This is a genomic window from Fusobacterium perfoetens, from assembly GCF_021531595.1.
Classification (GTDB): domain Bacteria; phylum Fusobacteriota; class Fusobacteriia; order Fusobacteriales; family Fusobacteriaceae; genus Fusobacterium_B.
This window is the reverse complement of record NZ_JADYUD010000003.1, coordinates 112,788-170,458: the sequence shown is the minus strand read 5'-3', so window position 1 is coordinate 170,458 and position 57,671 is coordinate 112,788. Positions and strand designations below refer to the sequence as shown.

At 28.8% G+C, this 57,671-nt stretch carries 56 protein-coding genes and 2 riboswitches (2 of these 58 cut by a window edge); of the genes, 28 read left to right on the top strand and 28 right to left on the bottom strand.

All coding sequences use genetic code 11. From position 1 onward, the window contains the following. From panF to I6E17_RS02920, 3 genes are all read right to left on the bottom strand, one after another. A protein-coding gene (gene panF / locus I6E17_RS02930; RefSeq protein WP_176828913.1) for a sodium/pantothenate symporter crosses the window boundary here: on the bottom strand, positions 1-249 show its beginning. The gene continues 1,200 nt to the left of window position 1, outside the view; only the first 249 of its 1,449 coding nucleotides appear in the window; the start codon lies at positions 247-249; the stop codon falls past the left edge of the window. A gap of 15 nt (positions 250-264) precedes the next feature. Beyond that, the gene (locus I6E17_RS02925; protein WP_235235455.1) at positions 265-510 is read right to left on the bottom strand and encodes a YhdT family protein; all 246 of its coding nucleotides are present in this window, start codon (positions 508-510) and stop codon (positions 265-267) included. Between the two features lie 77 nt (positions 511-587). Next, the gene (locus tag I6E17_RS02920; RefSeq protein ID WP_176828915.1) at positions 588-1,796 is read right to left on the bottom strand and encodes an FprA family A-type flavoprotein; all 1,209 of its coding nucleotides are present in this window, start codon (positions 1,794-1,796) and stop codon (positions 588-590) included. A 398-nt stretch (positions 1,797-2,194) separates the two neighbouring features. Between I6E17_RS02920 and lgt the strand changes: the two genes are divergently transcribed. Then, a complete protein-coding gene (lgt, locus tag I6E17_RS02915) occupies positions 2,195-3,055 on the top strand; it encodes a prolipoprotein diacylglyceryl transferase (protein ID WP_235235453.1) in 861 nt (286 codons plus the stop codon). A gap of 112 nt (positions 3,056-3,167) precedes the next feature. After that, the gene (locus tag I6E17_RS02910; RefSeq protein WP_235235451.1) at positions 3,168-3,575 is read left to right on the top strand and encodes an META domain-containing protein; all 408 of its coding nucleotides are present in this window, start codon (positions 3,168-3,170) and stop codon (positions 3,573-3,575) included. Between the two features lie 79 nt (positions 3,576-3,654). Here I6E17_RS02910 and I6E17_RS02905 read toward each other — a convergent pair whose 3' ends face one another. Continuing rightward, complete coding sequence (locus tag I6E17_RS02905) at positions 3,655-4,833, bottom strand: DUF3798 domain-containing protein (RefSeq protein WP_176828918.1); 1,179 nt, start codon at positions 4,831-4,833, stop codon at positions 3,655-3,657. Between the two features lie 1,021 nt (positions 4,834-5,854). Next, entirely contained in the window at positions 5,855-6,454 is a 600-nt protein-coding gene (locus tag I6E17_RS02900) for an HAD family hydrolase (RefSeq protein ID WP_176828919.1), read from the bottom strand. A gap of 130 nt (positions 6,455-6,584) precedes the next feature. Here I6E17_RS02900 and I6E17_RS02895 point away from each other — a divergent pair, with 130 nt between their 5' ends. The 5 genes from I6E17_RS02895 to I6E17_RS02875 all read left to right on the top strand — a co-directional run bounded on the left by I6E17_RS02895 (position 6,585) and on the right by I6E17_RS02875 (position 11,186). Further along, entirely contained in the window at positions 6,585-7,382 is a 798-nt protein-coding gene (locus I6E17_RS02895) for an HAD family hydrolase (RefSeq protein WP_235235448.1), read from the top strand. A gap of 204 nt (positions 7,383-7,586) precedes the next feature. Further along, the gene (nadA, locus tag I6E17_RS02890; protein WP_235235446.1) at positions 7,587-8,495 is read left to right on the top strand and encodes a quinolinate synthase NadA; all 909 of its coding nucleotides are present in this window, start codon (positions 7,587-7,589) and stop codon (positions 8,493-8,495) included. Positions 8,496-8,507: 12 nt separating this feature from the next. Further along, entirely contained in the window at positions 8,508-9,809 is a 1,302-nt protein-coding gene (locus I6E17_RS02885; protein WP_235235444.1) for an L-aspartate oxidase, read from the top strand. Position 9,810: 1 nt separating this feature from the next. Next, positions 9,811-10,662, top strand: a complete 852-nt coding sequence (nadC, locus tag I6E17_RS02880) for a carboxylating nicotinate-nucleotide diphosphorylase (RefSeq protein WP_235235442.1) — start codon at positions 9,811-9,813, stop codon at positions 10,660-10,662. 20 nt (positions 10,663-10,682) lie between these two features. Further along, positions 10,683-11,186: a transcription repressor NadR gene (locus I6E17_RS02875; protein WP_176828924.1), complete on the top strand. Its 504-nt coding sequence runs from the start codon at positions 10,683-10,685 to the stop codon at positions 11,184-11,186. A gap of 33 nt (positions 11,187-11,219) precedes the next feature. Here I6E17_RS02875 and I6E17_RS02870 read toward each other — a convergent pair whose 3' ends face one another. Then, on the bottom strand, positions 11,220-12,884 hold the full coding sequence (locus I6E17_RS02870) for a formate--tetrahydrofolate ligase (protein WP_235235440.1): 1,665 nt from the start codon (positions 12,882-12,884) through the stop codon (positions 11,220-11,222). A gap of 81 nt (positions 12,885-12,965) precedes the next feature. Continuing rightward, positions 12,966-13,042, bottom strand: a riboswitch (ZMP/ZTP riboswitch). A gap of 136 nt (positions 13,043-13,178) precedes the next feature. Then, a riboswitch (purine riboswitch) is annotated at positions 13,179-13,275 on the top strand. Positions 13,276-13,332: 57 nt separating this feature from the next. Between I6E17_RS02870 and I6E17_RS02865 the strand changes: the two genes are divergently transcribed. The 3 genes from I6E17_RS02865 (at position 13,333) to I6E17_RS02855 (ending at position 18,292) form a co-directional block, all read left to right on the top strand. After that, a complete protein-coding gene (locus I6E17_RS02865; protein WP_235235438.1) occupies positions 13,333-14,646 on the top strand; it encodes an NCS2 family permease in 1,314 nt (437 codons plus the stop codon). A 373-nt stretch (positions 14,647-15,019) separates the two neighbouring features. Beyond that, positions 15,020-16,960: a [FeFe] hydrogenase, group A gene (locus tag I6E17_RS02860; RefSeq protein ID WP_176828927.1), complete on the top strand. Its 1,941-nt coding sequence runs from the start codon at positions 15,020-15,022 to the stop codon at positions 16,958-16,960. A 201-nt stretch (positions 16,961-17,161) separates the two neighbouring features. After that, entirely contained in the window at positions 17,162-18,292 is a 1,131-nt protein-coding gene (locus tag I6E17_RS02855; RefSeq protein ID WP_176828928.1) for an ABC transporter ATP-binding protein, read from the top strand. A gap of 273 nt (positions 18,293-18,565) precedes the next feature. On the opposite strand, the gene I6E17_RS02850 is transcribed toward I6E17_RS02855, so the two are convergent. The 4 genes from I6E17_RS02850 to I6E17_RS02835 all read right to left on the bottom strand — a co-directional run bounded on the left by I6E17_RS02850 (position 18,566) and on the right by I6E17_RS02835 (position 22,659). Further along, on the bottom strand, positions 18,566-19,522 hold the full coding sequence (locus tag I6E17_RS02850) for a hypothetical protein (protein ID WP_235235436.1): 957 nt from the start codon (positions 19,520-19,522) through the stop codon (positions 18,566-18,568). Positions 19,523-19,583: 61 nt separating this feature from the next. Further along, positions 19,584-20,273, bottom strand: a complete 690-nt coding sequence (locus tag I6E17_RS02845) for a MerR family transcriptional regulator (protein WP_235235434.1) — start codon at positions 20,271-20,273, stop codon at positions 19,584-19,586. Positions 20,274-20,573: 300 nt separating this feature from the next. Next, entirely contained in the window at positions 20,574-21,341 is a 768-nt protein-coding gene (locus I6E17_RS02840; protein ID WP_176828935.1) for a DeoR/GlpR family DNA-binding transcription regulator, read from the bottom strand. Positions 21,342-21,354: 13 nt separating this feature from the next. After that, on the bottom strand, positions 21,355-22,659 hold the full coding sequence (locus I6E17_RS02835; protein WP_176828936.1) for an alanine/glycine:cation symporter family protein: 1,305 nt from the start codon (positions 22,657-22,659) through the stop codon (positions 21,355-21,357). 243 nt (positions 22,660-22,902) lie between these two features. Between I6E17_RS02835 and I6E17_RS02830 the strand changes: the two genes are divergently transcribed. Together I6E17_RS02830 and I6E17_RS02825 are read left to right on the top strand one after the other, a co-directional pair. After that, a complete protein-coding gene (locus I6E17_RS02830; RefSeq protein ID WP_176828937.1) occupies positions 22,903-23,880 on the top strand; it encodes a sugar phosphate isomerase/epimerase family protein in 978 nt (325 codons plus the stop codon). Between the two features lie 39 nt (positions 23,881-23,919). Continuing rightward, the gene (locus I6E17_RS02825; protein ID WP_176828938.1) at positions 23,920-25,173 is read left to right on the top strand and encodes an MFS transporter; all 1,254 of its coding nucleotides are present in this window, start codon (positions 23,920-23,922) and stop codon (positions 25,171-25,173) included. Between the two features lie 252 nt (positions 25,174-25,425). Here I6E17_RS02825 and groL read toward each other — a convergent pair whose 3' ends face one another. Both groL and I6E17_RS02815 read right to left on the bottom strand, forming a co-directional pair. After that, on the bottom strand, positions 25,426-27,036 hold the full coding sequence (gene groL, locus I6E17_RS02820; protein ID WP_235235432.1) for a chaperonin GroEL: 1,611 nt from the start codon (positions 27,034-27,036) through the stop codon (positions 25,426-25,428). 47 nt (positions 27,037-27,083) lie between these two features. Then, positions 27,084-27,353, bottom strand: a complete 270-nt coding sequence (locus tag I6E17_RS02815) for a co-chaperone GroES (protein ID WP_176828940.1) — start codon at positions 27,351-27,353, stop codon at positions 27,084-27,086. Between the two features lie 201 nt (positions 27,354-27,554). Between I6E17_RS02815 and I6E17_RS02810 the strand changes: the two genes are divergently transcribed. Further along, entirely contained in the window at positions 27,555-28,157 is a 603-nt protein-coding gene (locus I6E17_RS02810) for a hypothetical protein (protein ID WP_235235430.1), read from the top strand. A 229-nt stretch (positions 28,158-28,386) separates the two neighbouring features. Here I6E17_RS02810 and I6E17_RS02805 read toward each other — a convergent pair whose 3' ends face one another. Both I6E17_RS02805 and I6E17_RS02800 read right to left on the bottom strand, forming a co-directional pair. Beyond that, positions 28,387-28,701 carry a rhodanese-like domain-containing protein gene (locus I6E17_RS02805; RefSeq protein WP_235235428.1) on the bottom strand — a complete coding sequence of 105 codons (315 nt, stop codon included), beginning with the start codon at positions 28,699-28,701 and terminating at the stop codon, positions 28,387-28,389. Positions 28,702-28,753: 52 nt separating this feature from the next. Further along, positions 28,754-29,572 carry an MBL fold metallo-hydrolase gene (locus tag I6E17_RS02800; RefSeq protein ID WP_235235426.1) on the bottom strand — a complete coding sequence of 273 codons (819 nt, stop codon included), beginning with the start codon at positions 29,570-29,572 and terminating at the stop codon, positions 28,754-28,756. 138 nt (positions 29,573-29,710) lie between these two features. Here I6E17_RS02800 and I6E17_RS02795 point away from each other — a divergent pair, with 138 nt between their 5' ends. After that, positions 29,711-30,781, top strand: a complete 1,071-nt coding sequence (locus I6E17_RS02795) for an alanine racemase (protein WP_235235424.1) — start codon at positions 29,711-29,713, stop codon at positions 30,779-30,781. 38 nt (positions 30,782-30,819) lie between these two features. Here the strand turns inward: I6E17_RS02795 and I6E17_RS02790 are convergent, their stop codons facing one another. The 12 genes from I6E17_RS02790 to htpX form a co-directional block, all read right to left on the bottom strand. Next, on the bottom strand, positions 30,820-31,590 hold the full coding sequence (locus tag I6E17_RS02790) for a glucose 1-dehydrogenase (RefSeq protein ID WP_235235422.1): 771 nt from the start codon (positions 31,588-31,590) through the stop codon (positions 30,820-30,822). Positions 31,591-31,703: 113 nt separating this feature from the next. Next, positions 31,704-32,345, bottom strand: coding sequence for a M48 family metallopeptidase (locus I6E17_RS02785; RefSeq protein WP_235235420.1), 642 nt, complete (start codon positions 32,343-32,345; stop codon positions 31,704-31,706). Between the two features lie 8 nt (positions 32,346-32,353). Further along, positions 32,354-32,860: an NUDIX hydrolase gene (locus I6E17_RS02780; RefSeq protein ID WP_235235419.1), complete on the bottom strand. Its 507-nt coding sequence runs from the start codon at positions 32,858-32,860 to the stop codon at positions 32,354-32,356. Between the two features lie 188 nt (positions 32,861-33,048). After that, positions 33,049-33,765 (bottom strand): HAD family hydrolase, encoded by a 717-nt coding sequence (locus tag I6E17_RS02775; RefSeq protein WP_235235418.1) that lies wholly within the window; start codon positions 33,763-33,765, stop codon positions 33,049-33,051. A gap of 74 nt (positions 33,766-33,839) precedes the next feature. Continuing rightward, complete coding sequence (locus I6E17_RS02770) at positions 33,840-34,778, bottom strand: NrtA/SsuA/CpmA family ABC transporter substrate-binding protein (RefSeq protein WP_235235417.1); 939 nt, start codon at positions 34,776-34,778, stop codon at positions 33,840-33,842. A 46-nt stretch (positions 34,779-34,824) separates the two neighbouring features. Continuing rightward, the gene (locus I6E17_RS02765) at positions 34,825-35,544 is read right to left on the bottom strand and encodes an ABC transporter ATP-binding protein (RefSeq protein WP_235235416.1); all 720 of its coding nucleotides are present in this window, start codon (positions 35,542-35,544) and stop codon (positions 34,825-34,827) included. Next, positions 35,537-36,310 carry an ABC transporter permease gene (locus I6E17_RS02760; protein ID WP_235235415.1) on the bottom strand — a complete coding sequence of 258 codons (774 nt, stop codon included), beginning with the start codon at positions 36,308-36,310 and terminating at the stop codon, positions 35,537-35,539. Before I6E17_RS02760 ends, I6E17_RS02765 begins: the two co-directional genes overlap by 8 nt. A 139-nt stretch (positions 36,311-36,449) precedes the next feature. Beyond that, entirely contained in the window at positions 36,450-37,367 is a 918-nt protein-coding gene (locus I6E17_RS02755; protein WP_235235414.1) for a SufB/SufD family protein, read from the bottom strand. Positions 37,368-37,382: 15 nt separating this feature from the next. Then, positions 37,383-38,102: an ABC transporter ATP-binding protein gene (locus I6E17_RS02750; RefSeq protein WP_235235412.1), complete on the bottom strand. Its 720-nt coding sequence runs from the start codon at positions 38,100-38,102 to the stop codon at positions 37,383-37,385. 104 nt (positions 38,103-38,206) lie between these two features. Then, positions 38,207-38,371, bottom strand: a complete 165-nt coding sequence (locus I6E17_RS02745; protein WP_235235410.1) for a hypothetical protein — start codon at positions 38,369-38,371, stop codon at positions 38,207-38,209. Between the two features lie 183 nt (positions 38,372-38,554). Next, positions 38,555-39,355 (bottom strand): toxin-antitoxin system YwqK family antitoxin, encoded by an 801-nt coding sequence (locus I6E17_RS02740; RefSeq protein WP_235235408.1) that lies wholly within the window; start codon positions 39,353-39,355, stop codon positions 38,555-38,557. Positions 39,356-39,415: 60 nt separating this feature from the next. Beyond that, positions 39,416-40,261 carry a zinc metalloprotease HtpX gene (gene htpX / locus I6E17_RS02735; protein ID WP_235235406.1) on the bottom strand — a complete coding sequence of 282 codons (846 nt, stop codon included), beginning with the start codon at positions 40,259-40,261 and terminating at the stop codon, positions 39,416-39,418. 206 nt (positions 40,262-40,467) lie between these two features. On the opposite strand from htpX, the gene I6E17_RS02730 reads away from it, so the two are divergent. The 11 genes from I6E17_RS02730 to yaaA all read left to right on the top strand — a co-directional run bounded on the left by I6E17_RS02730 (position 40,468) and on the right by yaaA (position 50,109). Beyond that, positions 40,468-41,406 carry a Ppx/GppA phosphatase family protein gene (locus I6E17_RS02730; RefSeq protein WP_235235404.1) on the top strand — a complete coding sequence of 313 codons (939 nt, stop codon included), beginning with the start codon at positions 40,468-40,470 and terminating at the stop codon, positions 41,404-41,406. 45 nt (positions 41,407-41,451) lie between these two features. After that, entirely contained in the window at positions 41,452-41,724 is a 273-nt protein-coding gene (locus I6E17_RS02725) for an acylphosphatase (RefSeq protein WP_235235402.1), read from the top strand. Positions 41,725-41,859: 135 nt separating this feature from the next. Then, positions 41,860-42,837, top strand: a complete 978-nt coding sequence (gene selD / locus I6E17_RS02720) for a selenide, water dikinase SelD (protein ID WP_235235467.1) — start codon at positions 41,860-41,862, stop codon at positions 42,835-42,837. Positions 42,838-42,844: 7 nt separating this feature from the next. Continuing rightward, positions 42,845-44,224, top strand: a complete 1,380-nt coding sequence (gene selA / locus I6E17_RS02715) for an L-seryl-tRNA(Sec) selenium transferase (RefSeq protein ID WP_235235400.1) — start codon at positions 42,845-42,847, stop codon at positions 44,222-44,224. A 5-nt stretch (positions 44,225-44,229) separates the two neighbouring features. Next, entirely contained in the window at positions 44,230-46,008 is a 1,779-nt protein-coding gene (gene selB, locus I6E17_RS02710; protein WP_235235398.1) for a selenocysteine-specific translation elongation factor, read from the top strand. Next, complete coding sequence (yedF, locus tag I6E17_RS02705; protein ID WP_235235396.1) at positions 46,001-46,576, top strand: sulfurtransferase-like selenium metabolism protein YedF; 576 nt, start codon at positions 46,001-46,003, stop codon at positions 46,574-46,576. The genes selB and yedF overlap by 8 nt, the downstream gene beginning before the upstream one ends. Beyond that, positions 46,573-46,848: a DUF3343 domain-containing protein gene (locus tag I6E17_RS02700; RefSeq protein WP_235235394.1), complete on the top strand. Its 276-nt coding sequence runs from the start codon at positions 46,573-46,575 to the stop codon at positions 46,846-46,848. Before yedF ends, I6E17_RS02700 begins: the two co-directional genes overlap by 4 nt. Before the next feature lie 10 nt (positions 46,849-46,858). Next, positions 46,859-48,049 carry a L,D-transpeptidase family protein gene (locus tag I6E17_RS02695; RefSeq protein ID WP_235235392.1) on the top strand — a complete coding sequence of 397 codons (1,191 nt, stop codon included), beginning with the start codon at positions 46,859-46,861 and terminating at the stop codon, positions 48,047-48,049. Between the two features lie 78 nt (positions 48,050-48,127). Next, positions 48,128-48,889: an SDR family NAD(P)-dependent oxidoreductase gene (locus tag I6E17_RS02690; RefSeq protein ID WP_235235390.1), complete on the top strand. Its 762-nt coding sequence runs from the start codon at positions 48,128-48,130 to the stop codon at positions 48,887-48,889. 21 nt (positions 48,890-48,910) lie between these two features. After that, complete coding sequence (gene bcp, locus I6E17_RS02685) at positions 48,911-49,363, top strand: thioredoxin-dependent thiol peroxidase (protein ID WP_235235388.1); 453 nt, start codon at positions 48,911-48,913, stop codon at positions 49,361-49,363. Beyond that, positions 49,363-50,109: a peroxide stress protein YaaA gene (gene yaaA, locus I6E17_RS02680; protein ID WP_235235386.1), complete on the top strand. Its 747-nt coding sequence runs from the start codon at positions 49,363-49,365 to the stop codon at positions 50,107-50,109. Before bcp ends, yaaA begins: the two co-directional genes overlap by 1 nt. Positions 50,110-50,388: 279 nt before the next feature. Here yaaA and I6E17_RS02675 read toward each other — a convergent pair whose 3' ends face one another. Beyond that, complete coding sequence (locus I6E17_RS02675; RefSeq protein WP_235235384.1) at positions 50,389-50,865, bottom strand: hypothetical protein; 477 nt, start codon at positions 50,863-50,865, stop codon at positions 50,389-50,391. Positions 50,866-51,419: 554 nt separating this feature from the next. Between I6E17_RS02675 and I6E17_RS02670 the strand changes: the two genes are divergently transcribed. Further along, positions 51,420-54,878 (top strand): autotransporter domain-containing protein, encoded by a 3,459-nt coding sequence (locus I6E17_RS02670; protein ID WP_235235382.1) that lies wholly within the window; start codon positions 51,420-51,422, stop codon positions 54,876-54,878. Between the two features lie 215 nt (positions 54,879-55,093). Here I6E17_RS02670 and I6E17_RS02665 read toward each other — a convergent pair whose 3' ends face one another. Next, positions 55,094-55,978 (bottom strand): lysophospholipid acyltransferase family protein, encoded by an 885-nt coding sequence (locus tag I6E17_RS02665; protein ID WP_235235380.1) that lies wholly within the window; start codon positions 55,976-55,978, stop codon positions 55,094-55,096. Between the two features lie 179 nt (positions 55,979-56,157). Between I6E17_RS02665 and I6E17_RS02660 the strand changes: the two genes are divergently transcribed. Continuing rightward, positions 56,158-56,850, top strand: a complete 693-nt coding sequence (locus tag I6E17_RS02660) for a 5'-methylthioadenosine/adenosylhomocysteine nucleosidase (RefSeq protein WP_176829110.1) — start codon at positions 56,158-56,160, stop codon at positions 56,848-56,850. Positions 56,851-56,864: 14 nt separating this feature from the next. Further along, positions 56,865-57,671: the 5' portion of a bifunctional folylpolyglutamate synthase/dihydrofolate synthase gene (locus I6E17_RS02655; protein WP_235235378.1), read on the top strand. It continues 423 nt past the right edge of the window; the window shows 807 of its 1,230 coding nt (coding positions 1-807); it begins with the start codon at positions 56,865-56,867; its stop codon lies beyond the right edge, outside the window.

Sequence of the window (57,671 nt, the reverse complement as noted above, 5' to 3'; positions counted from 1 at the left end):
TTGAATACAAGCAAGAAGAACCCAACCAAGTCCAAGTTTATAAGCAACTCCAGGCCCTCCTATAAAAGAACTTGCCCCTACATAAGTGGCAATTATTGTCATTGCTAAGACAAGTCCTCCCATTTTTCTGCTTCCTATGTAGTATTCCTCTGTAAAGTTTACATTTTCACTGTGTTTAATCTGATTAACTTTGTAAGCTATTCCAAGCATAGCCATCAGATATATAATAATAGGTATTAATGTTAGCATTTTTTTGCAGCCCTCCTACTTCTCTAAATCCATATCTTTAAAAAATATCTTTACTACTAAAAACACCAATATGTTTATAACTACAAGACCAAGCACACATGAATAAAAAAACCATTCAGGCAGTCCTAAAATGTATTTAAACTCTGCTACATTTTCACTGTCTTTATAAACATAAGCAAAATAATACCACCATACAAAATAAAATAGATAAAGAACAACTGTTATCAGAGCTTCTTTATTTATTTGTTTTTCTTTTTTCATCTCTCCTCCAGAATTGTAAAAATATGCCGGTATATTAAGTACCGGCATATATAAAAAACTAAATCTGTGATAAACTTTTATATTTCTTCAAGAATTCTTTTAGCCATTTCTCTAGCAAGATTTCTTAGATCTTCTATATTTTCGTGAGTAGGAGCTCCTTTAGCTTCAACTGGTTTTGCTATAACTTCAAGTCCACTTAAAGAGTCTGTGAAATGTTGTATTCCTCTTACTCCTCCACCACTCCACATCATGTTTCCAAAGATACCTACATATCTATTTTTTAATCCATAGTTTTGAAGTTTATCTAGAATTGGTTGCATTTTTGGATATAATGCATTGTTGTGAGCACAAGAACCGATGATAAGTCCTTTATATTTCCAAATGTCACTCATAATAAATGATGAATCTGTTTTAGAAACATCATATACTTTTATTTCTTTTAATCCATGCTGAGAAAGTTCTCTTGCTATCATATTAGCCATAACTTCTGTATTTCCATACATAGAAGCATACATTACAACTACACCTTTTTTCTCAGGAATAAATTGTGCCCAGTCAGCATAGTATTTTATAACTCTGTTTATATCTTTTCTCCATAAGATTCCGTGAGAAGGGCAAATATATTTTATTTCAAGTCCTCCAAGTTTTTTAATTGCATTTGTAACTTGAACTCCATATTTTCCAACTATATTTGCGTAATATCTTCTCATTTCTCCTTTGTAGAAATCAAAGTTTACTTCGTCGTCCCACATTCCTCCATCAAGAGTTCCGAAACTTCCGAAAGCATCGTTTGAGAAAAGAACTTTTTCTGTAATGTCATAAGTTACCATTGATTCTGGCCAGTGTACCATTGGAACCATAGCAAAAGTTAATTTGTGGTTTCCTAAATCAAGAATATCTCCTTCTTTAATAGCTTTGAATGAAGCTTCAGGGAATGAAGGATAGAATGCTTTTATCATTTGTAATGTTTTAGCATTTCCTATTACTGTTATTTCAGGATAAGCTCTTAAGATTTCTTCCATTGAACCAGAATGGTCAGGTTCCATATGGTTTACTACTAAATAATCTATTTTCTTTTCACCTATTATAGCAGTAATTTTATTTAAGAAAGTTCCACTTTGTCTTACTTCTACTGTATCTATAAGACAAACTTTCTCATCGTTAATAAGATATGAGTTATAAGCAACACCAGAAGGTAAAGGAAGATAGTTTTCAAATCTTTCTGTTTTTCTGTCGTTTACTCCAACCCAGTAAATGTCGTTTCCTATTGCAGCGCAACAATACATAATTTTTTTCCTCCAAATCTTTATTTAAATTTAAAATTGTTTCAGATAACTTTACATCATTTATTTTCATTTTATATTATTTTCAGTTTTAACACAACAAATTTTTTATATTTTTTCCTTATTTTCTCCAAATTTTCTCTGAAAATGGTTAATTTTTTATATTTTCTTTAGAGTTTTAAAAATGTTATAATCTAATATAAAATAAAAAATCAAAATTTTTGCAGATTAAAAATTTTTCCGTAATTTATGCAGCGAGTTGAATCCTAAAAAATGACACTGTCCGAACAAAGTGAGTTTGTCATTTTTAATGAAACGAGCAAAATAAATAGGAAATATTTTTACGAAAAAAATTTTGATTTTTCTATTAATCTTATCACTAAACTTTAAGGAGATAAAAAATGAACCCAATACTTTTTTCTATAGGGAAAATTAAAATTACTTATTATGGACTTATGTATGCAATATCTTTTGTTCTTGGGATAGAACTAGGAAAAAGATATGGAAAGCAAAGAGGAATTTCTCCTGAAACTGTTGAAAACTATGCTTTTGTTGCAATGATTTCAGGGCTTATAGGGGGAAGACTTTACTATGTTCTTTTCAATTTAGACTATTATCTTAACTATCCAGCTGATATTATAGCTGTATGGAAAGGAGGAATGGCAATTCACGGAGGAATCTTAGGAGGAATTATAGGAACATGCATCTATGGTGCTGTTAAAAAAATAAATCCTCTTCTTTTAGGAGATATTGCTGCTGCCCCTCTTCTTTTAGGACAAGCTATAGGAAGAATAGGAAATCTTATGAATGGAGAAATTTATGGTGTCCCTGTTTTCACTCCATTTAAAGTTATTTTTACTTTAAAACCAAAATTTTATGAGTGGTATTCATATTATCTTTCTCTTCCAATTTCAGAACAAATGAACTTTAAAAATAAAGTTCCATGGGGAATAGTTTTCCCTTCAGGATCTCCAGCAGGAAATGAGTTTCCAAATTTAGCTCTTCACCCTGCTATGCTTTATGAACTTGTTCTTAATTTTATAGGATTTCTTTTTATATGGTTTTATCTTAAAAATAAAAAATATGCAGATGGAACAGTTTGGTGTTCTTACATTATAATATATAGTATAATAAGAATTTTTGTAAGTTTTTTCAGAGCAGAAGATTTAATGTTTTTTGCCTTAAGAGCGCCACATTTAATTAGTATAATATTAATAGTAATTTCAGCAGTGATTATTAAAATTATTAACAGAAAAAATTAATTTCTGTTTAAAACCGTTAATAAGCTTCATTTTTTTTAATAAATCTGCTATAATTAAGTCGTTAAGTAATAATTTAACAGAACAAAATAAAAAACAGGAGGATAGAAGAAATATGAAAAAATTTTTACTTGGTTTACTTATGATTTTTGCTTTTGCAGGATGTTCTGGTCTTGCTTCAAAAACTTCTGACACACTTGTAGGAAAAGAATATGTACTTACAACATCTACTAAGGAAGTTAAAATAACAATTAACTTTGCTGAAGAAAACTTCTTTGGATTCTCTGGAGTAAATAATTACTTTGGTAAATACACTGTTTCTGGAGAAAATATAAAACTTTCTCATGTAGGAAGCACTTTAATGGCAGGACCAAGAGAAGCTATGGAAAAAGAATTTGAATATGTTTCAGCTTTAGAAAAAGTTGAAAAATATCAACTTCAAAAGGATACACTTATCCTTACAACATCTTCTGGACAACAACTTATATTCAAACAAGCTGAAAAACCTGAATTAAAAAAATAAATAGCTTAAAATAAATTTATGTATAATAAAAGGCAGAAAAATTTTCTGCCTTTTTAATTTCTATTTAATATAAATATTATTACTTGATTTCAAAATATTTTTCAGGAACTTCTATGTCAGTCATATGAAGATATCCTTTTCCTAAAATATAAGTATCTTGATAAATCATTAAATAATTTTCTTTTTCAACACCATCAACACCTACATAGTAACTTCCGTTCCATCCTGCTCCAGGTGTGTTAGCTTTTAAAGTTTCTATGAAAGCATCAAAATCAAGGATATCACATTTTCCTTCTATTACATTCATAGCATGATCAGTTAAAGAAAGAACACCAGTAAAGCTGTAAGAGTAAGCCCATGTTCCCATTCTTCCAGATCCATTAGCATCAATAACTGATTTTTCTACTTTTTTAAGAATTGCAGGCCAGTTTCCTTTTTCAGAATCATCAAATTTAATTCCAAGAGCTCCAGGATATCCCATTGTAGGAGAAGGTAAATCTGCTTCTATAAAATATCCACCTTTTTCAGCAATTCTTTTTAAAAGAGGTTCTGTGTGAGAATTGTTTGTAGCAAAGAAAGCTGTATTCTTTCCATATTTATCAAGCCAGTTAGGAACTTGTTCAAGAATGAACTGCTGAGCTCCTGCAACACCAACATCACTTACTGGATCTGGTGCAGCCATATCTATAAATTCCATTCCTAAATCTTTTGCTGTTTCTTTCATTATATTTCTTCTTCTTGAAATGATTTCATAGCTTAGATGTCTTGGGAAAGATATGTGCATAAATTTATCTGCTCCAAGTTGTTTTGCAGCTAAAACAATAAGGTGTCCTCTTGCAACAATATCTGTTTCTAATGCTAAATCTGCTGCCTCTGCTATCATTTCAGGATCTTCATGTGAAGAGTTTGTTAAAAGAAGGATATCAGGTCTTTTTTCTCTTATTCTTCTGTAAGCTTCAACAGTTCCTGGAACTCCCTCTCCCATAATTACTGCTTTCATTTTAGGATCATCAGCAAGTGAAGCTATTTGAGAAATAGTAGTCTCCATTTCCTGCATAAAGTTATCAGGATATGTTACATGAACTATTTTTCCTCCTTTTTCAGCAGCACCATATTTTGCTAAGGCTGCTTCTGCTCCTCTGGCAGCATCTTCAGACTGAGATACTGTTCCTGTTACAATACCAATGTGATAATCTGCTTCAGCAAAAGCAAAAACTGATAAAACACTCATAAAAATTCCAATCAAAAATTTTTTCATTAATTCTGCCCTCCCATATTTTAATCAAATGTTATTATAATTATACACTTTATGCTTTATAAATGCAAATTTAATAACCATAATCTTTTTATATCTTATAAATTATTTCTATATATTTTACAAAAAAATTATCTCTTATTTTTTTCGTTTTAAATTAAAAATTTTTAATTTTCTAAAATATTTTTATCGCTTTAATCTTTTTAAAATAAAAATATTAAATATATATAGAAGCAAAAAATTAAAAAAGTTTTAAAAAATCTATTGACAAAGTGAAAATCATGGGGTATTAATATAGTACAAGGAAGTTATAAATGTCTAGACAACAAAAAAATCCTTGAAGGAGGAGAGTCCCTTGAAAATCTAAATATAGAAAAGTAACTTAATAAAAAGTTCTTTTCAGACGATTCTTATACTTCAAAAAAATAAATCAATTCTATGAAATCCATAACAATGAGATAAGAGAAATAATCCGGAAGATTACTATCTCTAATGAGGAAAAATATATTTAAGAATTAATAATTGTAACTTATGCTTCTTAAAAAAAGAAAATTAAATAAATCAGTATTAGATATTAATTAAAATTAATATTAAAAATGCAAATTTAAAAAATTCTATTTTAGAAGTAATTATAGTAACAAAAAGCAACATCTCTATTATCGGAAATGAGGCATAATATTAATTCAAATAAGATTTAACCTTTTCATGTATATGAGAGCAAACAGTGTATAAATTATTTGGTGGCTTGATTTCAAAACTTCGGAAGAGTTTTAATCAGCACAGGAAATAATAAAAATAAGCTGGAAGATAGGAGAGATTAAAAAATATTAATATATATTAATAAAGATTAATATATAATTAAATAAAAATTAATATAGATAGAAGGTATAAGAAAAAACAATATAAATAGATAAAAGCAAGGACAAAAGTTTCCGAAGAAAGAAGGTGATTCCGCCTGGATGAAATGAGTTAAAGGGTTATCTGTTAAGTAAAAATATTAGCAGATAACCCTTTTTAATTGTCTTTATATAATATTATTTTCTTTCAATTTTTCTTTTAATAATTCAGGAGAAGAAAGATGAATTCCTTTTATTCCAAAGTCTTCAGCAGCTTCAATATTAATTTTTGTATCATCTATAAAAATTGTTTCACAAGGCTCTAAAACATTATCTAAACATAAACGCTCATATATTTTTCTTTCGGGCTTTAAAAGTTTACAATGCCCTGATACTGTCTTTCCATCAAAATATTTAAAAAATTCCCAGTTTTTAAATATATAGTCAAATGCAGGATAATGAAAATTTGAAAGAATATATAATTTATACTTAGATTTTAAAGATTTCATAATTTCAATATTTTCTTCAATAGGCTCTAAAACATCAAGAATATAATTATCAAAAAGCTTTTTTATTCCCTCTGCACACTGAGGAAGCTTCTCTGAAAAAATCTTTACAGCTTCATCATATTCCAGAACTCCCCTGTCTAAATCAGCCCATTCTTGACCTTTAAAAACAATTCTATAAAAATCTTCCCTATATTTTTCAGATATATTTTTTTCTGTAAATTCTTCAGGCTTAAATTTTATAAGTACATTTCCTAAATCAAAAACAATATTTTTAACCATTCTGAAAACCTCTTTTCTCTGTTTTTTTTATTATACATCATTTAAAAGAAAAATAAAAGCAGACTCCCTCTTCCAATATTTAAAAAAAAATATTAAAATAATGTAGAAATAAGTTTAAGGAGAATAGGAAATGATAAAATTAATAGTATCAGACATGGATGGAACACTGCTTGATGACAACAAAAAACTTCACGATGACTTTTGGGATACCTTTTATAAATTAAAAGAAAAAGGAATATATTTTGTCCCAGCAAGTGGAAGACAATATTTTAATATTTACGAATATTTTAAAAGAATAAAAGAAGGGCTTATAATCCTTGCAGAAAACGGATCTTATATAGTTGAAGATGGAAAAGAACTTTATTCAAAATGCCTTGAAAGAAAAGATGCATTAGAACTTATAGAAGCTTCAAGGAAAATTCCTACTGCAAATGTTATTTTCTGTGGAAAGAAAAAGGCTTACCTTGAAAAAAATATTCCTGAATTTATAAAAGAAGTTGAAAAATATTATACAGCTTATGAAATAGTTGAAGATATAACAAAGGTTGAAGATGAACCTCTTAAAATTACAATTTGTGATTTAACTGGAGCAGAAAAAAATTCTTATCCATTTTTAGAAAAATATAACAAAGATTTTAAAGTAGCTGTTTCGGGATTTATATGGATAGATATAACACACAAAGACTCAAATAAAGGAATCGGACTTAGTGTTCTGCAAGAAAAATTAGGAATAACAAAAGAAGAAACTATGGTATTTGGAGATTATTTAAATGACTGGGAATTAATGCAGCAAGGGAAATACAATTTTGCTATGGAAAATGCACACCCTGAACTTAAAAAAATAGCTGCATACAATGGAGGAGACAATAACGACAGTGGTGTTGTAAAAAGTATAAAAAAATATGTTTTAGAAGGAAATATAGAATAGTGACATCTAAAAAATTAATATAGTTTTCTAAAAAAGAGGCTGTTGAATTTTCTAATTTATAAAAATAAAATTTTATTTTTATAGATTTACAACAGTCTTTTTTTTATTTTAAAAAATTCTAAACCTTGAAAAAAATCTTTTAATTGTGTATACTATCTACTGACAAGACAGTTGTAAATATAATTGAAATTACAGAGGTGAAAGATGGAAAATAAGTTAAATCTGCTAGCTCAGCTGAAAAAAGAAAAAAATGCTGTTATACTTGCTCATTATTATACTGATGACGATGTTCAAAGAGCTGCAGACTATGTAGGAGATTCATATTTCTTAAGTGAAAAAGCAAGAGATGTAAAAGAAAAAATAATTGTTATGTGTGGAGTATCTTTTATGGGAGAAAGTGTAAAACTTCTTAATCCTGACAAAATAGTTCTTCTTCCTGATTCAGAGGCTGACTGTCCTATGGCACACATGGCATCTGTTGAAAAAATAAAAGAAGTAAGAGAAAAATATGAAGATGTAGCTGTTGTATGTTATGTAAACTCTACAGCAGAACTTAAAGCTCATTCAGATGTATGTGTTACCTCTGCAAATGCTTTAAAAATAGTAAAAAATCTTCCTAATAAAAATATATTTTTTATACCTGATAAAAATCTGGCACATTATGTTTCAACAAAAGTCCCTGATAAAAACTTCATTTTTAATAATGGACATTGCTATATTCATAATTCTGTTACTATAGATGAAGTTAAAAATACAAAAGAAAAATATCCTGAAGCAGAAATTCTTGTACATCCAGAATGTCAAAAAGAAATAGTTGAAATGGCTGATTATATAGGAAGTACTTCTGGAATTATAAAATATGCTTCAGAAAGCCTTGCACAGGAATTTATAATCTGTACTGAAGAAGGGGTTATATACGAATTAAAAGAAAAAAATCCTAATAAGAAATTTTATCTTCCTAAAGAAAATTTTAAATGCATAGGCATGAAAAAAATAACACTGGATAAAATTATAAAAGCTCTTGAAACAAATGAACCTCAGGTTCATCTGAAAAAAGAATTAATAAAAGAAGCAAATAAACCTTTAGAAAATATGTTAAAAATGGCTAAATAATTTGGGGGAATTATGGAAAAAAGATATGATGTTATAATAGCTGGAACAGGAGTAGCAGGATGTTTTGCTGCACTTCATCTTCCTGAAAATATGAAAGTTCTTATGATAACAAAAGGAGAACTTGAAGAAAGTGACTCTTTTCTTGCACAAGGGGGAATCTGTGTATTAAGAGATGAAAATGATTTTGATAGTTTCTTTGAAGATACTATGAAAGCAGGACATTATAAAAATAAAAAATCTTCTGTTGAACTTATGATTAATTCTTCAAGAGATGTTATAAATCAACTTTTAGACTTTAATGTTGATTTTGCAAAAGAAAATGGCACTCTTCTTTACACTCGTGAAGGAGCACATTCTAAACCTCGTATTTTATATCACGATGATATAACAGGACAAGAAATAACTGAAAAACTTTTAGCTGCTGTTAAAGAAAGAAAAAATATAGAAATTAAAGAAAAAACAACAATGATAGATCTTATAACAAACAACAACAAATGCTATGGTTTAATTATAAAAGAAGAATCTCAGGATATAACTCCAGTTTTTTCAGATAATGTTATTCTTGCCACAGGAGGACTTGGAGGAATTTATGAAAATTCTACAAACTTTCCTCATCTTACAGGAGATGCTCTTGCAATAGCAGAAAAAAATGGAGTAAAACTAAAAGATGTAAGTTATATTCAAATACACCCAACAACTCTTTATTCTCTGAAAAAAGGAAGAAGATTTCTTGTTTCTGAATCTGTAAGAGGAGAGGGAGCTCTTCTTTATGATAAAAACTATGAAAGATTTACTGACGAACTTATCCCAAGAGATAAATTAACAGAAAAGATTTTAGCTCAAATGAAAAAAGACAACACAAACCATGTATGGCTTGATATGAGACCTATTATAGAAGAAGGAATTGATATTAAAAAAAGATTCCCAAATATTGTAAAAAAATGTATAGAAGAGGGATATAATCCTGAAAAAGAATGTATTCCTGTAGTTCCTGCTCAGCATTACTTTATGGGAGGAATAGATGTTGATGAAAACAGCATGACTTCCATGGAAAACCTTTATGCTGCTGGAGAAACAAGCTGTAACGGTGTTCACGGAGCAAACCGTCTTGCAAGCAACTCTCTTTTAGAAAGCCTTGTTTTTGGAGAAATAGCAGCAAAACATATATGCAGTAAAGAAAATAAAGATTTTAACATTTCTAGTATAAAAGTTGATTTAGAAAAATATAAAGATACTGAAAAACTTTTTGAAGAATATAAAGATATAATCTTAAAAGAAATAGAAAAAGACAGAGCTTTAAAGGAGAATGAATAATATGGATAAAATAACAATGAAAATGAATATGGATCATCTTATTCTTATGGCTCTTAAAGAAGATATTTCAAGTGAAGATATCACAACAAATTCTGTTATGAGAGAATATAAAAAAGGAACTGCACAACTTATCTGTAAGCAAGATGGAATTATTGCAGGTCTTCCTGTATTTGAAAGAACATTTCATCTTATAGATGAAAAGACAGAAGTAAAGTTTTATGCAAAAGATGGAGATTTTGTTAAAAAAAGAGAAATTCTTGCTGAAGTTACTGGGGATATAAGAGTTATTCTTTCTGGAGAAAGAACTGCCTTAAATTTTTTACAAAGAATGAGTGGTATTGCCACATATACAAATAATGTGGTAAAATTATTGGAAGGAAGTAATATAAAACTTCTTGACACAAGAAAAACAACTCCTAATATGCGTATTTTTGAAAAATATGCAGTTAAAATAGGAGGAGGAAATAACCATCGTTACAATCTTTCAGATGGAATTCTTTTAAAAGATAATCACATAGGTGCTGCAGGAGGAGTTAAAAATGCCATTAAAATGGCAAAGGAATATGCTCCTTTTGTAAGAAAAATAGAAGTTGAAGTAGAAAATCTTCAAATGATGAAAGAGGCTCTTGAAGCTGGAGCAGATATTATAATGCTTGATAATATGACTCCTGAAATGATGAAAGAAGCTGTAAAAATGGCAAAGGGAAAAGCTGTTACAGAATGCTCAGGAAATATAACAAAAGAAAATATAAAAAATGTTATAGAAACAGGTGTAGATTATATTTCCAGTGGTGCTTTAACTCACTCAGCCCCTATACTTGATGTCTCTTTAAAAAATCTTCGTGTATTATAAATTTTAATAAAGAGGAAATTATGACAGGAAAAGAAAGACGAATAGAAATCTTAAATACAATAAGAAAAGCTGAAACTCCTATTTCTGGTACTGAGCTTGCAAAAAAATATAATGTGAGCAGACAGATAATAGTTCAGGATATAGCTCTTCTTCGTGCAGAAAATCACGAAATTTATTCCACTACAAGAGGATATATTTTGCAGGGAAATAAAGTTTTCAGCAGAGTTTTTTCTGTTGTTCACACTGACGAGCAAATGGAAGAAGAACTTAATACTGTTGTTGATTTAGGAGGAACTGTTGCAGATGTTTTTATAAAACATGAAGTATATGGAAATCTTCATGCAGAATTAAATATAAATTCTAGAAGAAAAGTAAAAGAATTTTTAGAAAAAATAAAGAATGGAGCTTCCACTCCTTTAAAAAATTTAACTTTTGGAAAACATTTTCACACTGTAGAAGCTGACAGTGAAGAAACTCTTAATCTTATAGAAAAAGAACTGAAAGAAAAAAAATATATAAGATAATTTAAAAAGGACTGCAAAAGCAGTCCTTTTATATTAGAATAATCCTGTTATTTTTCCAAATTCATCAATATCTATCATTTCAGCAGCAGGAACTTTTGGAAGTCCTGGCATATCAATAATATCTCCTGCCATAGCTATAATAAATCCAGCTCCAGCAGCTATTTTAATTTCATTTATTGTAACAGTAAATCCACTAGGTCTTCCTAGAAGATTTGCATTATCTGAAAGAGATTTCTGAGTTTTTGAAACACAGATAGGAAGATTGTTATAACCATTTTTCTCAATAACTCCTAAAGTTTTCTTTGCAGCAGCAGAGAATACAACTCCATCTCCTCCATAAATTTCCTTAACTATTGTTTCTATTTTCTGAGCAGGAGTTAAATCTAAACTGTAAAGAGGTTTATATTCTTCTTTGTTATTATCAACTGTATCAACAACAAGTTTTGCAAGTTCAATACCTCCTTCTCCTCCTTTTGCCCAAACATCACATAAAGCAACAGGAACTCCCTGCTCTTTACATCTGTTTCTTATTAAATCAAATTCAGCATCTGTGTCAGTTAAAAATCTATTCATAGCAACTACAACAGGAAGATTGAATTTTTTCATATTTTCAATATGTTTATCTAAGTTTTCAAGTCCTTTAGAAAGAGCTTCAAGGTTTTCAACTGATAAATCTTTTGCTCCACCGTGATGTTTTAACGCTCTTACTGTAGCAACTATAACAACACATTTTGGAGATAGATTTCCTTGTCTGCATTTAATATCAAGGAATTTTTCAGCTCCAAGATCAGCAGCAAATCCAGCTTCTGTAACAACATAATCTCCTAGTTTAAGAGCAAGTTTTGTAGCTATAAGTGAGTTACATCCATGAGCTATATTTGCAAAAGGTCCTCCATGAATAAGAACTGGTGTATTTTCAAGTGTTTGTACAAGGTTTGGTTTAACAGCATCTTTTAAAAGTGCTGTAACTGCACCTGTTATTTTTAAATCATCAACAGTAAGAGGTTTTCCTGTTACATCATAACCAAAAATAATTTTTGCTATTCTTTCTTTTAAGTCTTTTAAAGAAGAAGCAAGACAAAGTGATGCCATTATTTCAGAGGCAACTGTTATTTGGAAAGAATTTTCTCTAGGAATTCCACTTGCAGAACCTCCAAGACCGATTACAGTGTGTCTTAAGCTTCTGTCGTTCATGTCAAGAACTCTTTTCCATGTAATTTTTGTTATATCTATATTAAGTTGATTTCCAAATTTTATATGATTATCTATTACTGCTGAAATAAGGTTGTGAGCAACTCCTATTGCATGTAAATCTCCTGTAAAATGAAGGTTGATATCTTCCATTGGAACAACTTGAGAATATCCTCCACCAGTTGCTCCTCCTTTTATTCCAAATACAGGTCCAAGAGAAGGTTCTCTAAGAGCTGCAAGAGAATTGTATCCAAGTCTGTTAAGAGCCTGAGTAAGACCTACACTGACAGTAGATTTTCCTTCCCCAGCAGGAGTAGGTGTGATAGCAGTAACAAGAATAAGTTTTCCGTCTTCCTTATTTTCAAGTTTATGAAGAAGATTAAAGTCAAGTTTTGCTTTGTATTTTCCATACTGATCGTAATCGTCTTCAGTAAGACCTAATTTTTCTGCAATTTTACTGATATGAAGAAGTTTTGCTTCCTGAGCTATTTGAATATCTGTTTTCACAATAAATCCTCCTTAAAAATTTTTAATTAAATAAGATAAAGAAAAATCTCGTGCCAGACTAAAAAAACCGACACTCCGAGCTTTCTCTGCCCAGACGGTCGGCGATTTAATGTTATACTTCATGTGGTTATCCACTTCCGTCAGTCATATAACTAATAAAATAATACCATGAAAAGATTTTTTTGTCAAAAAAAATGTTTCTGTTCTAAGTGTAAATGCCATATAATTTAATGGTAAAATCACAGAGAACTGTTTTTTATTTTCTTGACAAAATAAATAATATACCTTAACATATATGAGTATTGAATAATGCACCATATAGGTCTTTAATTGGAAAGATGTCTCTACATACTGCCGTAACAGTATATCTATGGTCTCAAATCTTAGTTAAATGGAGACCTGTTTTTTGCAGGTCTTTTTATATTTATTTAAAATAACAGGAGGTAAAATGGAAAAGTTTTTCAAATTGTCACATTATCACACAACGGCAAAACAGGAAATCATTGCAGGAATAACTACATTCCTTACAATGGCTTATATCGTTTTTGTTAACCCAGTTATGCTTTCAGCAACAGGAATGGAAAGAGGAGCTCTTATTACTGCAACTTGTCTTTCTGCAGCAATTGGTACAGGACTTACTGGTCTTTGGGTAAATGCTCCATTTGCAATGGCACCTGGAATGGGACTTAACGCTTTCTTTACTTATACAGTTGTTATAGGGCAGGGAGCTACTTGGCAGGAAGCATTGGGAGTTGTATTTTTATCTGGTGTTGTATTTGTTATCTTAACAGTAACAGGAGTAAGAAAAGCTCTTATTGAAGCTATCCCTGTTGAAATGAGACTTGCTGTTGGAGCTGGAATAGGATTATTCATTGCTTTTCTAGGTATGCAGACAATGGGACTTATTGTTGCAAATCCAGCAACACTTGTTGGGCTTGGACAATTTACAAAACCAGTTATTCTTGGAGTAATTGGATTCACTGTAATGGCTTTCTTAGAAGTTAAAAGAATGAAAGGTGGAATCCTTCTTGGAATAGTTGTTACTACTATATTAGGAATTATAATGGGAGAAATTTCAATCCCTTCAGCTGTAGTTGCTATGCCTCCAAGCATAATGCCTGTAGCTTTTAAATTAGATATACTTGGAGCTTTAAGACCAGCTCTTTTAGGTTCTATTTTCTCTTTCGTTTTCGTAGACTTATTTGACTCTTTAGGAACTTTACTTGCTTGTGCTAATGAAGCAGGACTTATAGATGAAAATGGTAAAGTTGAAAAAATTGATAAAATATTAGAAGTAGATGCTGCTTCTACTATGATAGGTTCTGTACTTGGAACATCTACAGTTACTACTTTCGTTGAATCTGCATCTGGTATTGCTGCTGGAGGAAGAACTGGACTTACATCTGTAACAACAGCTGTTATGTTTATTCTTACTTTATTCTTCTCTCCAATCATCGGAGTAGTTCCAGGATTTGCTACTGCTCCTGCTTTAATTATAGTTGGAGTATTTATGTTCAAAAATCTTTTAGATATAAACTTAAGAGATCTTGAAACAGCAATTCCTTGTTTCTTAACAATAATTATGATGCCTTTAGCATACAGTATTTCTATTGGTATTGCATTTGGATTTATATCTTATGTTGCAATTAAAATATTTGTAGGGAAAGCAGGAACAGTAAAACCTATTCTTTGGGTTGTTGCTGTATTCTCATTCTTAGAAGTTTCAGGACTTTTAAGAAAAATGGCTATGATGCTTGGATAATAAATATTAATTAAATTGAAAAGAGGACAGATTCTATTAGTAATCTGCCTCTTTTTTATTTTCTTTTTGTTCAGTTATATTTAAAATTTTTTATATATTTTGACAGATATATTTGTGACTATTTCATTTTTATATTTAAAATTTCTGACTTTTTTTATCATCTTTATTTTTAATTTTTTTAATATAATAATTTTTATTTTAATGAATTATAAAAAATGTACAAAGCTTTTTCAGATATAAAAAGATCAGTTTTTTACCAAAATAATGTCCATTTATTAGTATGTTAAGTTTAATTTAATTTTTCTATTCCATTTTTTTAAAAAAAAAGGTATAATAAGAGCAATATGACTAGAAGATTAGTTAGGGAGGTAAAATGTTAAATAGTTCTAGTAACAAACAAATAATAATTCAAAGTACAGTTGGATCTGTATTTGCTACTACTGGAGAGGAAGAGCTAAAGAAAGCTATTCAGGAAGGTCAAAACGCAGTTGCTATTTCAGGAAGAGTATGTAACCCTGGTGTTTATGATATGCCTGAAAATGGATCTCTTGCAGATTTAATACAATTAGCTGGTGGAATTGTAGGAGGTAAAAAATTTAAAGCTGCTCAGTTCGGTTTACCATTCGGAGGATTCCTTACTGAAGAATCTCTTACAAAACCTTTAGATTTCTCTTTATTTAATAAAAATACTCATAGAAATATTATTGTACTTTCTGAAGAAGACTGTATAATATCTTTCTCTAAATTCTATATTGAATTTTTATTAGGAAAACTTCAGCAAAGAGGATATCTTGAATATTCAAGAGTTCAATATGAAATAGAAAGAACATGGAGAGTTCTTGACAGAATATCAAAAGGAAAAGCAAACATGAGAGATATTTTCCTTTTAAGACAACTTTGTTCAACTATAAAGGAAACTCTTCACCAAACTCATAACCTTGTATTAGAATCAATTGATAAATTCTATCATGAATTTGAAGAACACATTGAAGAAGGAAACTGTCCTGCAGGTCAATGTATACAACTTTTAAAATTCAGAATAACAGATAAATGTATTGGATGTACAGCTTGTGCAAGAGTATGTCCTGTTCACTGTATTTCTGGAGAACTTAAAAAGAAACATACTATTGACAACACTAAATGTACTCACTGTGGACAATGTGTTATTGCATGTCCTGTAAGTGCTATCTTTGAAGGAGATCATACACTTCAATTATTAAGAAATATTGCAACTCCTAATAAAACAGTTGTAGCACAAATTGCTCCTGCTGTTAGAGTAGCAATCGGAGAAGCTTTTGGTTTTGAACCTGGTGTAAATGTGGAGAAAAAATTAGTTGCTGCACTTAAGAAAATAGGTGTTGACTATGTATTTGACACAAGCTGGGCTGCTGACCTTACTGTAATGGAAGAAGCAACTGAATTCCAATCAAGACTTGAAAGATTCTATAAAGGTGACGATACTGTTAAACTTCCAATACTTACATCTTGCTGCCCTGCATGGATAAAATTCTTTGAACAAAATTATCCAGATATGTTAGATGTACCTTCATCTGTAAAATCACCTATGGAAATTTTCTCTACTGTTGCAAAAGATATATGGGGAAAAGGACTTGGACTTACTAGAGAACATATCTCTGTTGTAGCTATAATGCCATGTCTTGCTAAAAAATATGAAGCTTCAAGACAAGAATTCTCAAGAGGAGATAACTATGACACTGACTTCGTTATCACTACAAGAGAATTAATAAAAATATTCAAAGAATCTAATATAGATTTAAAAGAACTTGAAGATGAAGAATTTGATAATCCTTTAGGAGAATATTCTGGAGCAGGAATTATCTTCGGAAGAACTGGTGGAGTTATTGAAGCTGCTACAAGAACAACTGTTGAAATGATTACAGGAGAAAAATTAGATAACATTGAATTCCACGAATTAAGAGGTTGGGAAGGATTCAGAAGTGCTGACCTTAAAATAGGACATATTGAACTTAGAATAGGTATTGCTCACGGACTTGAAGAAGCAGGAAAAATGCTTGACAAAATAAGAGCAGGAGAAGAATTCTATCACGCTATTGAAATCATGGCATGTAAAGGTGGATGTATCGGTGGTGGAGGACAACCTAAAGCTCTTAAGAAAATGGAAGTATTAAAGAAAAGAGCTGAAGGTTTAAACAGCATTGATGAAGGTTTACCAATCAGAAGAGCTCATGAAAATCCATCAGTAAAAGAAATTTATGATAAATATCTTGATTATCCAATGAGCCGTAAAGCACATGAATTATTACATACTAAATATTTCCCTAAATTAAAATAATTTTAGTATTTGTATAAATATAAGACTGTAAACAATATTTGTTTACAGTCTTTCTTTTTTAATAAAAATTAAATATTTTTTAAAGTTCTTCTTTAATATTAAATAAAAAAGTTATATAATTTCCTATAACTTAAAAGGAAGAATATATAATTTCAAAGGTATTTATGAAAAAAATTTCTATTCCTGGAGGAAAATTGCAATATGGCTAAAGTAACATTAAAAAAAGTAGAAAAACAATATCCAAATGGCTTTAAAGCCGTTCACGGAATAGATTTAGATATTAAAGACGGGGAATTTATGGTTTTTGTAGGTCCTTCTGGTTGTGCTAAATCTACAACATTAAGAATGATAGCAGGACTTGAAGAAATTACTGGTGGAGAAATTTGGATAGGAGATAAATTAGTTAATGATTTACCTCCTAAAGACAGAGGAATTGCAATGGTATTCCAAAACTATGCATTATATCCTCATATGACTGTTTATGAAAATATGTCTTTTGGACTTAAAATGGCTAAAGTTCCTAAAGATGAAATAGACAGAAGAGTTAAAGAGGCTGCAGAAAAATTAGAAATAACACCTCTTCTTGATAGAAAACCAAAAGAAATGTCAGGAGGACAAAGACAAAGGGTAGCAGTAGGAAGAGCAATTGTAAGAAAACCTGATGTATTTTTATTTGACGAACCTTTATCAAACTTAGATGCAAAACTTAGAGTATCAATGAGAGTAAAAATAACACAGCTTCATAAACAACTTAAAGCAGAAGGTCAGACAGCAACAATGATTTATGTAACACATGACCAAGTTGAAGCTATGACAATGGGAGACAGAATCTGTGTTTTAAATTACGGAAAGATAATGCAAGTAGATACACCATTAAATTTATATCACAAACCAGCAAATAAATTCGTAGCAGGATTTATAGGAAGCCCTGCAATGAATTTTGTTGAAGGAGCAATAGAAACAGATGGAAAAAATATAATATTTATTTTTGGAAACCAAAGACATGTAATATTGCCTGAAGATATGGGAGAAAAAGTAAAATCATATATAGGTAAAAAAGTAGTATTAGGAATAAGACCAGAGAATATAGGTAATAAAATTACACATCCTGAGGGAGAAAAAGTAAATTTCTTAAAAGGAGATGTAAGTGTAGTAGAACATATGGGAAATGAAGAATTTATATATTTTAATATTGATGGAATTGAATTTACATCAAGAATAGAAGCAAGAAAAAGTGAAAACATTAAATATGGAGAAATAGGGGAATTTTTCTTTAATGTAAAAAGAGCTCATATTTTTGATGCAGAAACTGAAGAAAACTTAACTTTATAAATTTAAAAAAGTAATTTTGAAGTTTTGCACCACATATTCATGCCTAAGTAAAAATAAATATACCTAAAAAAGAAACTATTATATTTTGAGGATTTTTAATCTTTAATTTATAATAGTTTCTTTTTTACAATAAAATATAATTGTATTATGAAAAAATTTATAATTTAACTAAAAGAATAAAAAAGAGTAAAATAAAAACAGGTACTAAGATTAGTACCTGTTTCTGTATTTATCTTTTAAGTCTGGATTGGCTAATTAATTTTTTAACTCAAACTAGAATGTATAATTCCATCCTATGCAAAACTCACCATAATAATTGTCGTCTTTAGCAGATTTATTGTCTCCTTCTCTTTCCCAATCTCTTAATTCATATTGGTAGTATCCATTGATATTAAAGTTTTCAGTTACATTATATCCAGCTGATAATACAAAAATATGGTTAGTGTCAATTACATCGTATCCGTCATTTCTATATTTCATATCGTATTCTGCATCAGTATCAAACTGCCATCTATACTCTAATCCAACATTTAATTTTTCTCCAGAATATAAAGTAGTTCCTACTCTTAATTGCTGTCTCCACCAATGTTCAAAACCAGAATCTGAAGTATCTTTACCAAATTTATCTACAGCATGTGCTTTAGTATTAACTGCTATTGTATCTGCTTCAAAATAATATCCGATATAAGCTGGTCCATAAGTTAAAACAACTGGCATTGCTTCTACATAATAAGCATCTTCATGATCATCTGCTCCATTATTTGATTGATAAGCTGCATCAATCCATCCTGAGAACATTCCATAAGAATATTTAGTTCTTAAGTAGTATCTGTCAAAGTCATCTTGGTTTCTGAATCTAAATCCTAAAGAGAAGTTATCTCCAAAATGTCTCCAAGCATCTAAATCAAGTCTATGATCTTTAGAGTGAATTCCATCATCTGTATCCATTGACCAAGTTTTTCTTGCCATGAAATTGAATGTCCAATCGTCTCCGTATTCTAATCCAACAAAGTTAGCAAAATGAACTCCCTCTCCAATATTCTCTCCACCAGAAGTATTATCAAACTCAACATATTGACCAACATTTGTAACTCTTAACATTGGAGCTGCTGCAACCTCAACAGGAGTTTCAGTAACTGCTACTTCTTCAACAGCAGGAACAACTTCTTTTGCATAAGCAACTGAAGATATAAGTGATAATGCACCAAGTAATAAAGTAATTTTTTTCATAATAAAGTCCTCCCTCAAAAAATTTTACTCTTATCTAAGATTTTTTTATATCTCAGATAATTTATTCTAATCCTGTCACTTGGTGACAAGTCAATGGTTTTATTGGAATTTTAAAAATTTTTATCTTTGCATCTTCTTTGCTTAATTCTTTAAAAGGTTTTACCACTTCTATAAAAAGGTCTCCAGCTTCAATATATTTTCTTTCTTCCAGGTTTTTATAAAGATGTTCCACTGCTATTTTATCTGAAATTTTTTTACTTACATATAAAATTCCATATAATTTTCCTTCTATTTCTTTAATGATAAAAATCTCTTCTTTTGTTTTAGACAGAGATTTGGTTTTTAAATCAATTAAAATGTATTCAGGATTTATTTCTGAAATTTCATCTAAATATATCATATATTTCTTACTTTCTTTCAATATATCAATTTTATTTTCTGTTTCTTTTATTTCATCTTCATATTCTTTTAATTTCTTATCCAGCATTTTAGCAATAGAGCCATATTCTTTATTTAGAAAATATTTTTTAAATTCTTTTATTTCTTCTAATGAAAAACCTACTTTTCTAAGATTTAATATTACTCTAAAATTATCAATTTGATTTTTTCTGTAATATCTATAATTATTTTCTCCATCTCTTTCAAATTCAATTAATCCTTCTCTATTGTAATATCTTAAAGTAGTTTTATTAATTTTTAAGATTTCTGCTACCTCTCCTAAAGTTAAATATTCTTTTTCATCTTTTTCCATGAGTTTTAAAATTTCCTTTCTTTTTAAAAATATAATGAGAAAGGACTCCCTTTTGTAGTTGAGAAGTCTACGGGAGTCCTTAGAGAGAAATTATTATTAAAAAGTTAGCCTTTTTAACATGCATTTATTATAAGCTTATCACTAACTAACAAGTCAATAATTATATAAAAATTATTGGGGAAGACCTCTAAAACTTTAGAGGTCTAAGGATTGACAATAATATTAACAAATTAATTTAATATTATCAATCTTATGGTATACTTTGTACCTACTAACAAGTCAAGAAATTTATTTCTTATTTTAAATAATTTCTATCCCATTTTCTTTATAAGATTCATAAATATTTTTATCAAGCTTTGAGTCTGTAATTACAACTTTTATACTTTTTAAATCACTTACTTTTATAAGAGCCGATGTTTCAAATTTTTGACTGTTAGCAAGAATTATAAGTTCTTTTGAATGTTTTATCATCGTTTTTTGAATATCTACTTCTTTCAAAGGAAAATCAGTAAGTCCATCTTGTAAAGAAATACTGCTTACACTTAAAAAAGCTTTATTTACTATAAACTGAGAAATTATATTTTCAGAAACTGCTCCAAAAAATGCTTTTTCTTCATTATCTAAAAATCCACCAGCAAGAATAACAGTAAAATCTTTCATCTCACTTAATTCAGATGCAATTGTTAAAGAATTTGTAATTACAGTAATTTCCTTTACCTTTCCTCTAAGTTCTTTTGCAAGATAAATATTTGTAGAACTATCATTTAAAAAAATAGTATCTTTTTCTTCTATAAATTTTACAGCTTTTCTAGCTATTTCCATTTTTTCTAAAATTTCAGAATTCATTCTTGTGCTGTAATTAAAATCTTTTCTCTCCTGTTTTTCTTTTTCAGGAAGAGTTGCTCCACCATATATTTTTTTTAGATTTCCTTGCTTTTCTAAGGCGTCAAAATCTCTTCTTATAGTTTCAACACCTACTTCATATTTTTCTGCAAGTTCTGCAGCTTTTATAACTTTTACTTCTTTTAATTCTTCAATAATTTTTTTTCTACGCTCTTCTGCAAGCATTTTCTCACCTCTTTTATTTATTTATTTTTATCAATTTTCCTAATTTATTAAGGGCAAATAAATTAGGGAGAATGAGTAATCCTAAAGCAATATCCTGTATATACCAAACAGTTTGAAAAGAAAAATGAGGAGCTAAACATAATATTATAAGAAAAATAATATCATAGTATTTCCCATAATCTTTTCCAACTGTAAAATTATCAACTATACTTTTAAAAGATTCTCTTCCTAGTATCCATTGTCCAAGAACAGATGTCATTCCAAAAAGGACCATTGAAACTCCAAGAAAATATCTAAAACTATAGTGAACGCTTTGAAATGCATTTATCATAACTTGTGTTGGACTTAAAATCTGAGAATAATCAATATATAATAATGCTACTATTCCAGAAATAGAGCAAACTATTATTGTATCTATAAAGACTTCCATTATCCCATAAAGTCCATAATCTTCATTTTCTTTTGCTGTTATTTTTGAATAAAATATAGCTGCTGTTCCTTCTCCTGCTTCATTAGAGTAAATTCCACGAGAAATTCCATAACGAAGAGACTGTTTTACTGTAAATCCTAGTGTCCCAGCAACTGCAGGCATCATTCCAAATGCTGATTCAAATATAATTTTAAATAATTCAGGTATTCTTTCTATATTTATTCCTATAATTAAAAGACCAGCTAAAAAATAAAAACAAGTCATAAAAGGCACAATTTTATCCATTGTTTTTACAAGTCTTTTAAACCCACCAGCAATGACAAATCCTATAAATAACACAACTATTATTGAAGTCATCACAGGAGTTATTTTTAAAAAGTCAAAGAAAATATCTTTAATTACATTTCCTTGAATTAAAGTTCCTCCTGAATTTTGAATAAGAAGAAGAACTCCATATAAAATTCCTAAAAATTTCATATTAAGTCCTTTAGAGATATAGTACATAGGACCACCATTATATTCTCCTATATCATTTTTTTCTCTAAATTTTATTCCAAAAGTTATTTCTCCATATTTTACTGCCATACCTATACATGCTGCAATCCACATCCAAAATAAAGCTCCTGGTCCTCCAAACATAACTGCAGTAGCAACTCCAACAATATTTCCATTTCCTATACAACTGCCAAGGGCAGCTGTTAATGCTTGAATTGGTGTTATTTTATTTTTATCTTCTTCTTTTCTTTTAACAAAAAAAGTTTTCTTTAAAATATAGGGAAATTTTTTAAACTGAATCCCTTTCAAAAGAAATGTATACCGTATTCCAGTAATAAATATAAGTGCTACAAGCCAATCTCCCCAAATAAAATTTGCTATTTTTTCTAACATAATAATATCCCCCCATTTAATTTTTAATAAACAGGTATAAAAATTATACCATAAAAAGTTTATATTTTCTTGAAAAGTTTATATCATCTTTTTATATATTTTATGTTGATTTTATATTATTTTTATACCACATCAACACATTTTTGTAAATATTTATTCAAAAAAATTTGACATTTATATAAGATACTTATATAATACTGATATAAAAATTATAAAATATAGACACGCAAGGAGGATTTTATTATGAAAATAGGAATAGAAACAGAAAGTTTCCACCTTTTTTTCCAATATGGAAAAATGAATGTTTTAGATTTTATCAGAAAGGCTGCTGAAATAGGATTTGAAGGAGTTGAACTTAATATCATTCCTGGTTGGGGAATTGATAAAGCTCTTGGACAAGTGGGAGATGACACAAAAGAAAATCTTGATGCCATTAGAGACGAAATAAAAAAATACGGACTTTATGCCGAAATTGATACAAACGGAACTTCAGAAGCTGATATGAAAAGAGCTCTAAGAGTTGCACATCATATTGGTGCTGATGTAATAAGAACTTATATCAGATTTAATAAATTTGATGCTGCTGCATATGAGCAAACTTTACAAGACTTAAAAAATATTGTTCCTGAGTTAAAAAAATATAGAATCAAAATAGCTTTAGAAAATCATGAATATGAAACAGCAGAAGAAGTTGTAAAAATAGTGAAAGAAGTAAATTCTTGCTGGGTTGGAGTTCATTACGATTTTGGAAATTCAATGATGGTTTGGGAAGATCCTGTTCATGCTGCTGAAATTATGGCTCCATACGCTTACTGCACACATTTCAAAGATCATATAATTGTAGAAGATAAAGATGCACCTTATGGATATGTAGTTTGTGGTGTTCCTGTAGGAGAAGGAAATATTGACTTAGATACTTGTTTTAAAATTATGGTTGAAAAATCTCCTCTTACAAGAATAAATATGGAAATGTGTTTCCCTTACTGTACACCATTTAAAAGAGAACCTGGAACAGGAGGAATTGAAAAAGTTGGAGAAGGAGCATTTAAAGTTGAAGAAGCACCTTATGATAGAAATATTATAAAACCTCTTGATTATTACTTCCCTCACAAAGCAGTATCAGAAGAGTTTATGGAAAAAATGATGGAAGACCAGTTAAAAGGAGCAGAAAAAGGTTACAAAGCATTAAAAGCTCTTAGAGATAAATATTGTGGTAAATAATTTTAATTTCATTTTTAATATTTTTATAAAGGAGAAAAAATGGAGACTATAAAAACACAAAAACAGAAATTCATAACTCTTTTGGTTATGATGTTAATAAGCGGAACTATGTATAAAGTTTATTTCTTAATGGATGCTTTCTATGTACAAATGCAAGATTTTATGGGATTATCTCATACTCAAATAGGATTTATTTATAGTGTAGCTGGTTGGATTTCACAATTTGGATTTTTAGCTGCAACATATATAAGTGATAAATTTTCAAAAAGAAAGATGATTGCCTTTGCCCTTATTGCAAATGGAATTACAGGAGGAATTATTTCAACATACCCTCAGTTTTCAGTTTTAGTTGTCCTTTTCTGTATGTGTGCTATTTTTACAGATATGCTTTGCTGGCCGACTGTTCTTAAAACAATAAGACTTCTTGGAACAAAAGAAGAACAAGGAAGAATGTTTGGTTTCTTAGAAACAGGGCGTGGACTTACTGATACAATTGTAAATTTTTCAGCACTTGCAATTTTTGTAGCTATGGGAAGTAATGCTTTTGGTTTCAGATGTTCTATTATATTCTTCAGTGCAATTTCAATAATAGCAGGAGTCCTTGCTTATATAACAGTTGAAGATGATAAAAAAGAAGAAAGCTCTGAAAAAGAAAATAAGAAAGAAAAATCAAGCATTAAGGATATCTTCACAGATAAAGGTGTCTGGCTTGTATCAGTTAATATATTTATGATTTACTGTTTATACTCAGGTCTTAAATATCTTGTTCCTTTCTTAAGAGAAGCATATAATATTCCAGCTGCTCTTGCATCAGCTTATGGAATAATAAATATGTATGGATTAAAAATGGTAGGAGGACCTATTGGAGGAATTATTTCTGATAAAGTTACTCATTCAGCTACTAAATTTATAAGAATCATGTTTGTAATCTCAGCTATCTCACTTGGAGCTTATACTTTACTTCCTCATGGTTCTATGAGTGTATATGTTACTATGATAATATCTCTTATTATTTCAGCATTTGTTTTCTGTATGAGAGCTATTTTCTTTGCTCCTATGGACGAAATTAATGTACCTAAACAATTAACAGGAGCTGCAATGTCACTTGGATCATTTATAGGATATCTGCCAGGAGCATTCATAGCCATTATTTATGGAAGAATTCTTGATACAAACCCTGGAATATCAGGTTATATGAAAGTCTTTATGATTATGGCCACAATAGCAGTTATCGGATTTTTCATCAGCTACTTCTTAATAAAAGAAATTAAAAAAAGACAAACAAAAGAATAAATTTAATTAAGCCCTTAACACTTATTATCCGAAGAGAGAATTAAACATATTTAGTTCTCTCTTTTAATTTTTTATATATTTTTTTGATTACTAAAAATATTTTCCAAAAAAATAAAAAGACAGCCTGCAAAACTGTCTTTTTATTTTTTGATTGAAAGAAATAAATTTATTAAAAATACTGCCTTTAAAATATAATATTATATGACTATATTTTAAATTTAGTTTTTTTAGCTTTAATTTAAGATATAAAAATTACATCATCATATCAGGGTGTCCTGCTGGAACTTGAGTAGGTTCTTTTTTATCTGCAACAACAACTTCTGTTGTAAGAATAAGTGATGCAATAGATGCAGCATTTTGAATTGCTGATCTTGTAACTTTAGCAGGATCTATAATTCCTTCTGCCATCATATCAACATATTCTTCTTTTGAAGCATCAAGTCCAAATCCATCAGGAAGATTTTTAACTTTTTCAGCAACAACTCCTCCATCAAGTCCTGCATTTATAGCAATTTGTTTTAAAGGACTCATAAGAGCTTTTTTAACTATTTCAACTCCCATTCCTTCTTCTCCTTCAAGCTTAAAGTTTTCCATTGCTTTTAAAATTTCTATAAATGCAACTCCTCCACCTGGAACTATACCTTCTTCAACTGCTGCTTTTGTTGCATTAAGAGCATCTTCTATTCTAAGTTTTTTATCTTTCATTTCAGTTTCTGTTACAGCTCCCACTTTTATAACTGCAACTCCTCCTGAAAGTTTAGCAATTCTTTCCTGCATTTTTTCAATATCATAAGATGAAGATGTTTCACCAATTTGAGCTTTAATTTGACTGATTCTATCTGATATAGCTTCTGATTTTCCTCCACCATCAACAATAGTTGTATTATCTTTAGTTACTTTAATTTTTTTAGCAGAACCTAAAACTTCAAGACCAACCTCTTCAAGTTTCATTCCCATTTCTTCACTTACAACAGTACCTCCTGTTAAAACAGCTATATCTTCAAGCATTGCTTTTCTTCTGTCTCCAAAAGCAGGAGCTTTTACTGCAGCAACATTTAATGTTCCACGAAGATTATTTATTACAAGAGTTGTAAGAGCTTCTCCTTCAAGATCATCTGCTATAATAAGAAGAGGTTTTGAAGCTTGAACTATCTTTTCAAGAAGAGGAAGAAGATCTTTCATACTTGAAATCTTTTTATCAGTGATTAAAACATATGGATTTTCAAGAACAGCTTCCATTCTTACAGGATCTGTTACCATATGTGGTGAAATATATCCTTTATCAAACTGCATTCCTTCCACAACTTCAAGAGTTGTTTCAAGTGATTTAGCTTCTTCAACTGTAATTACACCTGTTTCTCCTACTTTTGCCATAGCTTCAGCAATAAGTTTTCCTATTTCATTATCTCCTGCAGATATAGAAGCTACTTGTTCAATCTCACTATTTGACTGAACTTTTTTAGCTTTTTCTTGAAGATTTCTTACAACTTCTTTAGCTGCTTTATCTATACCTTTTTTAATAAACATAGGATTTGCTCCAGCACTTACAATTTTAAGTCCTTCTTTAACTATATTCTGAGCTAAAATTGTTGCTGTTGTAGTTCCATCTCCTGCCACATCATTTGCCTTTGTAGCTACTTCTTTTATAAGTTTTGCTCCAAGATTTTCAAAAGGATCTTCAAGTTCTATTTCTCTTGCAATAGATACACCATCATTTGTAATAAGAGGTGAACCATATGCTTTTTCAAGAATAACATTTCTTCCCTTTGGTCCTAAAGTTATTTTAACTGCATTAGCAAGAGCATCTACACCTGCTTCTAATTTTTTTCTTGCATCTTCATTAAATTTTATTAATTTTGCCATTTTAAATACCTCCTAAAAATTATTCTCATAAATTTATCAGAATAATTTTATTCTATAATTCCAAGAACAGCATCAAAATCTATTATAATATATTCTTCATTGTTATCTTTTACTTTTGTTCCTGCATATTCTGAATGAATAATATGGTCACCTACTTTTAAAACTTTTACTTCTTCTCCATTTCCCACTGCAATAACTTCTCCTACATTTGGATTAACTTTTGAAGAAGAGGGAGTAAGAATTATTCCTCCTATTGTTTTTTCTTCTGTCTTAATAGCTTTTATTAAAACTCTATTTCCTATCGGTCTTATACTCATCTTAAAAATCCTCCTTATATCTTAAAAGTTATTTTTTTATTTAGCACTCTATGTTAGTGATTGCTAACAACATATTAATAATATATCTTTTTATCCTTAATGTCAAGATTTTTATAAAAAATTTTATATAATAAAAATATGTTGTATTCATCAAAAAATTAAAATATAATATAAAAAAATATTTAAATACTAGGAGATTATATGAATTTAATTTTAAAAAGATTTAAAGAAGATTTAATAAAAGAAAAGAATATAGAAGCAAAAATTGCAAATATAAGATTAAAAAAAATCTCAAAAATTTTAGATGATAACTGTACTATTAAATATACCACAAATATTGATGATCTAAATAAAGAAATGCTTCCTAAAGTAAAAGAAATTATTTTAGAAGAAATTGACGAACTGATAAAAGAAAAAAATCTTAAAGTAAAAGAAATAGATTATATCTCTATATATTCTCAAAAAAAACATGTAACTGATGTTTTTATAAATTGTGAATTTCAATCTATTCTATATTCTTTTGAAGTCTTTGCTAAAAGAGAAAATATGTCTATGGAATATTTTGAAAATATCCAAAAAGAAAATATCAGTCCTGATGAAAGAGTAATTTCTTTTGTTAATGATAAGAATGAAAAAGTTACAAGAAAATATATCACTTTAAAAGATGAAAAAAATATTCATTCATCTACATGCTTTGAAATTATAAAAAATAATTCTTCAGTAAAATTAAAAAATATTGCTTCTGATGAAGAATTAATTTTAAATGAAGTTGAATATGATAAATTATCTTTAAAAAATTTTTAAAAATTTATTTATAGAATCAAAGAAGGGATTGCTGTGAAGCAATCCCTTCTTTGAATTTTAACTCATATTTTATAAATCTCTTAGGGGAGAGAATTATCATAATTTATAAAAAAATTTTATATTTTAACCCTGTTCATTTATTATTATACTGTATATTTAAATAAAATGCAAAAAAATTTTGATTTTTTACAGCTCATTTCATCTTATACTAACACAAAATATCTCTTTTTTATATTTCTATTTCATATTTCCATGTATTTATACCACCAAATTCATAAATATTTGTATAGCCAATAAGTCCAAGCTTTGCTGACGCATTTAAACTTCTATGTCCACTTCTGCAATAAACAAAAATGGGAGTATCAAAATCTATATCTAAAATTTCTTCATCATAAATCTCTTCATTTGGAACATTCACTGCACCTTTTATATGACCACTTTCATATTCTGCTTTTGTTCTCACATCTAATATGATATATTCTTTTAAATCTTCCATCATTTCTTTTGCTTTTTCTTGTGATATTCTTTTATATAATTCTTTCATTATTTTACTCCTTTAAATACTTTTTTAGTATATTATACATCAAGGAGCAAATTTAGTCTATCTCCATACTTTTAAAATCTTCTATTTCCCTTTTATTAGAATAAAATTTTTCTATAAAATCTATACTTATATTTTTTCTTTTCATAATTTCTTTTACTTTTTCAAGTTCTTCGTTTCCTAAATGCATAGGAATTGTTTTTTCACAAATTTCTTTTGAATAAAATTTTATATATTCTTCTGCATTAGTATGAACAGGAGTTTTATATATTGTCATCTCATGAAAAACTATATCTGCCTTTTCTATTATATTTTTTATCTCACTATTTTGGCTTAAAGAACAGTCTCCTGAAAACCATAAAGTTTTTTGTTCATTTCCTTTTTTCAATAGAATTTCATATCCAAAAGATTCCATATTTTCAGAATGTTTTACTGTATGACCTTTAAATAATATTTCCCCATCAGTATACTTTGCCACAAAGGTCTCTGAAAAATATTCAACTGTTCTATCTATACCTTCTTTATCAGCTCCCATTAGCCTCATTAATATTTTTATTTCCTCTGCTGATTTTTTCCCTGGAGAAAAAATTTTAAATTCTATATTTGGTCTTATAATTTTCATATAAAAATACAAAGTTGTCAACCCGCCTATATGATCTGGATGAAGATGAGTTATATATACATTAACTTTTCCTTCCTTTAATTCCTCTATTAGATTTTTAACTTTATGAAAATTCATTTCTCCACAATCTATTAAAAATATTTCATCTTTATTATCATCTTTTACTTTTAAGTAAAATGAATTATTTAGATTTTCTTCATCAGAAGAAAAAGCACCTCCATATCCAAGAAGTCCATATTTTATATTTTCCATTTTTTCCTCCTTATATCAATCAACATTTCTATCATATTACTCTTTCTTCACATAAAAATCAATCCTGCTTTTAATTTTTTCTGTTCTTTTTCTCAATTTATGGTAAAATAGTATGAACAATTTATTTAGGAGTACAATATGGCAATTAATTCTATAAAAATGTATATTTCTGAAAAAAACCTTATTCACAACATGGAATACTTAACTTCAAACTTTAATAAAAAAGTTTTAGCAGTTGTAAAATCTAATGCTTATGGACATGATATTAGTCTTATAACTAAGATTCTTTTTAAACATGGATACAAACAGTTTGCTGTTGCCCGTCTTGTTGAAGCTGAAAAAATTATATCAAACCCAGATACATCATCTGCTGAAATTTTAATTTTTGAAAGTATTGGAAAAGAATTTTTAAAATCTATTAAAGAAAACACAACTTTTAATATGTCTATAAATGTTTATGAAGAACTTGAAGAAGCTCTTTCTTATGGAATTCCTCCTGAAAGAATTCAAATTAAAATTGATTTTGGATTTGGTAGAAATGGTATTTCTCTTGAAGAAATTCAAAAGCTTAAAAATTTTATAGAAAAAAATGATTTAAAATTTGCAGGAATTTATTCTCACCTTTTTTCTGTTAATTATGAGGAAGGTCTTGAAATCATAGAAAAATTTACTGAGATTGTTAATTTTCTTGGAAAAGAAAGATTTAATATGATTCATCTTCAAAATAGTGCTGCTGTAGAAAATTTTGGAAGTCTTGATATCACAACACACATAAGAACTGGTATGCTTATTTATGGTCTGCAGGAAGAAGGATTTTTTGATAAAAATTTAAGACAAGTCTTTTCTCTTGAAGGAAAAATTGCAGGAATAAGAAATCTTGAAAATTCAAGATATGTTGCTTACAACTTAAGATCAAATTTAAAAACAGAAAGCTGTAAATACATTGCAAAAATAAAAATAGGATATGGAGACGGCTTTTTAAAACTTAACGAAAATACTAAATGCCTTATTAAAAATAAAGAATTCAATATCACTCTTGTTACAATGGATAATAGTTTTATTGAAGTTGACAGCAGCATTAAAGAAGGAGATAACATAATCTTCTATCCTGATGTTTCTCTTGCTCAGCAGCTTCTTAATATGAATATATATGAACTTCTTACAATTCTTAGTCCAAGAATTGAGAGAGTTCTTATTGATAAATTATAAAAAAGGGACGCCGCGTCCCTTTTTTATAATTTATATTTTTATTCTAGACTTTGTGTTCCTCCACCATTAACTGCTATCACCTGTCCACTTACCCATTTTGACATAGGGCTTGCGAAATATAAAATAGTATTAGCAATATCTATTGTTTCTCCTAAAACTTTTAACGGAGTATTTACAAGCATTTTCTTTTCCATTTCATCTGTAAGAACAGATTTTAAAGCATCAGTTTTTATAGCTCCTGGGGCTATAGCATTTACTCTTATATAAGGTCCTAAATCAACAGCCATATATTTAGTAAGCTGATTTATTGCAGCTTTTGAACTTCCATATACACTCATGTTGTGAGATGTCATCTGCCCTGCCATAGAACTTATATTAATGATAGAACCATATTTGTCCTGATTCATATAAGGTAAACAAAGCTGAGATAATTTATAAATGCTGAATACATTTAATCTATAAATTTTTTCAATATATTCAAGTGTAAGAGTATCAAACTTTTCTCTTCCTCCTCCTCCACCTCCTGCATTATTTACAAGAATATTTATTCTTCCCATAGCTTCTACTGCTTTTTTTACAAGATCTTCAAGTTCTTTTTCTTTTGTAACATCACAAGCTACACCTATAGCTTTTACTCCAAATTTTTGAGCTTCTACAGCTGTTGCTTCTGCTGTTTCAAGATGAAGATCTCCACATACAACATTAACTCCATTTTCTGCTAAAATAAGAGCAGCTGCTTTTCCTATTCCATTTCCTGCTCCTGTTATAATAGCTGTTTTACCTTTTAAACTAAATATATCTTTTTTCAATTTATATCCCTCCTGTTTTTATTTACTTTTCCTCTACTTAATAAGACTCCATTTTTTCCAAAATAGTTATTTAGATTTTTGCTTAAAAGAAAAAAGGGACGCGGCGTCCCTTTTTATAATTTCTTTCTTATTTTCCAATCAGGCATAAATTTTTCTATATAATTATAAAAATCTCTGCTGTGATTTGGGTGCTCTAGGTGTGCTATTTCATGAAGAATAACATACTCAATAAATTTTATATCTCTTTTCATCATTTCAGAATTAAGATTTATATAACCTTTTCTATAATTACACGATCCCCAGTTACTTTTAAGAGTTTTTATTGTAACCTTATTTATTTTCTTCCCTGTCATAGCAAGATATTTTTCAAGTATTGGAATAAAAACTTTTTTCCCTTCTTCCCTGAACCACATATTCACTAATTCATTTTTTATTTTAATATTTTCTGTGTGTTCTGTAAAAAGTATTATTTTATCTTCCTGCTTTTCAACATAATTTTTATCACTTTTTATAAGAACAAAATCACATTCTCTTCCAAGATAAAAAATTTTTTCTCCTGTTTCATATGAAATAGCTTTTGTTTTTCTCTCTGAAATCTCTTTTAATTTCCTCTCAATCCATAATTTTTTTCTTTCAAGAAAATTTTTTATATAAATTTCATTTAATCTTTTCGGAGCTGTTATTTCTATTTCTCCATTTGGTCGTATTTTTAAAATTAAATTTTTTACAGATTTTCTTATTATTTTTATCTGCATAATTCCTCTTATCTGTTTTTTTGAATTAATTGGAAGAGACGGATAAGAAAATGTGTTTTGAAGTCACAAGAAAGCTCAAGTGCTTCTTCTAAATCATACCATTTTCCTGTCAAATCTTCTCCTTCATCAAGATCAAGTTCTTTTTGTTTTATATCATCATTTTTTAACCTTAATATATAACAACTAAGTTTTTCAGCTGTATATCCTGGAGAAATTGCAAGAGCTTGTTTTTCTTCATATATAATATCGTAATCTTCTTTATAGTATCCAGCTTCCTCTGCTACCTCTCTGTAAAGAGTATCTATTGGGACTTCTCCTGGATCAATAAGCCCTGCAACTACTTCAAGAGATTCTCCCATTAGTCCAGGTCTAAATTGTTTTACTAAATATCCTTTTTTGTCATCAACTGATACTATAAGAGCAGCTATAGCACTCTGCTTATCTAAATATTCTAAAGTCATTCCATTTTTAGGGTGTTTCATTTTTTTAGGATTTAAAAACTTAAATTCATCCATTTAAACTCATCTCCTTAATTTTTTCTACATTCATTATAACATAAATTCACTATTATAAACAAATAAAGGAACTGTTACAAATTAATAAAAATAAAATTTTATATCATAAAAATATTCTAAAATTTTATTTTTATAAATTAGAAAATGCAACCGCTCCTTTATCTAAAATTTTTATTTATTGAGATATTTTATAAGTCTTGAACATTTAAATCCATTTTATAAATAACATCTTTTCTTTCTACAATAACCTGAACTTTATCATAAATCTCTTTATCTGCTCTCAGCTTATCTAAAAATTCCTTTGATGGATTTATTGTAATAGGATTTCCTACAGATTTCAACATGCTGTAATCTCCACTTGTGTCTCCATAGGCATAACTTTTTTCCAAGTCAATTCCATATTTTTCACAAAACATATTAAGACTTTTAATTTTGTTTCTTGAATCCCACATAGGACTTATCACACCAGAAAATTTTCCATCTTCCACATGATAAGTAGATCCTTTGTAATCATCTGCGCCCCATTTTTCTGCCATTCTTCTCACAAGAAAATCTGGGCTTCCTGAAATGAAAATAACTTTGTGTCCTTGTTCTTTATGCCACTTTATTCTGTCTCTTGTATATTTATATACTCTGTTTCCTTTAAGTTTCATAACCTGATCTGAAACAAAATCATTATCTTTTACTGAAATTCCTATCATAGCATTTACATAAGTTTCTGTAAGTCTTAAAAGATATCCGTCATAATCTCCTACTCTTTCAGCCCACATCATATATGTATCTCTCACTTTTTCTTCATACTCAAGTGAATCTATAAGCTCATACTTTATCATTTTCTTAAAATGTTCTGTTAAAAGAGAATCTCTGCATATTGTTCCGTCTATATCAAAAAATGCTCCTACCATACAAGTACCTCCTTTTGTGTATATTAAAAAGTATAATATCATAACACAGAAAAAATTTCAAGAAAGTAATATAATTATTTCATAATTATTTTTTCTATATCTATTTCTTTTTCCTGAAGTCCATTTTCAATTAAGAATTTTTGTGTATTTTTTAATTCTTCAATGTCACTTGCTTTTATTTCTGGGTTAAAATCATAAAGAGTATACATTTCAGCAACTTCTTCTTTTGAAAGTCCTGTTTCTTTTGCAACAATTTCTGAAACTTCTTCAAAGTTTGCTTCAATTGAATTTACAGTTTTTCCATTAACATCTATAAATCTTTTTATAATATCTGGATGCTTTTTTAAGAAATCATTGCTTACTGCTGTAACTATTATTCCTTCAACAAGTCCTTCTCCATTTGTTACAACATCTGCTCCGTTTTTTAATGCTCCAAGAGCTACAGGCCCTGCAAGAAGTCCAGCATCAACAGTACCATTTTGAAGAGCTGCTGCTGTTTCAGGTATTCCCATATTTATAAATTCTATATCATCTGCTGTCATATTCCCTTTTGCAAGATATGCAAGAAGAAGCTGATGAAGAATTGTTCCTTTAGGCCCTGCTACTTTTTTCCCTCTTAAGTTTTCAGGAGATACTAAAGTTTTATCCTTTGAAAGAAGCATAAATCCTTTTGGAGAACGGCTGTAAACATTTGTTACTGTAAGTTCCACTCCATTTGAAGCTGCTATAATTGCAGAAGTTCCTCCAAGAGCATGAAGAATCTGAAGTTCTCCTGCTGCAAGAGCCTGTGTCTGTTCTGGCCCTGTTGTAAGATTATGAAATTTTACAGTAATTCCATCTTTTTCAAATTCCTTTCCAAATAAGTTTTGATTTTTTTCTAATATTGAAGGAACATTTAAAGGTGATTTAACATATGTCACATTAAGTTCTTTTAATGTTTCTTTTTTTCCACATCCTCCTGCAAAAATCATAGAAACTGCTGTTAAAGTTAATAATATTTTTTTTATTTTCATTTTTCTTCTCCTAACATTTATATTTTTTAAAATTATTTTTTACAATTTATAATATTTCATTTAAAACCTCTTTTTTCAAATTAAGAAGTTCTATATCACTTATATCCCTTGGATAATCTTTTTCAATTTTAAATTCCTTATATTTTTCCTCGTTAAAAATTATTATTTTCTCGCCTATAAGAACAGCCTCATCAATATTATGAGTTACAAAAATAATTCCCTTTCCTGTCTCTTTATGAATTTTTATAATTTCCTCCTGAAGCTGCCTCCTTGTAAAATAGTCAAGGGCTGCAAAAGGTTCGTCCATTAAAAGTATATCAGGATTATATCCTATAGCTCTTCCTATTGCCACTCTGCTTGCCATTCCTCCTGAAAGTTCTCTAGGATAAAAATGTTTAACATGAGAAAGAGAGATAAGAGAAAGTATTTTATCCACATCAACCTTTTCATCTTTCTCATATATTCTTATATTTTTTTCCACATCAAGCCAAGGCATAAGTCTTGGTTCTTGAAATACCATTCCTATTTTCGCTGCTTTTTCTTTTCCAAGATTATCTATAAATTTTATTTTTCCCTGAGATACATTTTCAAGACCTGCAAGTATTCTTAAAAAAGTTGTCTTTCCACAGCCACTTTTTCCTACAATAACTGTTATTTCATTTCCAGATATTTCAAGATTTATATTTTTCAAAACTTCTTTTTCTGTATCATCATTCTGCTGAAAAAAACTTTTAGATACATTTTCAATTATAAATTTGCTATTCATGATATACACCTCTGTTTCTTATACATCTTTCAACAACTTTAGAACATATAAAATCTGTAACAGAACCAAATATTCCTATTGAAAGAATACCTACAACTATAACATCAGATCTTGACATCTGCTGTCCATCCAGTATAAGATAACCTATTCCTGAAGATGCAGCTATCATTTCAGCCCCAATTATAGATCTCCAGCTATATCCTATTCCAAGTTTTATTCCTGTTAAAATATCAGGAATTGCTGAAGGAAAAATTATTTTTTTAAAAATTTCATATTCAGTAAAATTAAAAACTTTTCCCACTTCTATAAGTTTTTTATCACAGCTTCTTATCCCTTTAAGAGTATTTAAAAAAACAGGAAAAAAAGATGCTAGAACTATTATTATTATTTTTGAAGTTTCTCCTATTCCAAACCATAAAATTATCATAGGTATAAGGGCAAGAGGTGGAGTGTGTCTCATAAATTCCAAAATTCTTTTAAAATAATTATATACTTTCGGAAACATTCCAAATATAACAGCACTTGGAATTCCTATCAAAAGTGTTATAAAAAAACCTGAAAAAATTCTTGTTATACTTATAATAAGATGTTTAAAAAGCTCTCCATTTTTTAAAAGTTTTAAAGCTGAAGAAAGTACTTTCCATGGAACTGGAATTATATAACTGCTCCACCATGAAAAATATGAACCTACAATCCAGATGAATAAAATCAGAAAAAGAAAAATATTTTTTTTAATAAAATTATTGTGCTGATTTAATTTCTTCATTTTTCTCTCCGTTGATAATCGTTTAATATTATTTTAGCACTAAAATATTTAAATAGTCAAATTATGTTTATATGGCAAAAAATAAAAAGGGCTGCTGCATTACTAATTTTATAAGTTCACAGCACCCTTTTAATTATAGTTATCTTAAAAATCCTTGAATTATTTCTTCTTCTGCTTCTTTTTCTGTAAGTCCTAAAGTCATAAGTTTTATAAGCTGAGCTCCTGCAATTTTTCCAATTGCAGCTTCATGAATAAGAGAAGCATCTACATCAGTTGCTTTTAATTGAGGAGTAGCTACAATAACTCCATGATCCATAATTATTGAATCACATTCAGCATGTCCACTGCATTTTGCATTTCCATTTATTCCAAGAACTACTTCTTGATAACTTTTTTCTTTTGCAACTCCACGGCTTATAATATCACAACTACTGTTTTCACCATTTAAGTCTACTTGAATTTCAGCTTTTGCCTGTTGATCTCCTGAAGTTAAAATTTTATCATGAACTATAAGAGAAGAATTTTCTTTTAAAACAGCTTTTGTAACTCTTATAGTATCATCTATTCCTGCAATCTGGGAAGTTTGCATATCCATAAAAGAATTTTCTTCAAGAGTAACTTCTGTTGTAGGATTCATAACTCTTTTTCCTTCACTGCTTCCTTCTCCGTAATGTTTTTCTATATATTTAACTTTACTGTTCTTCCCTATAAAGAAACGGTGGATTCCATCATGACGACTTTCTTCTCCCCCACAGTTATGTATACCACAACCTCCAACAATAGTTATATCACAATTTTCTCCTACGAAAAAATCATTATAAACAACTTCTTTTAATCCACTTTTACTTATTATAACAGGAATATGCACACTTTCATTTTTTGTTCCATCTTTGATTTTTATATCAAGTCCAGGTTTATCTGTTTTTGTTATAATATCAATATTTGATGTTGTATTTCTTAAATCACTTTTTCCATTGCTTCTGATATTATATGCACCCTTTGGCAAAGTTTCAAGTTCAGCAATTTCTAAAAGTATATCTTTCTCTATTCTGTCCATATTTTATATCTCCTTTTAAAATTTATCTGCTAAAACTGAACATTTCATTGGTTCATTATCATCAATTTTTAAAAATTTCAATATATTTTCTTTTGTATCATAATGCTCAACATGTCCATCTTTTAAATAGATAATTTTATCTGCTATTTTTAAAATTCTTTCTTGGTGACTGATTATTAAAATATTTCCAGCTGTTTCTTTATAAAGTTTTTCAAAGATATAAATAAGATTTTGGAAACTCCATAAATCTATACCTGCTTCAGGCTCATCAAAAATTGTAAGCTCTGTTCCTCTTGCAACAGCCATAGCAATCTCTATTCTTTTTATTTCTCCTCCTGAAAGAGTTCCATTTAATTCACGGTCTAAATAATCTCTTGCACAAAGTCCAACTTCACTTAAAATATCACAAGCATGTTTTAAAGATTTATTTTTTTTGTCAGCAAGTTCTAAAAGATCACGAACTTTTAAACCTTTAAAGTGAACAGGCTGCTGAAAAGCATAGCTTATTCCTTTGTTTGCTCTTTCATTTATTGGAAGATTTGTTATATCTTCTCCATTAAAAATAATCTGCCCAGAAGTTGGCTTTACTATTCCCATTATTATTTTGGCAAGAGTTGATTTTCCACTTCCATTAGGCCCTGTTATCACTACAAATCTATCTTCTATTGATAAATTTACATTATCAAGTATTTTTTTTCCATCAATTTCATATGTAATATTTTTTAAAACAATCATTATTATTTAAAGGAGCTGCTATATTTATTTTAAAATACAACAGCTCTCTTAACCTCCTTTGATAAACTATTTAAGAAAATCACATATTTAAGAAATAAATTTTACTATTTCATTTCTCTTTCTATTTTTTCAACATATTGTTCCATTGCATTTTTTTGTAACAGCCAATCTGTTTCAGAACTTTTAGTTTTTTCTTTAAGTTCTTTTTCAATAATTTCAATATTATGTGTTTCTTCTTCTAATCTGCTTTTGATAATTCTTTGTAACATTTTCCCTTTTCCCTCTGTTTCTAAAATAAAATCTTAATTATATACCTATTTTTAGGCATAAAATTATTATAGCACATTTTTGTTTTATTTTTCATTTATTTTATAAAAAAATTACTATGTTTTTATACTTTTCTTATAACAAATAAAAAACTGCACCCTAATAAAAGAATGCAGTCTTATTTATTATTTTTCTACAGGTTCACCATTTTTATAATTATATCTTTCAAAAAGAGTTCCATCTTCGTTATATGACTCAAACACTCCATGAAGTTTATCATTTTTATAGAAGCATTTTTCACGAAGAACTCCATTTTCATAGAAGTATTCATCAATTCCTTCTCTTAAGCCATTTTCATAATATGATTTCTGACGGATAGTTCCATCTTCATAATATGAAATATAATCTCCGTTAAGTTTAAAATTCTTATATGAAATTTTCTCAGAAATATTTCCATTTTCATAATAAGTTTCTATTGTTCCTGTTCCATTTTTCATATCCCATTTATGGCTTACTACTCCATTTTCATAATGGGCTTCACCTTTTCCTGTTCTTAAGCCTTTTTCATATTTGCTTTCTTCAAGAATATTTCCCTCTTCTGAATAATAAGTATATTTACCATCAATAAGCCCATCATCATATTCTGTTTTTAATTTTATATTTCCGTTTTCATAATAATAAACAGCTTCTCCATGTGGTTTATCTTTTTTATATTTTATTACTTCACTTGGCTGCCCATTTTCATAATATTCAGTTGTTTTTCCATGAAGTTTTCCTTTTCTATATTCAGATGTAAATTTAAGCTGATCTGATCCTTCATAATAAGATTCTGAAACTCCTGTAAAAGGTTTATCCTTTTCAGCCTCATATACAAGATTGTCTTTATAAATAAGCTTATCATCATTTACAATATTCTTATAGTTCATTGCCATAATTACAAGCCCTATAAGAATTCCTCCTATAAGAGGCCCCCATTTTTTTCTCATAATTTTCCTCCTGTAATGTTCTTATACTGACAGTCTACTTCATTTTTTAAAAAATATCAATTAAAATCCTCTCTCTGCCATAGCTTCAAGTTTTGCTATTCTATCTTTTGTTGATGGGTGAGTACTAAAAAGAGATGCTATTTTATCTCCTGAAAGAGGACTCACTATAAACATATTTTCCATAGCAGGATTTGTATTCATAGAATTTCTTCTTACTCCAGCTTCAAGTTTTCTTAAAGCATTTGCAAGATAAAGAGGATTTCCACTTATCTGTCCTCCAAAAGCATCAGCCTTGTATTCTCTTGTTCTTGAAATACACATCTGAACAAGCATAGCAGCCATAGGAGCGAAAATTGCAACTCCTATAAGAGCAATAGGGTTTCCTCCTTCATCATCTCTGTCTCTGTTTCCTCCAAAAATTGCAGCCCATTTTGCCATATTTGCCAAGAAAGCAATTGCAGCAGCAAAAGTTGCAGCAACTGTTCCTATTAAAATATCTCTATGTTTCACATGCCCTAACTCATGTCCTATTACTCCTGCAAGTTCATTGTCGTCCATAATATCAAGAAGTCCTGTTGTCACTGCAACAGCTGCATGATGAGGATTTCTTCCTGTTGCAAAAGCATTTGGCTGACTCTGATTAATTGTATACACTTTTGGCATAGGAAGTCCTGCTCTCTGTGTAAGATTTTTTACAATTCTATATACATCTGAATTTTCTCCTGCTGGTTTTGCATTATACATACTTAAAACTATTTTATCACTGTACCAATAAGAAATAAAATTAGTAAAAGCTGCAAAAACAAGAGCAAAATATACTCCGTTTGTTCCTCCTATAAGATTTCCTATGAGCATTAAAATAAATGTCATAACCCCCATAAGTAAAAATGTTTTTAAATTACTCATTTTATCTTTTCCTCCCAATATATCACTAATATTTTTAACAATATTTGATAAAAAATGATACCATAAATTTCGTTAAGTTTCTATACTTTTTATAGTATAATATTAAAAAGCAGAAATAAAACTGTTTTAATTAATATTTAGATGATAAAAATCAAAAAAATGTTTATTTATAAAAACAAAGAGTTTAAAGAAAGAGATGAATTAAAATGAAAAATATAAGTGAAAACAAAAAAAATATTATAAGAGGAGTAATTGATATAGGGACAAATTCATGCAGACTTTTCCTTGCTGAAGTTGAAAAAAATGAAAATGAAGCTATTATAAAGAAAAAACTATATAAAGAAACTCAGATTACAAAACTTGGAAAATTCATAAATCCTGACAGCACAATACAAGAAGAAGGAATGAACATTGTAACAAATGTCATAAAAAAATATGCTGAAAAAGCTAGGGAATATAATGCTAATGAAATTATAGGATTTGCAACCTCAGCAACAAGAGAAGCTGCAAATAAAGATATATTCTTAAAAAAAATCTATGATGAAACAAAGGTAAATATAAAATGTATCTCAGGAGAAGAAGAAGCTCATCTTACTTTTTCAGGGGCTGTAACAGAATTTAAAAATCCTGTTGTACTTTTTGATATAGGAGGAGGAAGCACTGAAATTATCTTCGGGGATAAAAATGAAATTAAGTTCATTAAAAGTTTTAAAGCAGGTGCAGTAAGAGAAACAGAAACATTTTTTAAAAATGATTCCTATGAAAATATTAATAAATGTATAGAAAGTCTTAAAGAAAGACTTTCTGAAATTGAACCTCTGAAAAAATATTCTTTTGATCTTGTAGGAGTAGCAGGAACTGCTACTACAAATGTAAGTGTAAAAGAAAAAATGCTTAAATATGACAGCGAAAAAGTACATGGCTATGTACTTACAAAAGAAGATGTAGAAAAAAATCTAAAAAAATATTTAAGTGTAAACCTTGAAGAAAGAAAAAAAATAACAGGTCTTCAGCCTCAGAGAGCTGACAGTGTAATAAGTGGTACTATTATTATACTTGTTATTATGGAGCTTCTTAATAAAGATACATTCATTGTATCAGAATGTGATAACCTTGAGGGAGCAATGTCTAAAACAAATCTTTAATTTTAATAACTCTGATTTTAAATAACTAAAAAAGGGGGGAATCAAGTGAAAACTTTTCATTATATTGTTAAAGGAATGGTACAACATGTGGGATACAGATTTTATGTAGGTATGAGAGCTAAAAAACTTGGTGTCTGTGGAAAAGTAAGAAATCTTGATAACGGCGATGTAGAAGTTTTTGTTCAAAGCTCTGATTCTGAAAAACTTGAATTAGTAGAATCTGCTATCTATAAAGGCTCTCCTTTTGGACATGTTGATGAAGTTATAAGAGATATCCTTGATTTAGAAGAAATGGACGATTTCCAAATGATTTACTAAATACAGTGATATAAAATTATTTTTAATTTACTTGTAAAAGTGATATTATATATAAGTAAAATTTTTTATTTTAAGGAGGGATAATTAATGAAATTTAAGTTAGACAGATGTTCAGTAGGTGGCTGAGCAGGGAAGATAGGACCAGAGGTTCTTTCAAAAATATTAAATGATATCCCTGCTGTAAAAGATAAAAATCTTATTGTGGGATATGAAAAATCAGATGATGCTGCTGTATATAAACTTACAGATGACATTGCAATGATTCAGACTTTGGATTTCTTCACACCTATGGTTGAAGATCCATACATATTCGGACAAATAGCAGCTGCAAATTCACTAAGTGATGTGTATGCAATGGGAGGTATTCCTAAAACTGCTATGAATATTGTATGTTATCCTGAAAAAGAAGATATTGCAGGTCTTGGAGAAATACTTAAAGGAGGAGCTGAAAAAGTTCGTGAAGCTGGAGCTGTCCTAAGTGGAGGACATTCTATCCATGATCCTGAAACAAAATACGGACTTTCTGTAACAGGTATTGCTCACCCTGATAAAATTTTAAAAAATTATGGTTCTCAGACAGGAGATGTATTAGTGCTTACAAAACCTTTGGGTACTGGAATTATAACAACTGCTGCAAAAGTAGGAGAAGCTAAAGAAAAACATATGGAAGAAGCCATAAAAAATATGACTGCCCTTAATAAATATGCAGGAGAAATAATGATAAAATATCCTGTAACTGCATGTACTGATATTACAGGATTTGGCTTCCTAGGTCATCTCTATGAAATGGCACATGCTTCAGAAAAAACTTTTGTTATTGAAAGCGAGCTTGTACCATATATAGAAGGAACAAAAGAATATGCAAAAGAATTCTTCACAACAGGAGGAGGTCAGAAGAACAGAAAATATCTTGAAGGAAAAATTGAACTTGATAATATTCCTTTCTGGCTTGAAGAAATTTTATTTGATCCTCAAACATCTGGAGGACTTCTTTTTTCTATTCCTTCTGCTTATGTAAATAATATTATGAAGGAATTATCTTCTCTTGAAATAAAATCTGCTGTTGTAGGAACTGTAGAAGATTTGAAAGAAAAAAATATTATTGTGAGGTAATTAAACTATGAAGAGGGAGTTACTAAGAAAACTGCCAAGAGTAGATTCCCTTCTAAAACATAAAGAATTAGAAGAATATGGAAAAAATATTGATTATTATACTTTCTCAGATTCTATAAAAAAAGGGATAACCTTTTTTCGTGAAGAAATTTTAAATGATAATATATCTTCATTTGAAGAAAAAGATGTAATTGAAAAAATTAAAAGTATCATAAAAAAAGAAGCTTGTTACAGTCTAAGAAAAGTAATAAACGGAACAGGAACAATTATTCATACAAACCTTGGAAGAGGTATCTTTTCCAAAGAAACAGGAAAACATCTTTTTGATATAGTAACTTCATATTGTAATCTTGAATATGATATTGAAAATGGGAAAAGAGGTTCTAGAATTTCCCATCTTGAAAAACTCATTTGTAAAATAACAGGTGCAGAAGGAGCACTTGCAGTAAATAACAATGCTGCAGCTGTTGTTCTGTGCCTTAATGAGTTTGCAGAAGGAAAAGAAGTTATTGTTTCAAGAGGAGAGCTTGTAGAAATTGGAGGCTCTTTCAGAATTCCTGAAATAATGAAATTTGCAGGAGTATTTTTAAAAGAAACAGGCACAACAAACAAAACATATATTGAAGACTATGAAAAAGCTGTAAATGAAAATACTGCTGTGCTTATGAAAGTTCATACATCTAATTATAAAATCAATGGATTTACCCATGAACCTAAAAGAGATGAAATAAAAAAACTCGCCAAAGAAAAAAATCTTATCTCAATAGAAGATTTAGGAAGTGGAGTTCTTGTTGATTTTTCAAAATATGGAATAAAAAAAGAAACAACGGTTCAAGAAGTTATAAAATCAGGAATTGATATTGTAACTTTCAGTGGAGACAAACTTCTTGGAAGCTGTCAGGCAGGAATTATTGCAGGAAGAAAAGATCTTATTGAAAGGCTTAAAAAAAATCAATATTTAAGAACTGTAAGAATAGATAAAATGGGAGCTGCTGTTTTAGAGCATACTCTTAGAATGTATCTTGATGAAAGAGAAGCTGTAAAAAATATTCCTGTGTTAAAATATATTACTGAAGATACTTCTCTTGTAAAAAGAAGAGCTGAAAAACTTTCTACTCTTCTTAATAAAAAAAACATTCATAACAAAGTCATAGAGACTGAAGCAAATGTTGGAGGAGGAGCTCTTCCTGAAGAAAAACTGAATAGTTTTGGAGTGGAATTTCTTATAGATATTCCTGCTTATGAAATTGAAAATAAGCTTAGAAAAGCAGATACAGCTATAATAGGAAGAATTGAAAAAAATAAATTTATCTTGGATATGAAAGCTATAGAGGAAGAGGAAATTGAGTTTACAGCTCATACTATATCTTCTGTGCTGGGAGAATAAAATTTATGAAAAATATTATAATAGGAACTGCTGGGCATATTGACCACGGAAAGACAACTCTTATTAAAAATCTTACTGGAAAAGATACTGATACTCTTCCTGAAGAAAAAAAAAGAGGTATTACTATTGATATTGGTTTTTCATATCTTGAAATTTCTGAAAATAAAAAAATTGGAATTATTGATGTTCCAGGACATGAAAAATTTATAAAAAATATGATTGCAGGAATATCAGGAATAAATTATATTATTCTTACTGTAGCATGTGATGATGGAGTTATGCCTCAGACAGAAGAGCATTTTAACATTGCAGAACTTCTTGGTATAAAATATGGAGTTATAGTTCTTACAAAATGTGATTTAGTAAATGAAGAACAAAAAAGTCTTGTTAAAAAAGAGATAAAAAACCTTGTTAAAAATTCTTTTTTAGAAAATGCAGAAATTTTAGAAACTTCTGCTAAAGATAAAAATTCATATGAAAAACTAAAAAACTTTCTTATAAAAGATATTGAAAAATGTGAGAAAGAAGATAAAAAAAGCGAAGAAAAAGATTTTAGAATGTATGTAGACAGAGCTTTTTCTGTAAAAGGCTTCGGAACTGTTATTACAGGAACTGTGCTTCAGGGAGAAATATCTGTTGGAAACTCCTTGTATACTTATCCTCTAAACAGCAAAGTCCGTATAAAGTCTATAGAAAATCATGGAATCAGGCTTGAAAAAATAGAAGAGGGAAACAGATGTGCCTTAAATATTTCTGATATAGAAAAAGAAAATGTAAAAAGGGGAAGTATTGTATCTTCAGCACCTGATTTTAAATCTTCTGATATTATTGATGTAATGTTTGAACCTTTGTCAAATGTTTCAGTAAAGAATAATCAAAAGATAAAAGTTTATTTTGGTACAAGAGAAATTTTAGGTAAAATAAAAATTTTTACAGAAAATTCTCAATTTATAAAAATAAATGACAAGAAAATAAAACACCCTGCACAAATTTATCTTGAAGAAAAAGCAGCTCTTATTTATAAAGAAAAAGGTATTATAAGAGATTCTGTTTCAGGAAAAATTTTAGGAGGAGTAAAAGTATTAAATCTCTCTTCTGAAAAAATAAAACAAAGTAATATTTTATATGCAGAAAAACTTATAAATATTTATAAAGAAGATGAAACTTTTGAAAATAAAAAAGACAGTGCTTATTTAAAAAATATTCTTGAAAACTTTCATAAGTTTTCTCATCTTGAAAGAGGAATATTAAGAGCTGAACTTAAAAATAAATATTTTAAAGATTTCTCACATAAAGATTTTAAAAAGTTTATAGATGAAAATATCATAAAAAATGAAATTAAATCTGAAAAAATTTATGAGAGAGAATATCTTTCTCTTAAAGATTATAAAATAAAACTTACAAAAGATGAAAAAGAGCTGAAAGAAAAAATCTTTAAAATTTACAAAGAAAGTAGATTTATTCCTAAAAAACAGAGTATAATAGAAGGAGACTTTCTTAATGCAGAAAATTTCAGAAATATTCATAACTATCTTTATGAAGAAGGAATGATTATTTTCTTAGAAAATGATTTCTATATTTTAAAAGGTTTTCTTAAAGAAGCTGAAAAACTTATAAAAGAATATCTTAAAGAACATGAAAAAATAACTCTTTCTGAAACAAGAACTCTTCTAAATATTGACAGATTATCAGCTGTTATGATTTTAGAAAAACTTGATAAGTTAAAAATTACAGAAAGAAATAAAGATTACAGAATTTTATATAAAGGAGAAAAACATGATTAAAGTAAATGCAATAGGTGAAGTTTGTCCTAAACCTGTAATAATGACTAAAAAAGCTTTAAAAGAAATAGAAAGTGGAGTTGTTGAAGTAAGTGTTGACAATGAAACTTCTAAAGAAAATGTTCAAAAAATGGCAAAAGAAATGGGACATAAATTTGAAACAAAAGAAGAAAATGGTGTTTTTATTATCACTATAACAAAAACAGGAGAAACTGAAAAATCTGCTGAAAAAGAAGAAAATATTGTTGTTTCAATAGGATCTGACAAAATGGGAGAAGGAGAAGATGAGCTTGGAAAAATACTTATAAAAGGATTTATCTATGCTCTTACTGAAGCTGAAACTCTTCCTAAAACAGTTCTTCTTTATAATAAAGGAGTGCTTTTAGCATCAACTTTTGAAGATACTGTTAAAGATTTAAAAGTTCTTGAAGAAAGAGGTGTTGAAATTTTATCTTGTGGAACTTGTGCAAACTTCTATCATGTACAAGATCAAATAAAAGTAGGAACTCTTACAAATATGTATACTATCCTTGAAAGACAAATGAAAGCTGCAAAGGTAATAAAACCATGATAAGAGATGAAAAATTTTTAATACTTTCTGCAGAGTCTACACACCTTATAATTCAGCTTGAAAAAAATCTTCTGGATAAAAATATTCCATGCAGAGTTATACCTCTGCCTACAGAAATTTCTGCAAACTGTGGACTTGCTGTAAGAGTTGAAACAGAATATACTGATAAAATTAAAAATATAGTAAAAGATGAAGATATAAAAGTTACAATTTCTCTTGTGGAAAAACACGGCTTAAAAAAACATATAGAAAAGATACATGAAGTAGTTTAGGGGGAATAATTTGAAGTTACAAAGAAAAATATTGACAGGTATTATGACATTTATAATGTTTACATCAGTTCTTTATGGAGCAGAACCGAAAAAAACAGAAATCAAAGTTGTAAAGCTATATGATAATAAAATACCCGAAAATATAAAAACAGATATAAAATATAAAGGTGATGATCTTCCAGAATTACTTGACTATATTTTCATAAAAACAAAGTATGGAAATGTAAGAAAATTTCCTACTGGTTCATCACCAGTTATTTATCAAGTACCTTTTAATCATAAACTTCAGGTTCTTGAAAAAAGAAGCCAAAAAGGCTCTACAGAATCTTTCTGGTATAAAGTACAAACACCAAATGGCATAGGATATATTTCTTCTGTTTATTGTGAAGACAGAAGTTTTAGATTTGAAAAAATGCTTGAAAGAATACAAAATGTAGAAAAATTTATTGCAGATAATAATGAAGCTGGAATAAAACTTGCATCAACAAATTCATATATTCCTAATCCATACAATAAAGATATGCTTAGAATAAAAGATAAATATGGAACTTCACTTGATCAAAATATCATTGGAAAATATAATGATGAAAAGATATATATTCCTGACAGATCTGTTCTTTCTGTTTTAAGTGAAGGGAAAAAAGAAGCTGAAGTAAGAGTTGAAGGAATAAAAGAATTCCCTCTTGTTATTGAAAAAAAATATCTTACAGAAAGGCCAAAAATATCTTCTGGATTTAAAAAAGCTATTGTTGCTGATATAGATAACCAAAACCTTGCTGCTTTTGAAAAAGTTGGAGATGAATGGGTTCTTATATCATATATTTATGGAAAAACAGGTATAGAAAGCATTTTAGGATTTGAAACACCAAGAGGTTCTTTTATTGTACCTATGGTAAAATATGAAATGGGATACAGAGGAAACTTCGGAGAAGACTTAGGAATTGCAAGATATGCTATAAGATTCAGTGGAGGAGGATACCTTCATGGAACTCCTGTAGATTATCCTGAAGAACCTAACAAAGAGTTTTTCCTTGCACAAAAAGAAACAGGGCTTGGAACTTTTAAAGGAACAAGAAAATGTATAAGAAATACAGTAAGCCATGCTAAATTTCTTTTTGAATGGATACTTGGAGAAAACAATAAAAATGTTGCAAGCAATGAACAATATCCTAAAGAAAATGTAATGTTTATAATTTTCTAATATCTTAAACAGAGAATAAAATTCCATAAATAAAAACTGGAGTTTTATTTTCTGTTTATTTTTTTACGGAGGAATATTTTGAATATTTTAATAACAGGAGCTACAAGAGGGATAGGCTATCATATGGCCTTATCTTTTATAAAAAAAGGGCATAAAGTTTTCGGTATAGGAAGAAACTGGGATAATTTCTATAAAGCAGAAAAAAATTTTAATAATATGTTTATCCCAATAAAAGCTGATATAGAAAATTTCCACGAAAGAATAAAAATCTTCAGCTGGCTTAAAGAACAAAATATAAAAATTGATGTTCTTGTAAATAATGCTGGAATTGGAAGCCTTGGAAGATTCCAGAATATAAGCTGGAAAGAAAGCAATGAGGTTATAAATCTTAATATAACAGCCCTTACCCATATGACAGAACTATTCCTTAAAAATCTTGAAAATAAAAATATTTCTGAAGGTACTGGAATAATTAATGTTTCTTCTACTGCTGCTTTTCAAAGTGGAGGCCCTTATGCTGCTGTTTACTATGCTTGCAAAGCCTATGTAAAATCCTTTACAGCAGCTCTTTATGAAGAACTTCACAGTCAAAATATAAAAGTCATGTGCCTATGCCCCGGCCCTGTAAAAACAGATTTTAAGGGAATGAAATATGCTAAAAAAAGTTTTTATATAATGACTCCTGAAAAAACTGCAGAAATAGCAGTAGAAGATTATTTTAAAAATAAAGATATTTCTGTTCCTGGATTTATCAATAAATTTTTAACTTTTACTTCTAAATTTATACCAAGAAAAAAAGAACTAAAAATAATAAAAGAGATTCAAAAGAAAAAAATTTAAAATTTTAAGGAGGATTTAACTATGTTAGAAGTTGGAAAAAAAGCACCTGATTTTTCTCTCCCTGATCAAAACGGAGTAATGCACAAACTAAGTGATTATCTTGGAAAAAAAGTTATCCTATATTTTTATCCAAAGGATAATACTCCTGGATGTACAAAACAAGCATGTGGTTATTCTGAAAGATATCCTTTATTTACAGAAAAAAATACTGAAATAATTGGTATCAGTAAAGATACTGTTGCTTCTCATAAAAGATTTGAAGAAAAACAAAATTTAAAAATCACAATTCTTGCAGATCCTGAATTAGAAGTAATAAAAGCATATGATGTGTGGAAAGAAAAAAAACTATATGGAAAAGTTTCTTTAGGGGTAGTTCGTACTACTTATCTTATTGATGAAAATGGAATTATCATAAAAGCAAATGATAAAGTTAAAGCTGCTGATGATCCTGAAAAAATGCTTGGAGAAATATAATGAAAATTATTATATCTCCTGCTAAAAATATGTCACAGGAAAATATATCACTTAAATATGATAGTCTTCCTCTGTTTTTAAAAAAATCTGAAGAAATATTATCTGTTTTAAAAGAAAAAACAGTTTCTGAACTTCAGAATATCTGGAAATGCAGTGATAAACTTGCTGATGAAAACTTTGAGCGTATAAAAAGCATGAATTTAAAAGATAACTTAACTCCTGCAATTCTTACATACGAAGGAATAGTTTTTCAACATATAGTTCCTGCCCTTTCTTATGATAAAAATATAAAATATCTTCAGGAAAATCTAAGAATCCTTTCAGGGCTTTATGGTTTTTTAAAAGCTTTAGACGGAATTACTCTTTATCGTCTTGAAATGCAGTCAAAACTAAAAGTCAATGAATTTAAAAATTTGTATGATTTCTGGGGAATAAAATTATACAAAGAAATAAGTGATGAAAGTAAAACTATAATAAATCTAGCTTCAAAAGAATATTCAAAATGTATTGAAAAATTCTTAAGCAAAGATGATAAGTTTATCACTTGTTCTTTTGTTGAAATGTCAGGAGAAAAACTTGTTGTAAAAGGAACATATTCAAAAATGGCAAGGGGAGAAATGGTTCGTTTTATGGCAGAAAATAATATTCAAAGTCCTGAAGAATTAAAAAAATTTAATTCTTTAGGTTATGTTTTCAGAGAAAATTTATCTTCTGAAACTGAATATGTTTTTGAAAGAATCTTTTAGTCTGCCAGTTTTTCCCTGTGTGTGTAATATATATTAATCAACTATAGAGTAATCTACTATAGAATAATCTTTGTCATGACATTTTGTCATGAGGGGCATGACAAATTGTCATGAGGGTTATGACAAAATGTCATATGAATTTTTTGGGCACGCCCTTTATATATTTATTTATGATTTTACTAGTATGATTATTACTAGAATGATCTTTGGTATGAAAATTTTTCATGGGGGGCATGAAATTTTTTCATTACCCCCTTGAAGATTTTTCATGGGGTAAAGTTATAAATATTTTATTATCTTATCTGGAAAAACTTTTTTCAAAAAAGTTATGATACTGTTTACTTTAACAGAACATATACCTTCACAGAAAAAACATGGAACTTCTCCCTTTTCAACTCCGTTTAAAATAATATCAACATCAATATTTAAAAAATCGGCTAGAATACATGGCTCTGCAAGAACCCCAAGATTTTTTAAAATTTTAGAGATATATCTGTATTCATCTATCCCTTTTGTTCCAAAAGGGACATGGGATTCAGGTTTTCTTGAATATTCTGAACAATTTTTAAAAAATATATCAATCTCTTTTTCAAGTTGTTCAGGAGTTTTTCCACTTTTATAAAAACTTTTGTAATTTATCTGCTTAATATAATTTATTTTTTTAAGATAACCTTTGTCATCTAGTCTTAAGAGTTCGCAATCGTCTTCTTCAATTTCTTCTTCATCATTCTTTAGCTGTTTTTTTGGATTTTTCATACTTTATATCTCCTTATTAAAAAAATTAAGAAAGAGAAATTTCCCTTGTAAGAAGCATATGCGAATGAATTATATAAAATAATTTTTTAAAAGTCAAAGAAAAAAAGTTTTAAAAATCAACCAAAAGTGAAAAAAAGAAAATAAAAAACTAATCAATTTTTAAAAAATATTTTTGTAAATAATGAAAAAATTACTAAAAGCAAAGGTATATAAAATGGGCAAAAAAAGAGCATAAAAAACAAAAAAATTTTTTTGAAAACTTTTTTTAAAAAAACGGTATTGACAATTAAAAGTATCAGGACTATACTTAAGAAAAGGTATGGGGATAAGTGTATAAGAAATTTTAACTATTTAAACAGCTTAAAAAATATAAAATAAGCTGTTTTTTTTATTGTTTTTTTTGAAATTTTAATAAAAAAATAGTCTTTTTCTTATGATTTCTTCTTGTTTAATAAATTAAAAGTAATTATACAGAGTTTAGAGGGGGAAAACTTTGTATTTACTTAATATTATTTTTTAAAAATGGTATTTATTTTACAGGAGGATAATTTATTATGGGAAAAAGTTATATTGAAAATTCACTTAAAAGATTTCTTAAAAGAAAAGTAAAAATTACATTGGGGTTAGTAGTTACTTTTCTTATTACAGGAATGGTTTCTTTTGCAGAAGAAGCAAATCCATATAAAGAAGGAACTATTGAATATCACAAATGGGAAGCAGAAAAAGCCTTAGAAGGTACATTCTTAAATGGAAAGGGAACTAATTCATTATCTGAGTTAAATGGAAAAACAGATAATGATTATACAATCACAATAACAGAGGAAAATGGAAATAGCAAAATATCAGTTGGGAACCTAGCTGCTGATATTAGTGTACCAAATCAATATATTTCAAATAATATTTTAAATAATTTAAAAAATATAAATTCTGCAAATTCAAATACAGAAAATAATTTTGGAATATTAAAAGCTAGTGGTTCTTTAATAAATAATTATGGAATAATAGTTGGAGGACAAACATTAAAAAATAACTATGGACTTATTTTAGGTGGACAAGTAATTTCTGAGGAAGGATATAATCACGGAATAATAATCAGGAACGGAAGTTCAGCTGTTCAAACTATTAATGGTGGAAATGGATATAACTATGGAGTTTTAAATGCCACTTCTACTAATCGTGGACAAGATATTCAAAAAGGGATAGGTTATAACTATGGTCTTATAAAAACCACAGGGGCTAAAGGACAGGTAACAAATAATTCAGCAGGAAGCGAAGCATATAATTATGGATATATTATTTCTCAAAGCCAAGGACAGTATATTAATACTAAAAATGGACATGAAGGAGGGAATACTTATAATTATGGAACTATTTTAACAACAAAAGGAATAAATATAGCAAATACAACTACTTCTTCAACAGCCTATAACTATGGTGTTGTTATAAATAATAATAAAAAAGATGATACTATTTATTCAGGAAAAGTTAATGACAGAGGAATAATTATTTATAAAGATATATCCGGTAAAGATTTAAGTTTAGGAACAGGAGAGATTAAAGGTGTTGTTTTGAAAGCTGGAAGTATTGACAATGAAACAGGAAAAGTAACAGGAATTACATATGATGAAAATAATAATACAAAAGTTATTAATCTTACAAATGAAAGCAGTAAAGATGTAAATACAGCTTTAAAAAATGATACTTCTAAAACAACTGTTTATACTCAGAATACAACAGCTGAAATAACAGGAAATATGATAAATGATTTAGCAGGAAAAACTTTAACAGGTGTAGTTGACAGTTCAGCAGGAGATAATACAACTTTATATAAATTTACAGGAAATGGAAATGCTCTTGTTTTAGATGATACAGTTATAACAGGTTATTTCCAAAAAGCAGGAACTCTTTTAGATGTTACAGATAAAAAATTAGTTATAGGCGGAGGAACTGTAATAAATGCTGTTCAAGAAGATTTTACAACAGGAGCAACAGCTGTAAAACTTGGAAAAGATGGAGTTCTTACAGTAATAGGAACAGGACAAGTAATAGGAAAAATTGATGGTGGAAAAAATGATAATACTCTTGTTGAAAATATAGCTCTACAAGATACAAAAGGAGTTACAGATATAACTGCTGAAACTTTAAAATTAAGAAATGCTGATGAACATGAAGAAATTTTAGTAGATGCAGGAAAAAATTATACAGATGTTAAGTATAAAGAAGTAAATGTTAAAAAAATGGAGCTTGATTTTACAACAGGAGATGATAAAGCTAATATAGTTAATATACTAAATGCTTCTGAAATAGGAGAAATTGACGGAAGTTCTTCAACTGAAAAAATAGAACTTACAGTTGACAGTACAGAAAATATTGGAAATATTACTTTAGGGCAAAATGATGATAAATTTACTGTAACAAATTCTGCTCATAATGGAATAATTGATATGGGAACAGGAAATGACGAATTTAATGTTTCTCTTGGAGCAGTAGAAGCTGAACATAAAAAAGAAGCAGGAAATACTTTTGACTATAAAGTAAATGGAGCTGAAAAAATAATTCTTAATGGAGAAGGTTGGCATATAGGAGAAAATGCAGAACTTAACGGAGGAACTACAACAAAAGCTGGAGAAAAAACAGAACTTCACATTGCAGATAAAGGTTCTCTTCATGTAGATATGAATAATAACTATGGAAAAGGAAATGTTACTACTTCTCTTGATAAAATGGCAAGTGGAGCTGATTTATCAGTTACAACTGGAACTGATGCTGAAGTTAAATTTGTTGTAGGAGATAAATTTAATGTTTCTCAAAAACAATTTAATGTTGCAGAAAATTATAGTTTTAAAGATGATACTAATATTAAAGCAGCTGTAATATTTAAAGGAACTGGAAAAGATGGAGCAGTTGAAGAAAAAGATGGAAAAATTGCTCTTACTGTAAAAGATGCAACAGAATATAATGGACAACTTGATGACTATAAATCTGTTTATGATGCAATGCTTGGTGGATTATCTGGAAATCAAGAATTAAGAGATGCTGTAAACTATTCAGATGAAAGTAAACTTGTTGGTATGATAACAAAAGCAGGAAACACTGCTGAAGCATTCTATACAACAGGTTATGCTGTAACAAAAGATGTAACTGATACTTATATGTCTGTTGTTGATGATTTTGGAAGAAAAGCAGGAAAAGGAGAATGGATTGCATTTGGTACATATGTAAATTCTGACACTGAATTTGACGGTGGAAAAGCTTCTAAAGGATATGATGGAGATATTACAGGAACTGTTGGTATGCTTGAATATGGTATAAATGATACAACATCATACGGAGTTGTTTATGGACAAGGTGACACTGAAGTTGATATTCAAGGTGGAGGAAAACTTGACGGAGATAACACTTACTTTGGTGGTTATGTAAAACATAGAACTCAAGGTGGATTTGATTTAACAGGAAATGTTGGATATACTAAGAGTGAACTTGATTTAAATCTTGCAACATCAGCTGGTGTTTATAATATGATTACAAGTGGAAAATCTGATGCAGATGCTTTAACATTTGCTTTAAAAGGTAAAAAAGATTATTTAGTAACAGATACAGTAAAACTTCAGCCAGTATTTGGTGCAAGATACACTCTTATAAATCAAGATGCTGTTGAAAGCAGTGATGCAAACTACAGAATGGACGAACAAGATGTAACAATCTTTGAAGGAATGTTTGGAGGAAATGCTGTAAAAGAATTTGATTTATACAATGGAAAACTTTCTCTTTCTGTTGGAGCAGAATATGTTCTTGCTGATGTAAGTAAATCAGATGATGCAAGATATACTCTTTATGGAAAAGAAATAGCTCTTACAGGAGAAGAAGATATTGCAGATAACAGAATTGAAGGTCATATTGGAATTGACTACGAACACGAAAGTGGTGTTGGTGTAGATACAAAATATGAAATGATTTGGACAGATAAAGGAGATAACTCAAGAGTAACAGCAGGAATCTCTTATAGATTTTAATAAATAAAATCTTAACTAAATAAGCACCCAAATAAAATCCTTAATAAAAGCAGAACTCAGTCTTGGTGTTTTATACACTGGGGCTGAGTTTTGTTTTTTTGATAAAAAAATCTCATAAACCTTATCTATTTTTTTATCAGTTATAACTTATAAATTTCTAAAAAATAAAACTTAAAAAGAGAGCAGTTTTACTGCTCCCTTTTTCAACTAATATTTTATTTTTTCTTAGAGACTACTTTATAAAGTTTCCATCTATCGTGAAGCCACATCCATTGTTCAGGGTAACATGTAATAATATCTTCCATAATTGAAATAAGTTTTTGAGTAGTAAGATGGACATTTTCTTTAAAAGATTTATCTTTATCATTTATAACATCTATCTTTTTAAAATGCACACTTGTTGTGTTATCCCTGTTAAAAGTACAGTAACCAAGAATAAGAGGTCTGTCATATCTTAATGCAAGAGTTGCTGCACCTGTAGGAGATACTGTTTCTGCTCCGAAAAATTCAACAGTAGTTCCTTTGTCTCTATGATCTGAAAAAAGTGCAATATTTTTTCCCTCTTCAGCATATTCAAAAAGCTCTCTGCTTGTTTTTTTACTTTTCTCTAAAAGAGTGATATTAAGATGTTTTCTGTTTTCAGAAATATACTTATTAAGATATGGGTTTCTTTGTTTTTTTGCAACAGTGACAAAAGGATATTTTTCTGAAAATTTAAGCATAGATTCCATATTTCCAAAATGCATTGTAGCAAAAACAACAGGGCCTTTTAAACACTCTCTTTCAACAATTTCCATTCCATGAATACGGAAATTATCATCATTTTTCATATATTCTTCCAGCCATATAGTTCCTAGAAATGCTTTTCCCATAGTTTTATATGACTGAACTGCTATTCTCTTTCTTTCTTTTTCTGATTTTTCAGGAAAAGCAAGTTCAAGATTTGCAAGAGTTGTTATTCTTCTTGATTTTATAAGCCAGTATCCTAAAACTGCAACTTTTTCTCCCACAGAAAAACGAGCTTTTTCAGGAAGCATTAAAAGAAATCCTCTGAATGCCCTGAAAATTCCATACTGGAGTTTATATATTAATTTTTTCATTTTTCCTCCACTTTTAAAATATACAACTTATCATACATTAAATTATATCATAAAAATCAGATATATGACTATACAGAAATACAAAAAATATAAAATTAAGTGAGCCAAAGTTAAAAATATGGTATACTTTAATAATGATACATTGAACAAAAGATAAGAATAATCAGGAGGAAATAAATATGAGAATTGGAATAATAGGAGCAATGTCTGAAGAAGTGCAAGGGCTTAAAAAACTTCTTGAAAACATTGATGAAGAAAAAATAGGAAACCTTACTTTTTATACAGGAGTTATGCACGATAAAGATATTGTACTTTTAGAAACAGGAATAGGAAAAGTAAATGCTGCTATAGGAGCTACTCTTATGATAGAAGCATTTGATGTAGAAGCTATAATCTTTACAGGGGTTGCTGGAGGAATAAATGATGAACTTGACCTTGGAGATGTTGTAATATCAAAAGATTTAATTCAGCATGATGTTGATGTTACTGCTTTCGGAGAAAAACTTGGTGTTATACCAAGAATGGAAAAATCTGTTTTTGAAGCTGATGGAGGACTTATTGATTTAGCTGTAAAAGCTGGAAAAAAACTTAAAGGAAAAGTTATTGTAGGAAGAATTTTAAGTGGAGATCAGTTTATTGCTTCTCCTGAAAAAATAGCTTTTCTTAAAAAAGAATTTAACGGAGACTGTGCTGAAATGGAAGGAGCTGCTGTAGGTCATGTATGTCAAATTTTTGATATACCTTTTGTTGTTGTAAGAACTATGTCTGACAAAGCAAATTCTGAAGCACATACAGATTATTCAACATTTATGAAAATAGCTGCTGAAAACTCTATCACATTAGTTGATGAAATGTTAAAAAATTTAAAATAGGAGATGGACTTACTATGGAAATTAACAAACTCCTAGAAGAACTGTATTCATATTCTCTTTTTGGAATAAAACTAGGACTTGAAAATATTAAAAAAATATGTGATTATCTTGGAAATCCTGAAAAAAAATATAAGATTATTCATATAACAGGAACAAATGGAAAAGGTTCTACATCTACAATAGTTGAAACTGTTCTTCTTGAAGCAGGTTATAGTGTAGGAAAATATACTTCACCTCATATTTTAAAATTTAATGAAAGAATAAGAGCAAATGGAAAAGATATAACAGATGAAGATATTGCATTATCTTATGCAAAGGTAAAAGAAGCTGTGGAAAATCTAGGTATAACACCTACATTTTTTGAAATGACAACTGCTATGATGTTCCTTTATTTTGCTGAAAAAAAAGTTCAGTATGCCGTTCTTGAAGTTGGAATGGGAGGAAGATATGATGCTACAAATGTTGCAGATGGAGATGTATGTATAATAACAAATGTTTCCCTTGATCATACAGAATATCTTGGAAAAAATATATATGATATAGCACTTGAAAAAGCAGGAATCATAAAAGATAAAAGTGTTGTTATAGCAGGAGATGACAACGAAGAATTTTTAAAGGCTATATATACAAAAAAACAAAATATAATAAATACAGCTGATAAGTATAAAAATATAGAGTATAAACTTGATTTTAAAAACTTTATAACTGAAATTAAAATAGGAGAAGACACATACTCTTTATCTCTTTTTGGAGATTATCAAGTAAAAAACTTTTTATGTGCTTATGAGGCTCTGAAAGCTTTAAATATAAGTGATGAAATT

Bases quoted from the DNA above. Each gene is read 5' to 3' on its own strand.
- selA (WP_235235400.1), top strand. From the start codon at position 42,845: ATGAAGAGGGAGTTACTAAGAAAACTGCCAAGAGTAGATTCCCTTCTA.
- I6E17_RS02665 (WP_235235380.1), bottom strand. From the start codon at position 55,978: ATGAAAAAATTAATATATAAACTCCAGTATGGAATTTTCAGGGCATTC.
- yedF (WP_235235396.1), top strand. From the start codon at position 46,001: ATGATTAAAGTAAATGCAATAGGTGAAGTTTGTCCTAAACCTGTAATA.
- I6E17_RS02805 (WP_235235428.1), bottom strand. From the start codon at position 28,701: ATGAAAGAATTATATAAAAGAATATCACAAGAAAAAGCAAAAGAAATG.
- I6E17_RS02775 (WP_235235418.1), bottom strand. From the start codon at position 33,765: ATGGTAGGAGCATTTTTTGATATAGACGGAACAATATGCAGAGATTCT.
- I6E17_RS02905 (WP_176828918.1), bottom strand. From the start codon at position 4,833: ATGAAAAAATTTTTGATTGGAATTTTTATGAGTGTTTTATCAGTTTTT.
- I6E17_RS02700 (WP_235235394.1), top strand. From the start codon at position 46,573: ATGATAAGAGATGAAAAATTTTTAATACTTTCTGCAGAGTCTACACAC.
- I6E17_RS02800 (WP_235235426.1), bottom strand. From the start codon at position 29,572: ATGGAAAATATAAAATATGGACTTCTTGGATATGGAGGTGCTTTTTCT.
- I6E17_RS02810 (WP_235235430.1), top strand. From the start codon at position 27,555: ATGAATTTAATTTTAAAAAGATTTAAAGAAGATTTAATAAAAGAAAAG.
- selB (WP_235235398.1), top strand. From the start codon at position 44,230: ATGAAAAATATTATAATAGGAACTGCTGGGCATATTGACCACGGAAAG.
- I6E17_RS02670 (WP_235235382.1), top strand. From the start codon at position 51,420: ATGGGAAAAAGTTATATTGAAAATTCACTTAAAAGATTTCTTAAAAGA.
- yaaA (WP_235235386.1), top strand. From the start codon at position 49,363: ATGAAAATTATTATATCTCCTGCTAAAAATATGTCACAGGAAAATATA.
- I6E17_RS02740 (WP_235235408.1), bottom strand. From the start codon at position 39,355: ATGAGAAAAAAATGGGGGCCTCTTATAGGAGGAATTCTTATAGGGCTT.
- lgt (WP_235235453.1), top strand. From the start codon at position 2,195: ATGAACCCAATACTTTTTTCTATAGGGAAAATTAAAATTACTTATTAT.
- I6E17_RS02855 (WP_176828928.1), top strand. From the start codon at position 17,162: ATGGCTAAAGTAACATTAAAAAAAGTAGAAAAACAATATCCAAATGGC.
- I6E17_RS02755 (WP_235235414.1), bottom strand. From the start codon at position 37,367: ATGGACAGAATAGAGAAAGATATACTTTTAGAAATTGCTGAACTTGAA.
- I6E17_RS02850 (WP_235235436.1), bottom strand. From the start codon at position 19,522: ATGAAAAAAATTACTTTATTACTTGGTGCATTATCACTTATATCTTCA.
- I6E17_RS02795 (WP_235235424.1), top strand. From the start codon at position 29,711: ATGGCAATTAATTCTATAAAAATGTATATTTCTGAAAAAAACCTTATT.
- I6E17_RS02770 (WP_235235417.1), bottom strand. From the start codon at position 34,778: ATGAAAATAAAAAAAATATTATTAACTTTAACAGCAGTTTCTATGATT.
- I6E17_RS02750 (WP_235235412.1), bottom strand. From the start codon at position 38,102: ATGATTGTTTTAAAAAATATTACATATGAAATTGATGGAAAAAAAATA.
- I6E17_RS02785 (WP_235235420.1), bottom strand. From the start codon at position 32,345: ATGCAGATAAAAATAATAAGAAAATCTGTAAAAAATTTAATTTTAAAA.
- I6E17_RS02865 (WP_235235438.1), top strand. From the start codon at position 13,333: ATGGAAAAGTTTTTCAAATTGTCACATTATCACACAACGGCAAAACAG.
- bcp (WP_235235388.1), top strand. From the start codon at position 48,911: ATGTTAGAAGTTGGAAAAAAAGCACCTGATTTTTCTCTCCCTGATCAA.
- I6E17_RS02910 (WP_235235451.1), top strand. From the start codon at position 3,168: ATGAAAAAATTTTTACTTGGTTTACTTATGATTTTTGCTTTTGCAGGA.
- I6E17_RS02760 (WP_235235415.1), bottom strand. From the start codon at position 36,310: ATGAAGAAATTAAATCAGCACAATAATTTTATTAAAAAAAATATTTTT.
- I6E17_RS02840 (WP_176828935.1), bottom strand. From the start codon at position 21,341: ATGCTTGCAGAAGAGCGTAGAAAAAAAATTATTGAAGAATTAAAAGAA.
- I6E17_RS02835 (WP_176828936.1), bottom strand. From the start codon at position 22,659: ATGTTAGAAAAAATAGCAAATTTTATTTGGGGAGATTGGCTTGTAGCA.
- nadA (WP_235235446.1), top strand. From the start codon at position 7,587: ATGGAAAATAAGTTAAATCTGCTAGCTCAGCTGAAAAAAGAAAAAAAT.
- nadC (WP_235235442.1), top strand. From the start codon at position 9,811: ATGGATAAAATAACAATGAAAATGAATATGGATCATCTTATTCTTATG.
- I6E17_RS02815 (WP_176828940.1), bottom strand. From the start codon at position 27,353: ATGAGTATAAGACCGATAGGAAATAGAGTTTTAATAAAAGCTATTAAG.
- I6E17_RS02765 (WP_235235416.1), bottom strand. From the start codon at position 35,544: ATGAATAGCAAATTTATAATTGAAAATGTATCTAAAAGTTTTTTTCAG.
- htpX (WP_235235406.1), bottom strand. From the start codon at position 40,261: ATGAGTAATTTAAAAACATTTTTACTTATGGGGGTTATGACATTTATT.
- I6E17_RS02860 (WP_176828927.1), top strand. From the start codon at position 15,020: ATGTTAAATAGTTCTAGTAACAAACAAATAATAATTCAAAGTACAGTT.
- I6E17_RS02780 (WP_235235419.1), bottom strand. From the start codon at position 32,860: ATGGATGAATTTAAGTTTTTAAATCCTAAAAAAATGAAACACCCTAAA.
- I6E17_RS02900 (WP_176828919.1), bottom strand. From the start codon at position 6,454: ATGGTTAAAAATATTGTTTTTGATTTAGGAAATGTACTTATAAAATTT.
- groL (WP_235235432.1), bottom strand. From the start codon at position 27,036: ATGGCAAAATTAATAAAATTTAATGAAGATGCAAGAAAAAAATTAGAA.
- I6E17_RS02925 (WP_235235455.1), bottom strand. From the start codon at position 510: ATGAAAAAAGAAAAACAAATAAATAAAGAAGCTCTGATAACAGTTGTT.
- I6E17_RS02830 (WP_176828937.1), top strand. From the start codon at position 22,903: ATGAAAATAGGAATAGAAACAGAAAGTTTCCACCTTTTTTTCCAATAT.
- I6E17_RS02825 (WP_176828938.1), top strand. From the start codon at position 23,920: ATGGAGACTATAAAAACACAAAAACAGAAATTCATAACTCTTTTGGTT.
- I6E17_RS02730 (WP_235235404.1), top strand. From the start codon at position 40,468: ATGAAAAATATAAGTGAAAACAAAAAAAATATTATAAGAGGAGTAATT.
- I6E17_RS02895 (WP_235235448.1), top strand. From the start codon at position 6,585: ATGATAAAATTAATAGTATCAGACATGGATGGAACACTGCTTGATGAC.
- I6E17_RS02660 (WP_176829110.1), top strand. From the start codon at position 56,158: ATGAGAATTGGAATAATAGGAGCAATGTCTGAAGAAGTGCAAGGGCTT.
- I6E17_RS02675 (WP_235235384.1), bottom strand. From the start codon at position 50,865: ATGAAAAATCCAAAAAAACAGCTAAAGAATGATGAAGAAGAAATTGAA.
- I6E17_RS02845 (WP_235235434.1), bottom strand. From the start codon at position 20,273: ATGGAAAAAGATGAAAAAGAATATTTAACTTTAGGAGAGGTAGCAGAA.
- I6E17_RS02920 (WP_176828915.1), bottom strand. From the start codon at position 1,796: ATGTATTGTTGCGCTGCAATAGGAAACGACATTTACTGGGTTGGAGTA.
- I6E17_RS02875 (WP_176828924.1), top strand. From the start codon at position 10,683: ATGACAGGAAAAGAAAGACGAATAGAAATCTTAAATACAATAAGAAAA.
- I6E17_RS02745 (WP_235235410.1), bottom strand. From the start codon at position 38,371: ATGTTACAAAGAATTATCAAAAGCAGATTAGAAGAAGAAACACATAAT.
- I6E17_RS02885 (WP_235235444.1), top strand. From the start codon at position 8,508: ATGGAAAAAAGATATGATGTTATAATAGCTGGAACAGGAGTAGCAGGA.